This is a genomic window from Actinophytocola sp. (assembly GCF_050699915.1).
In the GTDB taxonomy this organism is placed as follows: Bacteria; Actinomycetota; Actinomycetes; order Mycobacteriales; family Pseudonocardiaceae; genus Actinophytocola.
Window position 1 is genome coordinate 1 of sequence record NZ_JBOHGA010000017.1, and the last position, 52165, is coordinate 52165.

The following is a 52165-nucleotide window of genomic DNA, read 5'->3' on the forward strand; positions in this document are numbered from 1 at the left end:
GACATGACCTGCGCGTGCGTGCCGGCGACCGCCGCGACCGCGTCGGCGGGCGTGCCGGGCAGCGCGGCCGCGAGCCCGTGTCGGGCCAACCGGCGGGCACAGACTCGCGGCCAGTCGACCGGGCTCATGAGCCGAACGGCTTCGCGCTCGTCACGTAGTCCATCGCCGCGACGAACTCCGGCTGGGCCATGCGCTCGGTGATCTCGTCGGGCGTCAGCTCGGCCACCCGCTGCTGGATCCACCACAGGTTGCCGAGCGGGTCGCGGACGCGGCCCACCTTGTCGCCCCAGAACAGCTCGGTCGGCTCGGTGACCACGACCGCGCCGGCCGCCTGCGCGCGCCGGAACGTCTCGGCCGCGTCCTCGACGTAGAGGCGCAGGAAGCACGGCGTGGCCGGCCAGTCGTCCGGCGCGTCGAACAGCAGCACGATCGCGTCTCCGATCCTGGTCTCCGCGTGCCCGATGCGACCATCCTCGCCGACCATGCGGCCCAGTTCCTCCCCGTCGAATGCGGCCTTGACGAACTCCAGCTCGCTCGCGGTGTCCTTGCTGATCAGCCATGGGGTGACGGTCGTGTATCCGTCCGGGATCGTCTTCATGGCACCGACCGTAGCGGCCATATAGGTCGGATCCTGTCCCATATCGGTGGCATTCTTGACGCCATGACCGATCCGTCCGCCCGACTGCTCGCGCTGCTGTCGCTGCTGCAGACACCGCGCGAATGGCCGGGCACCGAGCTGGCCCGCCGCCTGGAGGTCAGCCCGCGCACGGTGCGCCGCGACGTCGAGCGGCTTCGCGAGCTCGGCTACCCGGTATGGGCGACCCGCGGCGCCGAAGGCGGCTACCGGCTCACCGCCGGCGCCGCGATGCCGCCGCTGCTGCTGGACGACGAGGAGGCGGTCGCGATCGCGGTCGGCCTGCGAGCGTCCGCGGGTCAGGCGGTGGTCGGCATCGAGGAGGCGTCGGTCCGCGCGCTGACCAAGCTCGAGCAGGTGCTGCCGTCCCGGCTGCGCCACCGGGTCGGCGCGCTCGGCGCGGCCACCGTCAGCGTGCCGGCCGGCGGGCCGGCGGTGGAGCCCGCACACCTCACGCTGCTGGCCGCCGCCATCGCGAACCGGGAACGGGTCCGGTTCGGCTACCGGACCGGCGACGGCGCGCAGGGTCGCCGGCTGGTCGAGCCGTACCGGCTGGTGACCGTCGGCCGCCGCTGGTACCTGCTCGGCTTCGACCCCGAACGCGACGACTGGCGGACCTTCCGGGTCGACCGGATCAGCGAGCCGGTCGCCACCGGCGCCCGGACGGCGCCGCGTGAGCTGCCCGTGGCCGACCCGGGCGAGTTCGTCACCTCGAAGCTGTACTCGGTCGTCCCGACCTACGCCGCCGTGGCCACGCTCGACCTGCCGGCCGCGCCACCGCACCTGGGCGGGCGGAGCACGCCGCTGGCCGACGGGCGGTGCCGCTGGGAGAGCGGCGAGGACACCCCCGAATGGCTGGCCTACCGGCTGCTGACCCTCGGCTGCGAGTTCACGGTGCACGAGCCGCCGGAGCTGCTCGACCACCTGCGCACGGTCGCCGGCCGCGCGCACCGGGCGGCCGGCGGCGACTAGGACCCGAGCCGCCGTGTCGAATCCGGCAGGACTCGTTCGACGCGTGGTCAGCGGCTAGGTTGACGGCCGCGGGAGCGACTGATGAAGAGGTGGGACGTTTGCGATTCCTGATCATCAGACGGGCGGACGAGGAGACCGAGGCCGGCGTGCCGGGCTCGGAGGAGATGTTCACCGCCATGACGAGGTACAACGAGGAGCTGGCGAAGGCGGGCGTGCTGCTCGACGGCGCCGGCCTGCAGCCCAGCTCCAAGGGGGCGAAGGTGCGCTTCTCCGGCAGCCGGCGCACGGTCATCGACGGACCGTTCACGGAGGCCAAGGAGCTGATCGCGGGCTACACGATCATCGAGGTCGACTCGTTGGCGGACGCGATCGAGCTGGTGAAGAAGTGGCCCAAGGTGGACGGCCACGGCAACGCGACCATCGAGATCCGCCGCGTCGCCGAGATCGAGGACTTCGACACGGCGAGCCCCGAGGTCATCGAGATCGACCGGCGGATTCGCGAGCAGACGGGAAAGGGCTGAGACATGCGGGTCATGGTGATGGTGAAGTCCAGCCCCGAGTCCGAGGCCGGGGCGCTGCCCAGCACGGAGCAGCTCGAGGCGATGACGCGGTACAACGAGGAGCTGGTGAAGGCCGGCGTGATGCTCGACGGCAACGGCCTGACCTCCTCCGCGGACGGCGCGATCGTCTCGTTCACCGACGGCGAGCCCACGGTCATCGACGGGCCGTTCACCGAGGCCAAGGAGCTCGTCGCGGGCTACTGGCTGCTCGAGGTGCGGTCGCTCGAGGAGGCCATCGAGTGGGTCAAGCGGATCCCGGGCGATGAGTGGGACGGGGAGTCGGACGTCGAGATCCGCCGGCTGTACGAGGCCGACGAGCTCGGCGACGGCTTCACCGACGAGGCCCGCGAGCGGCAGCGAAGGATCGAGGAGCAGATCGCCGGGCGACACGGCTGAACCTGCTTGCCCGTGCTCCGTTGAGCTGCTCTGATGGCGCCCGTGGGGACGTTGGAGGTGCAGCGGACGGTCGAGGCCGTGTGGCGGATCGAGTCGGCACGGCTGATCGCCGGCCTGACCCGCATGGTCCACGACGTCGGCCTCGCCGAGGAGCTCGCGCAGGACGCGCTCGTCGCGGCGCTGGAGCAGTGGCCGGAGTCGGGCGTCCCGGACAACCCGGGCGCCTGGCTCATGGCCATCGCGAAGCGGCGGGCGATCGACCAGTTCCGGCGCAGGGAGACGTTGGAGCGCAAGGTCACCGAGCTGGGTCGGGACCTGGAGACCCAGGAGGGGCCGTCCGCCGAGCCGGACTTCGACGCGCTCGACAGCAGCATCAGCGACGACCTGCTGCGGCTGGTTTTCATCTCCTGTCACCCGGTGCTCTCGACCGAGGCGCGCGTGGCACTCACGCTGCGGCTGCTGGGCGGGCTGACCACCGGGGAGATCGGGCGCGCGTTCCTGGTCCCGGAGCCGACAATCGCGCAGCGGATCGTGCGGGCGAAGAAGACGCTGGCGCAGAAGAAGATCCCGTTCGAGGTGCCCGACGCGAGCGAGCTCGGCGAGCGGCTGTCGTCCGTGCTCGAGGTCGTCTACCTGGTGTTCAACGAGGGCTACTCGGCGACCGGCGGCGACGACTGGATGCGCCCGGGGCTGTGCGAGGACGCGATGCGGTTGGGCCGGATGCTGGCCGAGCTGGTGCCGGCCGAGCGCGAGGTGCACGGGTTGGTCGCGCTGATGGAGATCCAGTCCTCCCGCGCGCGGGCCCGGCTCGGACCCTCCGGCGAGCCGGTGCTGCTGTTCGACCAGGACCGGGCGCGCTGGGACCAGCTGCTGATCCGCCGCGGGCTGACCGCGCTCGCCCGGGCGGAGGCGCTGCCGGGCGAGGCGGGGCCGTACGAGCTGCAGGCGGCGATCGCGGCGTGCCACGCACGGGCGCGTACCCCCGAGGACACCGACTGGGCTCGCATCGCGGCGCGCTACGCCCGGCTGGTGCAGCTGGTGCCCTCGCCGGTGATCGAGCTGAACCGGGCGGTGGCGCTGTCGATGGCGTTCGGCCCGGAGATCGGTCTGGAGATCGTCGACGGGCTGAACGAGGAGCCGTCGTTGAAGAACTACCACCTGCTGCCGTCCGTGCGCGGCGACCTGCTGGCGAAGCTGGACCGGCACGCGGAGGCGCGCGAGGAGTTCAGCCGGGCCGCGGAGCTCACCCGCAACGAGCGCGAGCGGGCACTGCTGCTGGCGCGGGCCGAGGAGAGCGCGGCCGCCGCGCGGTGAGCCCGGCGCGGTGTCGCCGCGCCGGGCGGGTCGGACCTGATCTAGCCTTTCGCCAGAAGTCGGGGCGGGAGGGACGATGACCAGCGGGTCGCCGGGCATGAAGGACGTTGCCGCGCGGGCCGGCGTGTCCGTGGGGACCGTGTCCAATGTGCTCAACCGGCCGCACCTGGTCAGCGAGGCCACGCGCACGCGTGTGCAGGCGGCGATCGTCGAGCTGGGGTTCGTCCGCAACGAGACCGCCCGCCAGCTGCGCGCCGGGCGCAGCCGCACCATCGCCTACGTCGTGATGGACGCGGCGAACCCGTTCTTCAACGATGTCGCCCGCGGGGTCGAGGACGCAGCCCGTACCGAGGGGATGGCCGTCTACCTCTGCAACAGCAACCAGGACGCCGCGCGCGAGCGCGAGTACCTCGAGCGGCTGCGCGAGCAGCGGGTCCAGGGCGTGCTTATCACCCCGATCGACCCGTCCGGCGAGAAGCTCGCGGAGATGCCGGGCCGCGGCACGCCGGTCGTGCTGGTCGACTGCCAGGCGCCGGACCCGTCGTGGTGCTCGGTCGCGGTCGACGACGAGCTCGGCGGAGAGTTGGCGCTGACCCACCTGCTGGAGTGCGGCCACGAGCGGATCGCGTTCGTCGGCGGGCCGATGTCCGTGCCGCAGGTACGCGACCGGCATCGCGGGGCGTTGCGGGCGCTGTCCGCGGCCGGGCGGCCGGCGTCGGCGCTGGTGCTGCTGGAGACCGACGCGCTGCAGGTCGCCGAGGGCCGCCGGGCGGGGGAGCGGCTGGCCGGCCTGCCCGCGTCGTCCCGTCCGACGGCCGCCTTCTGCGCCAACGACCTGCTGGCGCTGGGCCTGCTGCAGGCGATGACGCGGCTGGGCCGCTCGGTGCCGGAGGACCTGGCGGTCGTGGGCTACGACGACATCGAGTTCGCCGAGGCCGCCGCGGTGCCGCTGACCTCGGTGCGCCAGCCGCGGGAGCTGCTCGGCCGCACCGCCGCGCGGCTGCTGTTCGAGGAGGCGGCGGGGGAGGAAGGGCACGTGCACCAACAGGTCCGCTTCCGCCCGGAACTGGTCGTGCGGGCCTCGACCGGGGCCGCCCGCTGACCTTGACACCCGTCGGGCTCGACACCATGCTGGCACCGATGGTTGAAACGTTTAAGTCCGCCGCCGAGGTCGAGGCGCTCGTCGACCGGAGCAACCGGCTGGGCGCGGACCCGCGCAACACCAACTACGCGGGCGGCAACACCTCCGCCAAGGTCGCCGGCACGGACCCGGTCACCGGCGGCGGCGTGGAGCTGTTGTACGTCAAGGGATCCGGCGGCGACCTCGGCACGCTGGCCGCCGGTGGGCTCGCCGTGCTGCGGCTGGACCGGCTGCGCTCGCTGGCCGGCGTCTACCCCGGCAGCGCCGAGGACACCGAGCGCGAGGACGAGATGGTCGCGGCGTTCGACTACTGCCTGCACGGCAGGGGCGGCGCGGCGCCGTCCATCGACACGGCGATGCACGGGCTCGTGGACGCCGCGCACGTCGACCACCTGCACCCCGACGCCGGCATCGCGCTCGCCACCGCCGCCGATGGGCCCGCACTGACCGAACGGTGCTTCGGCGACCGAGTCGTCTGGGTGCCGTGGCGCCGGCCGGGATTCCAGCTGGGGCTGGACATCGCGGCCATCCGGCGCGAGCACCCGCGGGCGATCGGCGTGATCCTCGGTGGGCACGGCATCACCGCGTGGGGCGCCACCAGCGACGAGTGCGAGGCCCGTTCACTGGAGATCATCCAGACGGCACAACGGTTCCTCGACGAGCACGGCCGGCCCGACCCGTTCGGCCCTGTCGAGATCGAGCCGCTGCCGGACAACGAGCGGCGCCGGCTCGCCGCCCGTCTCGCGCCGGTGATCCGCGGCCTCGCGTCAACCGACCGCCCCCAGCTCGGCCACTTCACCGACACCGGCGCGGTGCTCGACTTCGTCTCCCGCGCGAAGCTGTCCGAGCTCGCCGCGAAGGGCACGTCGTGCCCGGACCACTTCCTGCGCACCAAGGTTCGCCCGCTCGTCCTCGACCTGCCGCCGACCGCGCCGGTCGAGGAGCTGGTCGAGCGGTTGCGTGAGCTGCACGCCGCCTACCGCGCGGACTACCGGGCCTACTACGAGCGCCACGCCGGCCCGGACTCGCCGGCGATGCGCGGCGCGGACCCGGCGATCGTGCTCGTGCCGGGTGTCGGGATGTTCAGCCATGGCAAGGACATCCAGACCGCGCGGGTCGCCGGCGAGTTCTACGTCAACGCGATCAACGTGATGCGCGGCGCCGAGTCGGTGTCCCGCTACGAGCCGATCGACGAACGGGAGAAGTTCCGCATCGAGTACTGGGCGCTGGAGGAGGCGAAGCTGCGCCGACTGCCGCCCGCGCGGCCACTGTCCACACGGGTCGCGTTCATCACCGGGGGCGGGTCGGGCATCGGCCGGGCGACGGCGCGACGGCTCGCGGCGGAGGGCGCGTGCGTGGCGGTCGCCGACCGGGACGGCGAGGCGGCGTCGTCGGTGGCCAGGGAGCTCGGCGGGCTCGCGGTGACCGTCGACGTCACCGACCCGGCCGCCGTCGCCGCCGCGTTCGACGCGGCCGCGCTGGAGTTCGGCGGCGTGGACCTGGTGGTCAACAACGCGGGGCTGTCGATCTCCAAGCCGCTGTTGGAGACCACTGAGGACGACTGGGACCGCCAGCACGACGTCATGGCGAAGGGCTCGTTCCTCGTCGCGCGCGAGGCGGCGCGGGTCATGATCGAGCAGGGCATGGGCGGCGATCTCGTCTACATCGCCAGCAAGAACGCGGTGTTCGCCGGCCCGAACAACGTCGCCTACGGGGCGGCGAAGGCCGACCAGGCGCACCAGGTCCGGCTGCTCGCGGCCGAGCTGGGTGAGCACGGAATCCGGGTCAACGGCGTCAACCCGGACGGGGTCGTACGCGGTTCCGGGATCTTCGCCGGCGGCTGGGGCGCGCAGCGGGCCGCGGTGTACGGCGTGCCCGAGTCCGAGCTGGGCGCCTACTACGCGCGCCGGACGCTGCTCAAGCGGGAGGTGCTGCCCGAGCACGTGGCGGCGGCGGTGTTCGCGCTGACGGCGGGGGACCTGTCGCTGACCACGGGGCTGCACGTGCCGGTGGACGCCGGCGTGGCGGCGGCGTTCCTGCGATGAGCACGGTCCGGGTCGCGGCGGCCGACCTCGGCGCGGCGAGCGGCCGGGTGATCGTCGGCCGGGTCGGTGACGGTCGACTGTCCATCGAGGAGTGTCACCGCTTCGCCAACCGCCCGGTGACCGTCCGCGGCACGCTGTACTGGGACATCCTCGACCTCTACCGCGGCGTGCTCGACGGCCTGGCGGCGGCAGGTGCGCTGGACGGCATCGGGATCGACGCGTGGGGTGTGGACTACGGGCTGCTCGACGCGGACGGTGCGCTGCTCGGCAACCCGGTGCACTACCGCGACAAGCGCACCGCCGAGGCAGAGGCGGACCCGTCGCTGTATGCCGTGACGGGCCTGCAGTTCCTGCCGTTCAACACGATCAACCAGCTCGCTGCGGAGCGCCGGCTCGGGGCGGCGGACCGGTTGCTGATGATCCCGGACCTGTTGGCGTACTGGCTGACCGGTTCGGTGGGTGCCGAGCTGACGATCGCCTCGACGACGCAGCTGCTGGACGTGCGGGCGCGGTCGTGGGCGCCGGCGCTGGCGTCGCGGGTCGGTGCGTCGCCGTCGCTGCTGCCGCCGCTGCGCGACCCCGGGACGATCATCGGCCCGGCCGCGTCCGTCGATGGCACCCCGGTGATCGCGGTGGGCTCACACGACACGGCGTCGGCGGTGGTCGGCGTGCCGGCCTCGGACGAGCGGTTCGCCTACATCTCGTGCGGCACCTGGTCGCTGGTGGGAGTGGAGCTGACCGAGCCGGTGCTCACCGAGGAGAGCCGGCGTGCGAACTTCACCAACGAGCTCGGCGTCGACGGCACCGTGCGGTACCTGCGGAACGTGATGGGCCTGTGGCTGCTGGAGGAGTGCCTACGCGCGTGGCCGGACGCCTCCCGCACGACCCTGCTGGCCGAAGCGGCGACCCAGCACCGCCGGGCGGTGATCGACCCGGACGACCCGGTGTTCCTGCCCCCGGGCGACATGCCGGCCCGGATCGCCGCGGCATGCCGCTCGACGGACCAGCCCGAGCCGACCACCCGCGCCGAGACGGTCCGGTGCATCATGGACAGTCTCGCGGCCGCCCACGGCCACTGCGTGGCGTCGGCGTCCCGACTGTCCAACCGGGACGTCGAGATGGTCCACATCGTCGGCGGCGGCGCGCGGAACGCCCTCCTGTGCCAGCTGACCGCGAACGCGTGCGGGCTCCCGGTGATCGCAGGCCCGGTGGAGGCGACGGCGTTGGGCAACGTGCTGGTGCAGGCCCGCACGCTAGGAGCCGTCGAGGGCGGCCTACCCGAGCTGCGCGCCCTGATCCGCGAAACCCAGCCGACGAAACGGTACGACCCGAGCTGAGCCCGTGGAATCGGTTCAGCCGGTGAAGGACTGGGGGCCGAAGCGGCCCCACGCCACCAGTGCGGCAAGGGCCAGCAGGGTCAGGTTCACCACGATCGGCTGGGCTTCGTGGCGGCGGAGGTGTGTGATGCCCGCGCCGATCATCAGCAGGACCACGCCCACGGCGGCCAGTGGTACCAGTACCGGGGCGATGTCGAGCGCGGCCGGCAGGATCAGGCCCACCCCGGCCAGGACCTCGACCGCTCCGATGGCCTTCACGGCGCCGGTGCCGAAGTCCTCCGCGAAGCCCATGCCCGCGGCTGCCAGCTTCTCCTTGGGCAGGACCAGCTTCACCACGCCGCCGGCCAGAAAGGCCGTGGCCAGCAGGCCGGCGATGATCCACAGTGCGATGTTCACGATGCGCTCCTCGCGTCGGGATGTTCGCCGGTACGACGACGCGGGCCCTCGTACTGTGAGGCGACCTCACAGATCGGTGGGCTGTCTCGTCGAACCAGTACGGGAAGGGGGCGCCATGGAACCGGGGCTGAGCGCGATCATGAGCGAGCGGCGTCGGCTGATCAACCTGGCCTACCGGCTCCTCGGCTCCCTGGCCGACGCCGAGGACGTCGTGCAGGAGACCTACGCCCGCTGGTACGCCATGTCCCGTCAGCAACAGGACGCCATCGAAGCCCCCGGCGCCTGGCTCACCACGGTCGCCAGCCGCATCTGTCTCGACCAGCTCGGCTCGGCGCGGGCCCGGCGGGAGCGCTACGTGGGCGAGTGGATCCCCGAGCCGCTGCCCGACCGCGCGGAGACAGCCGACCCGGCCGACCGGGTCACGCTCGACGAGTCGGTCAACATGGCCTTCCTCGTCGTGCTCGAGGCGATGACCCCGGCGGAGCGCGTGGCGTTCATCCTGCACGACGTCTTCCGCTACCCCTTCCCCGAAGTGGCGCAGATCGTCGGCCGCTCGCCGGCGGCCTGTCGCCAGCTGGCCACGTCGGCCCGCCGCCGCCTCCGCGAGTCGCAGGCGCCCGCGACCCCGCGCGCCGACCTCGTCCGGGACTTCAAGCGGGCCTGGGAAGCCAAGGACATCGACGCCCTCATCGGCCTGCTCGACCCGGCCGTCACCGCGGTCGGCGATGGCGGCGGCCGCGCCACCGCCGTGCTGCGGCCGGTCGACGGCGCCGAGCAGGTCGCCTACCTCTTCGCCGAGCTCGCCGACCGGAGACCCGACGTGGTGCTGTTCGAGCGCACTGTCAACGGCCAGCCCGGTCTGGTGGCCGAGCACGCCGGCGGCGTCGTGATGGTGATGGCCTTCGGCGTCACGGACGACCGGATCACGCACATCTGGGCGGTGCTCAACCCCGAGAAGCTCCGGCCGTGGCTGGCGGGCTGACGCGCGGCTAGAGTCGCGCCGTGGCGACCACGGCCCCGATCGACTGGCTACTCGACTCGGATCCCGCGCTGCGCTGGCAGGTCGAGCGCGACCTCGTGGGCGAGCCGCCCGAGGTGTGGGAGGCGACGCGGGCGAGGATCGCGACCGAGGGCTTCGGCGCGCGTCTGCTCGCGCTTCAGGATCCGGACGGCCAGTGGGCGGGCGGCGCGTACTTTCCGGCGGGCTTCGCCTTCGACGACATGGACACGCAAGGTCAGCCCTGGACGGCGACGACCTGGACGCTGAACACCTTGCGGGAGTGGGGCCTCGACCCCGCGGTCCTGAGTGGCACGGCTGAGCTGCTCGCCGAGAACTCCCGCTGGGAGTACGACGACCTGCCGTACTGGGGCGGTGAGGTCGACTGCTGCGTCAACGCCTGGACCGTCGCGAATGGACTGTGGCTCGGCGCCGACGTCACCGGCATCGTCGAGTGGTTCCTGGAGCACCGACTGCCCGACGGCGGCTGGAACTGCGAGTGGGTCGAGGGCTCGACCCGGTCGTCGTTCCACTCGACGCTGAACTCCCTCACCGGGATGCTCGCCCATGACGTCGCGACCGGCGGCACGGATGCGACGCGCGTGGCCCGGCGCGGCGGCGAGGAGTACCTGCTGACGCGTGGGCTGTTCCGCCGCCTCTCGACGGGTGAGCCGGTGGGCCCGTGGGTGAACCGGTTCGCCTACCCGTTCCGCTGGTTCTACTCCGTCCTCACCGCGGCCGAGTACTTCCGCCGGGCCACGGCGCACGACGGCACGAAGCCGGACCCGCGCATGGCCGACGCCATCGAGATGGTGCGGGCCGCGCGGCAGCCGGACGGCACCTGGCTCCAGGCCCATCGGCACCCCGGCCGGGTGTGGTTCGAGGTCGACGTGCCGGCGAGAGAGCCGTCGAAGTGGCTCACCCTCTACGGGACGCGGGTGCTCGACTGGTGGGACTCCCAGCCGGTCTAACGCGCCGCGGCGAGGAACCTGCCGGTGACCGCGACCGCGGTGTCCGACGACGAGCCGTCCAGGACCACGACCGCGAACGCGACGTCGTCCCGGTAGCCGGTGAACCAGCCGTGCGCCTGGGTGCCGTCGCCGACCTGCGCCGTGCCCGTCTTCCCGTAGACGGCGCCGTACTTCGCCAGCGCGCTGCCGCGTCCGGAGGTGACGACGTCACGCATCATCGTGCGCACGGAGCCGAGCACGGCCGCCGACGGTGCCCGGTAGCCGCTGTTGACCGTGGTCGGCAGCTCGCGCCACAGGCTCGGGGTCACCGCGTGGCCGGCGGCGATGGTCGAGGTCATGAGCGCCATGCCGAAGCAGCTCACCAGCACCTTGCCCTGCCCGATGGAGTTCTCCACCTGTTCCGCCGCGCTCGCCGCGGGCCGCGCGGTGCCGGCCTCCGTGCTGATGCCGGGGATGTCGAAGTCCGCGTTGAGGCCGAGCTCGCCCGCCGCCGCGGCGAGCCGGGCCGGCGGCAGCTTCGCGGCCTGCATGGCGAACGTGGTGTTGCAGGACTGCGCGAACGCCGTGCGCAGCGGCACGTCGCCGAGTGCGAAGTTCGCGTTCCGCACGGTGCGCCCGCCGACGGTGACCGAGCCGGGGCAGGGCACCACCGTGCCGGTGTCGGCCGCGCCGGACTCCAGGATCGCCGTGGCGGTGGCGAGCTTGAACGCCGAGCCGGGTGGATAGAGGCCCTGCAACATGCCGAGATCGTTGCCGGCCGCCTGGTTCTGTGCCATCGCGAGGAGGTTCCCGGTCGACGGCTGCATCGCGACCAGCAGCGTGGCCTCCGACTGCGCGTCTACCGCCGCCTGTGCGGCCTGCTGGATCGACCGGCTCACCGTGGAGGTCAGCGCCTTCGTCCGGCGGCCGTGCAGGACGGCGCGGTCCTTGCCGGCCTGATCGGCGACGGCGACGTACCACCCGTCCACGCCGCCGGTCCGGCTCGCGACCCGGGCCATGCTCGGCAGCAGCAGCGGCGCCACCGCCGGCGTCGCGGCTGTCGGGTCGGTCTCGGTCCAGGTGAGCAGCGGCGTACCGGACCGGTCGACCACCGCGGGCTGCCCGGCGCGGTCGCGCAGCACCAGGCTCTGCCCGGAGCCCAGCCGGGGATGTATGAGCGTTGGTTGCCACCGCACCCGCCAGCCGTCGTCACCGCGGACGACCCGCAGCGTGCTGTCGTAGGCCCAGGTCCGCTCGGCGCCCAGCTCCCAGGTGAGCGTGAACGGCTCGTCGACCGCGCCCGCGCCGGGTTTCGGTTCGACGACCCTGGTGCGGTCCGCCACCGCGTACTCGGGCGCCATGCCGCGCCACACCCGCGCGATCGTGGCGACGGCGTCCTTCGGGTCGTCGGTGACCGCCCCCGCCGCGGTGGCGTCGCCCGCGGTGAGCGCGTCGAGGAACCGGTTCGTCAGCTCGGCCGCCGACAGGTCGCGGGCCGCTTCGATGGTCGCGCTCGCGGCGCTGTCGGCCTCCTCGCCGCCCGGCGCCAGCTGGAGCACGCCGAGCACCGTGATCACGACGACCAGCACGACGGCGGCCGCGAGGATCAGCCGCCTGCGCCGCCGGGTGTTGGTGGCGCGCACAGGTACCCCCAAGGTGCCGATCCCCGACCCGGCTGCCGCCGGACGTTATCGGTTGGGCGACCGCTTTTGGTGGCGCGTTACCCGATCGCGTCCAGAAGGAGCTCCAGCGGGTGCCGGGCCCGGCGCTCGGTGCCGTGCGCGATCTGCTGGCGGCACGAGACTCCCGTCGCCGCGACGATCGTGGTCGGCGGCTCCGCGCGGACGGCCGGGAAGAGGCGGTCATCGCCGACGGTCATGGAGATGTCGTAGTGCTCGGCCTCGAAGCCGAACGAGCCGGCCATCCCGCAGCAGCCCGCGTCCAGCTCGACGACCTCCGCGCCCGGGATCCGCCGCAGCAGGGCGACGGTCGCGGCCGTGCCGACGTCGGCCTTCTGGTGGCAGTGGCCGTGGAACAGGATCCGTCGGCCGGCCACCGGCGAGTCCTGCGCCAGCACGAGCGAGCCGCCGTCGATCGCCTCGGTGAGCAGCTCCTCGACCTGGCGCACCCGCCCGGAGACCGCACGGGCGCGGTCGTCGCCGGGCAGCAGCGACAGGATCTCGTCCCGCAGGGTCAGCAGGCAAGACGGCTCGCAGCCCACGATCGGCGCGTCCGGCGTGTCACCGGCCGCCAGCGAGGACACGAGTGCGCTCGCCTTGCGCCGCGCGTCGTCCAGTAGGCCCTTCGACAGGCTCGACCGCCCGCAGCACCCGTCCGCCACGAGCCGGACGCGGTATCCGGCGCGCTCGAGCAGCTCGACCGCCGCCCGCCCGATCGCCGGCTCGGTGTAGGTGGTGAACGAGTCTGCGAGCAGTGTTACCGGCCGAGTGACCGGCCGGCCCGTCGCCGGGCGGCGCCGGCGGAACCAGGCCGCGAGGTTGCGACGTTCGAAGCGGGGCAGCGGGCGCCTCGCGGTGATCCCGAGGCGGCGCTCCAGCAGCCGTCGGAGCGGCTGGAGGCGGCCGGGCAGGTTGGACAGCGGCGCGGTGGCGGAGCCGAGGCGGTTGAGCGTGCGGATCCCGCCGAAGATCCGCGACCGCAGCGGCACTCCGTGCCGGTCGTGGTGATGCGAGAGCGCCTCGCTCTTCAGCTTGGCCATGTCGACGCCCAGGGGACACTCGCTCTTGCACGCCTTGCACATCAGGCACAGGTCGAGCACCTCGTGCAGCCGCTCGTCGCCCAGCGCCCGCGCCGGGTCCGGCTGGGACAGCGCGTGCACCAGCGCATTGGCCCGCCCGCGCGTGGAGTCCTCCTCGATTCGAGTGGCCATGTAGGACGGGCACATGGCGCCGGCGTCGCTCTTGCGGCACAGTCCGATGTTCATGCACCGGTCGGCGGCCCCGCGCATCCCGCCGACCACCTCGAACGACAGCCTGGTGCGCAGCGGGCCGGGTTCTGGCAGCGCGGGATCCCGCAGGTTGTCGGTCATCGAAGGCGCGTCGACGATCTTGCCGGGGTTCATCGTGCCGTCCGGGTCGAACAGTCCCTTGACCCCGCGCATCGCCTCGTACAGCTCGGGTCCGAAGAGTTCCCGGTTGAACTCGCTGCGCGCCAGGCCGTCGCCGTGCTCGCTGGAGTTGACGCCGCCGTACTCGCGGACCAGATCCTTGATCTCCTCGGCGACCGTCCGCATCGTCGCCACGCCGCCCGGCTCGGTCAGGTCAACGAACGGGCGGATGTGCAGGCAGCCCACCGAACAGTGGCCGTAGAACCCGGCGCGCAGGCCGTGCCGGTCGAGGATCTCGGCGAACTGGGCGGTGTACTCCGGCAGCTGCCGCGGGTCGACGGCGGTGTCCTCGACGAACGCGAGCGGCCGGCGCGAGCCCACGCTGGCGGCCATGAGCAGTCCGAGGCCGGACTTGCGCACCTTCAGCAGCGCACCCTGCTGCTCGGGCGTGACGGCCTCGAGCGTGTGGTAGCCGTGGTTGTGTTCGCGCCACAACGAGGTGAGCCGGCGCAGCGAGCCGAGCAGCTCCGCCTCGTCGTCGCCGCTGAAGGTGACGAACAGCAGAGCGTCCGGGTCCCCGTGCAGGATCGTGCCGAGGGCGGCGTACTCGATCCGCTCGCGGGACAGGTCGAGGATGGTCCGGTCCATCAGCTCGACCGCGGCGGGGTCGCAGGCCAGCGCGTCGTCGGTGGCGGCGATCGCCGCCTGCGTCGAGGTGAAGTGACCGACCGCGATGACCGTCCGCCGCGGCTTGTCCACCAGGCCGACCAGCGCGCCGGTCACGGCCACGAGCGTGCCCTCGGACCCGACGACGAACTTCGCGAGGTCGAAGTCGCCGGCGAGCCGGTCGAGCCGGTAGCCCCCGGCACGGCGCCAGAACCGCGGGAAGCCGGTCTCGATCGCGTCCCGGTTGGCCGCGACGAGCTCCGGCAGCTCCCGGTGCAGCCTGCCCTCCAGCGAGTCCGCTGTGGACGGTCCGCGGCCGGGGGCGAAGGTGGCGGTCGAACCGTCGGACAGCACGACGTCGAGTTCGCGGACGTGGTCGATGGTCATCCCGTAGCGCACCGAGCCGCTGCCGGCGGAGTTGTTGCCGATCATCCCGCCGATCGTGGCCCGGTTGCTGGTCGACGTGTCCGGCCCGAACATCAGGCCGTGCGCCGCGGCGGCCCGGTTGAGCTGGTCCTGGACGACACCCGGCTCGACCCGCGCCACCCTCGCCTCGGGGTCCAGGTCACGGATCCGCGCCAGGTGCCGGGACATGTCGAGCACGACTCCGGGCCCGACCGTCTGGCCGGCGAGGCTGGTCCCCGCCCCGCGCGGCACCACCGGCACCCCGTGCTCCCGGGCGGCCGCCACGGTCGCGGCGACGTCGCCGGCGTCGCGCGGGAACACCACGCCCAGCGGGGTGATCGCGTACATGCTGGCGTCGCGCGCGTAGATTCGCCGGGTGTAGTCGTCGAACGCAACCTCGCCGGACAGGTCGGCACGCAGCCGGTGTTCGAGGTCCGTCACGGCGCCCCCAGGACCCGCAGCGCGGCGGTGATGCCGCTCGGGTCGATCGGCACACCGGCGAGCTCAAGCCCCATCTGGACGCCGCCGAGCGTCCCCGCGAGCGACACGTCGTTGAAGTGGCCCAGGTGGCCGATGCGGAACACCCGGCCGGTCAACTTCCCCAGGCCCGTGCCGAGCGACATGTTGAAGCGGTCCAGGATGAGCGCGCGGATCTTGTCGGCGTCGTGCTCCTCGGGCACCAGGACCGCGGTCAGCACCGGCGAGTGCTCGCGCTCGTCGAGGCAGAGCACCTCCAGCCCCCAGGCATGCACGGCGGTGCGGGTGGCCTCGGCGTGCCGGCGATGGCGAGCGAAGACCCGTGGCAGACCCTCCTCGGTGAGCATCGCCAGGCTCTCGCGCAGCCCGAACAGCAGGTTCGTCGGTGGGGTGTAGGGGAAGAAGCCGCGCTCGTTGGCCGCCAGGATCGGCTGCCAGTCCCAGTAGGACCGGGGGAGCGTCGCGTGCGCCGCCGCCCGCAACGCCTTCTCGCTCACGGCGTTGAACCCGAGCCCCGGGGGCAGCAGCAAGCCCTTCTGGGAACAGGAGATCGTGACGTCGACACCCCACTCGTCGTGGCGGTAGTCGATCGACCCGAGCGAGGAGACGGTGTCGACCATCAGCAACGCGGGGTGGTCGGCCTCGTCCATGGCCCGCCGGATCTCCGCGACGCGGCTCGTCACCCCGGTGGACGTCTCGTTGTGCACCACGCAGACGGCCTTGATGTCGGGACCCTCGCGCAGCTTCCGGCCCACCACCTCGGGGTCGACCCCGTGCCGCCAGTCGCCAGGGACGAAGTCGACGTCGAGCCCCAGGGTCGTGGCGAGGTCTCGCCACAGCGTCGCGAAGTGACCGGTCTCGAAGGCCAGCACGCGGTCACCGGGACGCAACGTGTTGACCAGCGCGGCCTCCCACGCGCCGGTGCCCGACGACGGGTAGACCACGACCGGCCCGCTGGTGCCGAACACGGGCCGCACCGCCGCCAGCACCTCGCGGGCCAGCGTGGAGAACTCCGCGCCGCGGTGGTCGATCGTCGGTGCGGAAATAGCGCGCAGCACCCGGTCCGGAACATTCGTCGGACCGGGAATCTGCAGGAAATGTCGCCCGGCCGGGTATGGCATCGCCAACTCCTGTCGGTATTCGTGAACTATTGACTGTCCATTATGGGTCAGGTCATACTGCCTCCGTCCACGAGTCGCCGTTGCCTCGGGGAGTCCTTATGTCCCAACAGGTTCTTTCCATCATCGTCCTGGTACTCATCGTCCTCCTCGCCACGCTCCGCAACGTGAACATGGGTGCCGTCGCCTTTCTCGGCGCCTTTCTCGTCGGCACGCTGATATTCGACGAGAGCGAGGACGACCTGTTCTCCGGATTTCCCGGCGACCTGTTCGTGGTGCTGGTCGGCGTCACGCTCCTGTTCGCCATCGCCAAGGCGAACGGCACCGTCGACTGGCTCATCCACGTAGGCGTGCGGGCCGTACGCGGCCGGATCGCCTTCATCCCGTGGGTGATGTTCCTCGTCACCGCGCTGCTCACCACGGTGGGCGCGGTCGTGCCGGGCGCAGTCGCGATCATGGCCCCGGTGGGGATGACGTTCGCCGTGCGCCACCGCATCAACCCGATGCTGATGGGGCTGCTCATCATCAACGGCGGCAGCGCGGGCGGCTTCTCGCCGATCGGCGTGTTCGGCGTCATCACCAACGGCGTGGTGGAGCGCAGCGAGCTGCCCGGGAACCCGGGCCTGCTGTGGGTGGGCTCGTTCCTGTTCAACGCCCTGCTCAGCGTCGTCGTGTTCTTCATGTTCGGCGGTCGCGAGCTGCTGAACAGGCGGGTCGACGACACGCCCGCGCCGGAACCCGAGCCCGAACCCGAGCCCGAACCCGAGCCCGACGGGGCCGGCGGCACCACCGCCACCACGGCCGCCACCGCGACCCGGACCACGACCTCGACGGTCCCCGAGGTCACCACGCTGAGCCCGCAGCGCATCGTGACGCTCACCGGCCTGCTCCTGCTCGTCGTCGGAGCGCTGGCCTTCGACATCGACGTGGGCCTGCTGGCACTGAGCATCGCCACGGTGATCTGCGTGCTGTTCCCCAAGGACACCAAGGCCGGCGTGGCACAGGTGGCCTGGCCGACCGTGCTGCTGATCTGCGGCATCGTGACCTACGTGAGCCTGATGGAACGGGTGGGCACCATCGAGATGCTCGGCGACAGCGTCGCGGACATCGGGGTGCCGCTGCTCGCCGCGTTCGTGATCTGCCTCATCGGCGCCGCGGTGTCCGCGTTCGCGTCGACGACCGGGATCCTCGGCGCGCTCATCCCGCTGGCCGTGCCCTTCCTGCTCACCGGTCAGGTCGGCGCGGTGGGTCTGATCATCGCGCTGGCGATCTCGTCGTCGGTGGTCGACTCCTCGCCGTTCTCCACCAGCGGCGCGCTGACCGTCGCGAGCAGCCCGGAGGACGTCCGCGACCGGGTCTTCCGCGGGCTGATGATCTGGGGTCTCAGCATGATCATCGTCGCGCCCGTGCTCGCCTGGACGATCTTCGTCCTGCCCGGCTGGCTGTGAGTGGAACGCGCTTACACTGCGGGAATGAGTGAGGGGATGCGCACCGTGCTCTCGGCCTTCCGGGTGCTCGAGGAGGTGGCATTCACGCAGCCGGCCGGCGTCGGCGAGCTCTCCCGGAAGCTGCGGATGCCGAAGAGCACGGTGCAGCGAGCGCTCCAGACACTGTGGACGGCGGGCTGGATCTGCCCGGCCGGCACCGAGACGACCGGGACCACCCGCTGGCGGCTCACGACCCGAGCGCTGCACATCGGCCAGCACGCGATCCCGGACCTCGGGGTGCGCGACGCCGCGCTGCCGATCATGCACGAGCTGCGCAAGGAGACCGGCGAGACCGCGCACCTGATGGTGCTCCAGGACGGCCACGCCGTGCTGATCGAGCGGGTCGAGACCGACCACCCGATCCGCGCGGTCATCGCGCTCGGCAGCGCCGTGCCCCTGCACGGGTCCTCGAACGGCAAGGCGATGCTCGCGCACCGGCCACCCGACGACGTGCGGGCGATCATCGGCGACCGCCTCGAGCGCCACACCGACCGGACCATCGTGGACTGGGACGAGTTCTTCGCCGAGCTCGCCCGGGTCCGCGAGCGCGGGTACGCCACGAACGTGGGGGAGTGGCGCACCGACATCGCCGCCGTCGCGTCGCCGATCTTCGACCACGAGGGACGGACGTCGGCGAGCCTGTCGGTGTCCGCGCCGGGTAGCCGCATGCCCGAGGAGCTCAGGAAGTCCTACGGCGCGCTCGTGACCGAGGCGGCGCATCGGGTCAGCGCGACGCTCGGCTACCGCCGCCCGCCGGAGTCCGCCGATCCCTGACACGGCGCCCCCTCACCGGCCGCGCCACCGCGGCGGGCGCTTGTCGAGGAACGCGGCGACACCCTCCTGGAAGTCCTCGCTGCCGTAACACAGCGAGACCAGGTCCTCGTCCAGCGGCAGGGCGTGCTCGCGCAGCCGGCGCAACGCGATCTTGCTGGCCCGCATGGTGAGCGGGGCGTGCCCGGCGAGCTGGGTGCACAGCTCGTCGACTCGGGTGTCGAGCTCGCCGGCGGCCACGAGCTCGCCGACCAGTCCGATTCGGACGGCCTCCTCGGCGTCGACGAAGCCGGCCGTGTAGATCAGCTGGAGCGTGCGCGCGGCGCCGATCAGGTGTGTCAGGCGGGCGTACGTCGCCATGGACACGCAGTTGCCGAGCGTTCGGGCGATGGGCAGCCCGAACCGGGCGTTCGGCGTGCCGATCCGCAGGTCGCACGCCGCCGCGATGGTCAGTCCGCCACCGGTGGCGTAGCCGTCGACGACCGCGACGGTCGGCACGGTCACCTGCTCGAGCCGCGCGAGCACGGTCTCGATGCGGCGCTCGTAGTCGATGCCGTCCTTCGGCCCGTGGAAGTCGCGGAAATGGGTGATGTCGGTGCCGGACACGAACGCCTTGCCGCCCGCGCCGCGCACGACCGCCACGCGTACCTCGTCGCTCGCGTCGACCTGGTCGCAGAACTCCGCCAGTGCCTCGTACATCGCCATGGTCATGGCGTTGCGCGCCGCCGGGCGGTTGACCGTCGCCGTGGCGACCGGGCCAGAGAGCACCACGTCGATCGTCATGACACCGATCCCTTCGCCCGCATGGCGCCGATGTCCGCGTCGGTGTAGCCGACCGAGCGCAGGATCTCGTCGGTGTGCTCGCCCAGGCCGGGCGGAACGCGCCGGATCGTTCCCGCGGTCTCGCTGAGCTTCACCGGGATGCCGAGCGAGCGGACCGGGCCCTCGGTCGGGTGATCCATCTCCACGACCATCTCGCGCGCGAGGGTGTGCGGGTCCTCGCACGCCTGCCGGTAGTCGCGGATCGGCCCGGCCGGCACGCCGGCGTCGAGCAACAGCTCGACCCATTCGTCGGTGTCCTTTTCGGACAGTGCGGCGGCGAGCTCCGCGGCCAGCTCCTCGCGGTTGCGGACCCGGTCGATGTTGGCGGCGAAGCGCGGATCGTCGCGCAGGTCGGCCCGGTCGAGCACCGCGCACAACCGTTCCCACAGCCGCGCGTTGTTGGCTCCGATGGTGAGATGTCCGTCGCGGGTGGGAAAGGCCTGGTACGGCGCGTTGACCCGGTGCGCGGAGCCGAGCCGGCCCGGCGCCTTCCCGGTGGCCCACAGCTCGGCGGTCTCCCACACGGACATCGCGAGCGCAGCGTCGTAGAGCGAGGTGTCCACGGCCTGTCCGCGGCCGGTGATCGTGCGGGACAGGCAGGCGCTGAGGATGCCGACCGCGCTGAGGATGCCGGCGGAGAGGTCGGCGACGGGTATGCCGCACTTGCCCGGATCGCCCGCCGGATCGCCGGTCACGCTCATGATTCCCGACATCGCCTGCGCGATCAGGTCGTAGCCGGGGCGTGCCGCGTAGGGTCCGGTCTGGCCGAAGCCGGAGATGGACGCGTACACGAGGCGCGGGTTGAGCTCGCGCAACGTCGGGTAGTCCACGCCGAGGCGGCTCGCGACGCCGGGCCGGAAGCTCTCGACCACGACGTCGGCGTCCCGTGCCAGGCGATGGAACGCGGCCCGCCCGGCCGGGTCGCCGAGGTCGAGCGCGATGCCGCGCTTGTTGCGGTTCACCGCGAGGAACGCCGCACTCTCCCCGTGCGGCAGGCGGTGTCCGGTGGCCTCCCGGGTGGCGTCACCGCGGCCGACCGGCTCCACCTTGATCACGTCCGCGCCGAGGTCGCCGAGCAGCTGGCAGCAGAACGGCCCGGCCATCACCTGGGTGAGGTCGACGACCGTCAGGTGCTGCAGCGCGAGCGTCATCGGCGGCTCCCGTACCTGTGCCGTGAGGCGGAACAATGGTCGTACGGTGGCACGTCGACCATACGATCGCCGTTCCCCGTGGGTCAAGCGAGCGCCTAGGGTCGAAGCCATGCCGATGAACGCCGTGCATCGCCGGCTGTGCCGCTCGGACGGTTGGGCGACGCGGATGCGCACCAAGGTGCTGCCGTGGGCGATGCGAGACGTGACGCTGGCGGGTGCCGTTCTCGAGCTGGGCCCCGGCTACGGGATCACGACGCAGTGGCTGCTCGACCGCGGCGCGCGGCTGACGGCGATCGAGGTCGACCCGAAGTTGGCCGCCGATCTACGTACGCGGTTCGCCGACCAGGTCGATGTCCACGAGGGCGACGGCGCCGCCCTACCGCTGCCCGACGAGACGTTCGACGCGGTCGTGTGCTTCACGATGCTGCACCACGTTCCGTCCCCGGAGCAGCAGGACCGCCTGTTCGCCGAGGCGGCCAGAGTGCTGCGCCCGGGTGGGGTGTTCGCCGGCTCGGACAGCCGACTGAGCCTGCGGTTCCGGCTGCTGCACATCGGGGACACGATGGTCCCGGTCCCGCCGCGGACGTTGCCGGATCGCCTCCGCGCGGCGGGCTTTCGCACCGCGGACGTGGAGATCGGCGACCGCTCCCTGCGGTTCCACGCGACGCGCTAGCGGCCCGCCGTCGTCGCCGGGATGATTCGGAAGTCCGCCTGGACACAAGGTTGTGCAGGTCGGCGCCGCCCAGGTGTGGGTGGTGGAACCCGCACATTTCTACGACGTCGGACGCCGGAGCGGCTCTCTCGGGAGCCCCGGCTCGTCAGCTGGCCGCGGTCAGCAGGAACGCGGGAGAGGACCAGTAGTCGCAGAGCGGCTCGACGGTGACGTCGCGGTAGCCGCACGCGGTGAGCTGCTCGGCCCACTCCGTCGCGGGCTGTTCCCACGTGCTGCGCCGGGCGCCGGGCGCGAGCTGGCCGGCGAGCACGGGCATCAGGAAGCCCTGCGCCACCAGGTCCCGGTCGTCGTCGTACTCGGTGAGGCCCTGCTCGTAGGTGTCGGCCAGGAAGGTCAGGTGCTCGGGGCCGCCCGGCGGGTGGCCGGGCACGTCGAACTCGGCCAGCACGAGATGCGACACGTGCCCGCGCAGCGCGGTCAGCAACTCGGTGCGCTCCTCCGGCGGCAGGGCGTGCAGCGCGAACGTGGACTCGGCGAGATCGAACCGCTGGTCGAGGTTCGCGGCGAAGGTCGTCGCGTCGGTGGCGTGGGCGGTGACCTCTCGGCCGAGCGCGGCGTGCGCCGCCTCGAGCAGCGCTCGTGACGGCTCGACCAGCGTCACCGCGGGGGCGACGCCGGCCTGGGCGAGAGCGGGCGCCAACGCCCGCCCGTCGCCGCAGCCGATGTCGAGCAGGGAGGTGACGCCGAGCCGGTCGTATCGCTCGGCGAGGGCCGTGCTGACCGCTTCGTAGAGCCGAAGGTTCCCGCCGCCGCGGATGAACGCGGTGAACGCGGCCGGCCGGTCGTACACGCGGCCGTCGGCCGCGGCGGCCAGGTACGTGCGCAGCGCCGCACTCAGCAGCGGGCGATCCGCACCGCCGCCCAACGCCTCCAGCGCCCGCTCGACGTTCCCCGCCACCAACGCCCCCAGCGCGGCGACCTCCGGATCTCGTCCCACGTCGCGACCCTATCCGGCTGTCAGACCCGGGGCTGACCAGCCTTCTTGTCGAACAGGGCCGTCGCCACGATGCCCGCGCCGACCAGCACGGCCGGAATCATGAGGGGTCCGGCGGTCGGCGAGGACAGCATCAACACCACCCCCGAACCGATGCGATGCGCCCGGCCGGCAGGGCGGTCCCGCCGCCACACCACGATGTTGTCCGCCACGATCATCACGATGGCGAGTAGCAGGACCGGCGACAGGAAGAACATCGAGAAGATCAGCACGTAGCCGTGTGGGTCGTCGCCGGTCGACAGCAGCTCCTCGTTGCCGGTGAGGAACAGGACGGCTCGGGTCGCCGACCAGGCCACGATGGCCAGGCCGGCGGCGAGCAGGGCGCGCCGGATGGTCAGGATTCGGACCGTCCGGATCATCGCCGGTGTGGCGCGATCGCCTCGATGATGCGTGGGCGGAGCTCCGCGGCACGGATGACGGCGTCGACGGAGCCGACCTCGACCGCGCGCTGGATGTTGTGCACGCGGTCGAACTCCGTGGCCACCTCGCCGAGCTTCTCCGCCCGAACCGACGCACGCAGCTCGTCCAGCTCCGCCGCCAGCGCCGCGCGCTCGGCGCCGGATGTGGCCGCGACGCGGCCCTCCTGGTCCCGCACCCTCGGGTCGGCCGCGGTGCGGCCGTCGACGTCGGCGGAGAACACCACCGCGGCGGCCGGCGCGCCGCCGAGCACCGAGGCGAACGAGCCCTCCAGCGCGAGCACGGTCATGTTCGGATTGAGCGCCTTCGAGAACACCACGAACGCGCCGCCGTGGTAGCGCGAGATGACGCAGAAGACGATCGGGCCGCGGAAGTTGACGATCGCGCGGCCGATCTCGGCGCCGTACTCCAGCTGCAGCTTGCGCATCGACTCCGGCGAGCCGTCGAAGCCCGACAGGTTCGCCAGCACCACCAGCGGCCGGTTGCCGCTCGCCGTGTTGATCGCGCGCGCGGCCTTCTTCGACGACCGCGGGAACAGCGTGCCCGCGGTGTAGGTGTCCGGACCGTCGGTGGGCGGGAAGCCGCGCCGGGGCACCGAGCGTGACTCGATTCCCAGCAGGCACACCGGCGTGCCGCCGAGATGCACGTCGGCCACCACCGCCGTCTCGGCGTCGGCCATCCCCGCCCAGCGTTCGAGCACCGGGTGGTCCTGGTCGGCCAGCGCCCGCATCACGGTCCGGATGTCGAACGGCTTCTTGCGGTCCGGGTTGGCGGTCGCCGAGAAGATCTCGCCGACCGTCGTGAAGTCGCCCACGGCGTGCGGGAAGTCGGACACGTCACGGTCGACGGGGTCGCTCGTCGCCGCCTGCCGCGGCCCGTCCTCGCCAGGCGCGACGTAGGTGTGGTCGTAGTGCGACATCAGCACCTCGCGGGCACCCTGGAGGGTCGGCGCCCAGTACTGCGCCTGCCCGTTCGGGCCCATCACCCGGTCGTAGCCGCCGATGCCGAAGTTGTCCTCCGCCGACACGCCACCGGAGAAGTCGAGCGACTGCTTGCCGGTGAGCACCATCGCCGAGTCCGGCGTCATCACCAGGATTCCCTTGGTGTGCATGAGCATCGTCGCCTCGGCGTTCCAGTACGGCTGCGCGCCGACGTTGATGCCCGCGACGACGATGTTGATCTCGCCACCGTCCTGTGTGTACTCGACGATCCGCTTGAGCGCCGCGGCCACCCAGTCCATGTTCTCCGTGCCCGACCCCATGGAGATCCGGGCGCCGGCGGACAGCGCGTACCACTCCAGCGGCACAGCCATCCGCTCGGCCAGATCCAGCGCGGCGATCACGCGCCGGCACTCCGGCTCCGACAGCGCGCCGAGCGACTTCGTCGGGTCGCCGAGCAGCACGACCCGGGTGATTCCCTGCGGGTGTCGCGGCGTCGGCGTGGTGACCACGCCAGCGACGATCGCCGCGCTGTTGCGGCCCTTGGGCCGGTCGATCGGCACCAGCACGTGGTTCTCGTCGAGGTCGTGCTCGACGAAGTCGCCGAGCCGCCCGGTCAGCTCGTACGGGTAGACCGTGTTGCGACTGCTCGCGCGCAGCACCTTCTGGCGGTAGTCGTCGAGCGGCTCGACCGGGGCGTCCGACGGCTCGCCGATGGTCAGCTCGGCACCGCCGGTGGCGTCGTAGGAGACCCGTACGGCGATCTTGGTGAGCTCGCCGGTCCGCGGGTGGCGCTGCCGCGCGATGAACAGGATCTCCTCGATCCCGGCGCCCGCGGTGGTGGGCAGCACGCGGTCGGCGATCATCTCCAGCTCGGCTCGGGTGATGTTGCTCGGCGGCCAGACGTAGACGACGATCCGGTTGGTGGGGAAGCGTTTCTTCGCCGGCCGGCGCGACTGCGCGCGGCGGATGGAGTCGAGACAGGTCGCGATGATGTCCTCGGCCGTGGGCAGCGCGACCAGCCGGCCGTCCTGCTCGCGCAGCTCGACGAGGTCCCGCACCTGGGCGAACGCGACGAGCCGGTCGTCGGACGGGTTCTCCCGCGCCACGCACCGGAAGAGGTAGACCTCCTCGTCGGCCGACGGCAGCCGGCTCAGGTCGAACTTGTGCAGCCGCTCCAGCTGCATCCGCTGCGCGATGTACGGGTGCAGCCCGCGGATCAGCCGCTCCTCGCTCATCCCGGTGGTCGACGGGCGGAACGTGAAGTGGTGGTGCATCACCGCGCCGCCGCTGCCTGCGACGGTGGCGGTGAGCCGGCGGACCTGGCTCGGCAGCCGGTGCGCGGCGACGACCTCGTGCAGCGCGGCGGCCATTGCATCGGAGTCCTCCGGCTGCGGCTCCCACGCGAGGTAGATGTCGGCGTCGATGGACTCCTCGCCGGCCGCCAGCTCGGCGAGCCCGCGCACCGCGTCGCCCAGCCGCTCGAACCCCACCGCGGAGCTCGCCAGCCGGGACCCGGCGCGCTCGGCGACGACGAACCGGCAGCCCGCGACGTCGCTGGTGCGCACGCCGGTGAGGCCCTTGTTGCCGTAGTACCGCCGGGTCAGCACCTCCAGCATCACCGAGTGGTCCAGCGACCGGCCCGGCACGCCGCGGACGAGCCGCTGACCGAGCAGGCGCACCAGCGGCTCGGTGCTGCGCACCATCTCGCCGACGCGCTCGGCGCGGTCCGGCGCGTCCGGGTGCTCGTCGAGGTGGCGCAGGTGCTTGCGGACGTCGGCGTAGACCCGGGCCCGGCTGCGGCGCAGCAGCGGCTGGCCGAACCACGCGAAGACCACGCCGCGGGCGAGGTCGGAAACGCCGGGGAAGCGGACCTGCGTCGCGGCCACCAGCCGTTCCAGTACGAGACCGGCCGGCTCGCGCAGCGCCTCACCCGGCTGCGGCTCCCGCAGCCACTCCCGCAGCAGCGCCGTGACGACCGCGGCGTCGGCCGCCGCGCGCTGCTGGGCGAGGAAGATCCGGAACACCGCGGCCTCGAGGTCGGGCGTGCGCTCCAGGTCGGTCACGCCGTACTGCCCGAGCGCCGTGGCGAGCTTCGCCTGGAACGCCTCCGGCAGCCCGGCCCGCTCCACGTCGAGGCTCTGCAGGTAGGTGTGGAAGTGCTCGCGGGGGCTGTGCACGTGGGTGTCGCCGCCGTCCTCACCCGCGGGGCGGTTGCGGCTCAGCTCCGCCAGGTCGGCGAACACGGAGACCAGCTCGAGCTCCTCGGCGAGCGGCCGCTCGCCGTTCTGCGCGCCCGTGCGGCGCGCAGCGAGGTAGTCGTCGAGCACGCGGCGCTCGTCGTGCGGGTCGACGTCGAAGCCCAGCAGCAGACTGCGCAGGTCCTCCTGGCCGCGCCGGGTGCGCTCCCGCGCCGGGACGTCCTCGGGCGCGGGGGGCAGGTCGAGCTCGACGGACGCGCCGGCGTCCCCGCCGTCGGCCGCCTCGTCGTCCCCGTCGGCGATCGGGTCTAGTCGCAGCAGCGCGGCGCCGGTCTCCACCTGGCTGCCCACCGACACGACACAGGCCTTCAACCGCGCCTTGAACGGCGCCCGCAGCACCGTCTCCATCTTCATGCTCTCCAGCACCAGCACCGGAGCGCCCGCCTCGACCTCGGCGCCGACCGTCAGCGGCGTCGCGACCACCAGCGCGGGCGCGGGGGAGCGGATCACGCCGCCCTCGTCGCGGCTGACCCGGTGCGCCACGCCGTCGACCTCCACCAGGTGGATCGGTCCGTGCGTGCCGATGAGCAGGTGGTACCTGGTGTCGTTGACGATGATCTGGCCGGTGTGCCGGTCGAACCGGTTGAGCTCGACGTCGGCGGTCCCGGTGCTCTCCCCGGCCTCGATGCCGACGCGGAACCGGTGCGCGCCCACGCGCGCGACGCGCACGCGGTAGCCGACGCCGCGCAGCTTGAGGTCCAACGGCCGGCCGCTCTCGTGGCGCACCTGCGGGCGGCCGCCGAACGCCGTCGACAGCAGCCGCTGCCGCTCGGCGCGCTCCTCCTCCTCGTAGGCCTCGATGGCGGCGGCGGCCAGCGCGACGGCCGAGTGCTTGTGCGAGACGAGCCGGCCCTCGCCGCGCACGCGGTCGATCCAGCCGGTGTCCGCGCTGGCGTCGATCACCTCGGGCTGGTCGAGCAGGTCGAGCACGAAGCTCTTGTTGGTCGCGCCGCCTTCGATGATCACGGTGGTCTGCGCCATGGCGCGGCGCAGCCGGCCGAGCGCCTCGTCGCGGTCGCGGCCGTAGGCGATGATCTTGGCGATCATCGAGTCGAAGTCGGCGGGGATGGTGTCGCCCTCGCTGACGCCGGTGTCCACCCGGATGCCGGGTCCGGCGGGCAGGCCAAGTCGGGCGATGCGGCCGGGGGAGGGGGCGAAGTCGCGGTCCGGGTCCTCGGCGTTGAGCCGGGCCTCGATGGCGTGCCCGCGTTCGGCCGGCGGCTCGCCCTCCAGCCGTCCGCCCGACGCCACGTGCAGCTGCGCCTTGACCAGGTCGAACCCGGTGGTGGACTCGGTGATCGGATGCTCGACCTGGAGGCGGGTGTTGACCTCCAGGAAAGCGAACATCTCGTCGGCGGGGCGGTAGAGGAACTCCACCGTCGCGGCGCCGCGGTAGCCGACCGCGACGGCCAGCCGCTCGGCCGAGGACTTGAGGTCGGCCGCCTGCGCGGGGCTGAGCACCGGCGACGCCGACTCCTCGATGACCTTCTGGTTGCGCCGCTGCACCGAGCAGTCGCGAACGCCGAGCGCCCACGCGGTGCCCTCGCCGTCGGCGATCACCTGGACCTCGACGTGCCTGGCGCCCGTGACCAGGCGCTCGAGGAACACGATGCCGCTGCCGAACGCCCGCGCGGCCTCCTGGCTGGTGCGCTCGTAGGCGTCGGCGAGCTCGTCCTCGCTGGTGATCACGCGGATGCCGCGCCCGCCGCCGCCCGCGGTGGCCTTGAGCATCAGCGGGTAGCCGACCTCGGCCGCGGCCTGCTTGGCGGCGTCGAGTGTCTCGACGGCGCCGCGGCTCCACGGCGCGACCGGCACGCCGACCTCCTCGGCGATCAGCTTCGCGCCGATCTTGTCGCCGAGCTTGCGCATGGCGTCCGCGTTGGGCCCGACGAAGGTCACGCCGACCCGCTCGCACAGCTCCGCGAAGGCCGGATCCTCGGCGACGAAGCCCCAGCCGACCCAGGCCGCGTCGGCGCCGGTGTCGACAAGCGCGCGCTCCAGCACCTTCAGGTCGAGGTAGGGACGCGCGGCCGCCGGACCGAGGTCGTAGGCGAGGTCGGCCTCGCGTACGAACGTGGCGGTTCGGTCGACGTCGGTGTGCAGGGCGACGGTCTCGATCCGCACCCCGGTCTCGGCGACCAGTTCCCGGACGGCGTGGATCAGCCGCACAGCGGCTTCCCCACGGTTGACTATGGCGACACGACTGAACACCGACCGAACGCTCCCTTGTCTCCGGCACCTTCGGGGAGCATGCCATGGCCACGGGGTCGCCGAACAACGACCGCACGCATGAACAAGCCGGGATGAGGGGGCGGATACCCGCAGCCGAGCCCGCTACCGACCATGTATGTGCGACTACCCTACGAGTTCTTCGAACTCCTTGACGTTGTCCAGCTCGGTGCCCATCGAGATGTTGGTGACCCGTTCCAGGATGACCTCGACGACCACCGGCACCCGCAGCTCCGCGGTGAGCGCCTTCGCCTTGTCCAGGGCCGGCAGGATGTCGTCCGGCTCGTGCACCCGGATCGCCTTGCAGCCCAGGCCTTCGGCGACCTTGACGTGGTCCACGCCGTACCCGCCGGTCTCCGGTGAGTTGATGTTGTCGAACGCCAGCTGCACGCAGTAGTCCATGTCGAACGCCCGCTGCGCCTGGCGGATCAGGCCCAGGTAGGCGTTGTTCACCACGACGTGGATGAACGGCAGGTTGAACTGCGCGCCGACCGCCAGCTCCTCGATCATGAACTGGAAGTCGTAGTCGCCGGACAGGGCGACCACCTGCGCCGCCGGATCCGCGGCCACCACGCCGAGCGCCGCGGGCAGGGTCCAGCCCAGCGGGCCGGCCTGGCCGCAGTTGATCCAGTTCCGCGGCCGGTAGACGTGCAGGAACTGGGCGGCCGCGATCTGCGACAGGCCGATCGCGGTGACGTAGCGGGTCTCCGGTCCGAACGCGCGGTTCATCTCCTCGTACACGCGCTGCGGCTTGATCGGCACGGCGTCGAAGTGCGTGCGGCGCTGCAGGGTGCGCTTGCGCAGCCGACAGCTCTCGGCCCACTCGGTGCGGTCGCGCAGTTGCCGCTCGCGGGCGGCCTGGACGAAGAGCTCGAGCGCGGCGCGGGCGTCGGACACGATGCCGTAGTCCGGCGCGAACACCCGGCCGATCTGGGTCGGCTCGATGTCCACGTGCACGAAGGTGCGCCCGCGCCGGTAGGTGTCCAGGCCGCCGGTGTGCCGGTTGGCCCAGCGGTTGCCGATGCCGAGCGCGAAGTCGGACTCGAGCAGGGTCGCGTTGCCGTACCGGTGGGCGGTCTGCAGCCCGGCCATGCCGGCCATCAGCGGGTGGTCGTCCGGGATCGCGCCCCAGCCCATCAGGGTCGGGATCACCGGCACCCCGGTGAGCTCGGCGAACTCCACGAGCAGGTCGGCGGCGTCCGCGTTGATGACACCGCCGCCGGCGACGATCAGCGGGCGCTCGGCGGCCGCCAGCAGGTCCAGCGCCTTCTCGATCTGCGCGCGGCTCGCGGCCGGCTTGTACACCGGCAGCGGTTCGTAGGTCTCCGGATCGAAGTCGATCTCCGTCAGCTGCACGTCCAGCGGCAGGTCGATCAGCACCGGCCCGGGCCGGCCGGAGCGCATCAGGTGGAACGCCTGCTGGAACGCGCCCGGCACCTGCGCCGGCTCCAGTACGGTCATCGCCATCTTGGTCAGCGGCCGCGCGATCTCGGAGATGCCGACGGCCTGGAAGTCCTCCTTGTGCAGCCGGGCGACCGGGGCCTGTCCGGTGATGCACAGGATCGGGATCGAGTCGGCGGCGGCCGAGTACAGCCCGGTGATCATGTCGGTGCCGGCGGGGCCCGACGTGCCGACGCAGACGCCGATGTTGCCGGGCTTCGCGCGCGTGTAGCCCTCGGCCATGTGCGAGGCGCCCTCGATGTGCCGGGCGAGGACGTGGTCGATCCCGCCGGCCTCGCGCATGGCGGCGTAGAACGGGTTGATCGCGGCGCCGGGCAGCCCGAAGGCGTGCACCACGCCCTCGCGCTTAAGGATCTCGACGGCGGCGCGGGCGGCGGTCATCCGAGGCATGTCCGTCCTCCTGACTGGATCGACGGGGGTTGGCTGGGTCAGCGGTGCGTCAGCGGCCGGAGAGCTCTTGCACGAGCTTGAGCAGGCCCGAGTGGTCGAGGGCGCCGTCGCCGCGGGCGACGAGGGCCGCGACGAGCTGCGAGACGGCCGAGCCGAGCGGGATCACCACGCCCGCCTCGCGGGCCGCGGCCTGCACGATGCCCAGGTCCTTGTGATGCAGCGCGAGCCGGAAGCCCGGGGCGAAGTCGCGGCGCAGCATGGCCGCGGCCTTGCGGTCCAGGATCGCGTTGCCGGCCAGCCCGCCGGCCAGCACCTCGACCGCGGCGTCGGTGTCCACGCCGTGCGCCTCGAGGAACACGATGGCCTCGGCGACGAGCTCGAGGGTGCCCGCCACGATCAGCTGGTTGGCCGCCTTGACGGTCTGTCCGGCCCCGGCTGGTCCAACGTGGACGATCGTCTTGCCGACCGCGTCGAGCACGGGGCGCGCGGCCTCGACGTCGGCCGCCTCGCCGCCGACCATGATCGACAGCGTGCCGTCGACGGCGCCCTTCTCGCCGCCGCTGACCGGGGCGTCCAGCGCGCGGACGCCGTGCCGGCGGGCGGTCTCGGCGACCTCGCGCGAGGTGTCCGGCCGGATCGTGCTGCAGTCGATCAGCAGCAGGTCCGGCTTGGCGTTGGCGAGCACGCCGTCGTCGGCGAGCACCACGGCTTCGACGTCGGGGGAGTCGGGCACCATCGTGAGCACGACGTCCGCGTCGCGGGTCGCCTCGGCGATGCTGCCGGCGCCGCGGCCGCCGGCCTGCTCCAGGCGCTCGACCGCGGGGCGGCTGCGGTTGTAACCGACGACGTCGAAGCCCGCCGTCACCAGGTTCGCCGCCATCGGGCCGCCCATGATCCCGAGCCCGATGAATCCGATGGTGGTCATGTGGTGTTCTCCTTGCTCAGCCAGGCGAAGCTGTCGGCGCTGGGTCCGGACGGCGTGTACTCCAGGCCGACCCAGCCGCCGTAGCCCGCGTGTTCGAGCGCGGCCAGGTGGGCGTCGAGGTCGAGCTCGCCGGTGCCGGGCTCGTGCCGCCCCGGTGCGTCGGCGATCTGCACGTGCCCGACGCGGGCGGCGTACTCGCCGATCACCTTGCTCAGGTCGTCGCCGTTGACCGACAGGTGGTAGAGGTCGGCGAGGAAGGCGATGTTGTCCCGGTCCGCCCGGTCGATCACGGCGAACGCGTCGGCCGCGGTGCGCAGCGGGTAGGGCTGCGGGCCGCTGATCGACTCGACCACGACGGTGCCACCCATGCGGGCGACGGCGTCCGCGGCGAAGGCGAGCTGCTCGGCGGCGAGGTCGTCCTGCGCGGCCGCGTCGGCACCGCCGTCACCGCCGATCCGGTTGCCGTACAAGGCGTTGAACGTGCGGCAGCCGGTCCGCTCGCCGATGGCGGCGACCAGTGCGACGTTGTCCCGGAACTCTTGCTCGCGGCCCGGCCACGACACCAGGCCGCGGTCGCCCGCGGGCATGTCGCCGGCGAAGAAGTTCAGGCCCACCAGCTCGACGCCGGCGTCGGCCAGGGCGGCGACGAACGCGTCCACCTCGGCGTCGGCGGGCACCGCCTGGGGGAACGGCCACCAGAACTCGACCGCGTCGAAGCCGGCCGCCTTGGCCGCGGCCGGCCGCGCCAGCACGGGCAGCTCGGTGAACAGGATCGAGCAGTTGACGTCGAAGCGGAGTCCATGGCTCGGCATGACAGTCACTTCCGTATGATGGAAATTGATTTCTGTCCTATGGAAGTAAGGTAGGCGGCATGGTCGGCCTCGTCAACCGGGCCGGAACCGTAGAATTCCGCCACGCGGAAACCTGGAGGTGGGCGTGACGAAGCCGGGCGGCGTGCAGTCGATCGAGCGCGCCTTCGAGCTGCTCGAGCTGATGACCGACGCCGGCGGCGAGATCGGGATCAGCCAGCTGGCCGAGGCCTCGGGTCTGCCGTTGCCGACCATCCACCGGCTGATGCGCACCCTGGTCAACCTGGGCTACGTGCGGCAGGAGGCGTCGCGCCGCTACGCGCTGGGGCCGCGGCTGATCCGGCTGGGGGAGACGTCCAGCCGGCTGCTCGGTACCTGGGCGCGGCCACACCTCGCCCGGCTGGTCGATGCCATCGGCGAGACCGCGAACATGGCGATGCTCGACGGTGACGAGGTCGTCTACGTCGCACAGGTCCCGTCGCGGCACTCCATGCGCATGTTCACCGAGGTCGGCCGGCGCGTGCTGCCGCACGGGACCGCGGTCGGCAAGGCGCTGCTCGCTCAGCTGCCCGAGTCGCGGGTCGCCGAGGCGCTCGGGCGCACCGGCATGCCCGCGCACACCGAGCACACGATCACCACGCCGGCCGCGCTGTTCCGCCAGCTGCGCACGGTTCGCGAGCTCGGCTACGCCGTGGACGACGGTGAGCAGGAGCTCGGCGTGCGCTGCGTCGCGGTGCCGGTGCCGGGCGCGCCGACGATGACCGCGATCTCCATCTCCGGTCCGGCCGCGCGCGTCACCGAGGCACGCAACGACGAGGTCGTACCCGTGCTGAAGGCCAGCGCCGCGGAGTTGGCCGCGGCGCTGGCCGTCGCCGAGTCGAGCGCCTAGCCGTCACGGCCAGTTGTTGCGCGCCCAGTGCAGCAGGTTCGTCAGCGCGTTGCCGCCGGCGGCGACGTTCTGGCGTGTTTCACCGAAGTTGTTCTCGCCACCGGAGTGGGTGCCGACGACGTCGGGCGATCCGCTGAACCACGCGAACACCGGCGCACCGCTCTGGCCGCCCTCGGTGTCGGCCTGGTACTCCAGCTCGACACCGGCGCCGTCGTTGTCATCGTCGATGATCGGGAAGTTGAGGTGCAGCCACGGCCGGTTGCCGGAGTCCTTGTCCCACGGGTAACCCGGCAGCGTCCAGACGCTCTGGTCCTCCCAGCCGGGGTTGTAGGTGCGGAAGCCGAACCAGCCGAGGTTGTTGCCGAGCGGGACTGCCAGTCGCATGACCGCCATGTCGTCGCCCTGCGCGTGACTGCTGTAGCCCTGGGCGTTGGTCACCCACGAGGCCGCCCACGCGCCGAAGATCGAGGCGCCGTCGTAGTAGGCCGGCACGAACAGCGCCTTCCAGTTCGACGAACCCCACGGCACGACGTGACTGGCGGTCATGATCGTGCGCACCCCGAGCAGCGAGGCCGTGCCCCACCAGCTCCAGTTCGGGGTGGCTGCGTTCTGCCACACGAAGATCCGGCCGACGCAGGAGTACGGGTAGGAGTTGGGGTAGTACGGCGACCGGCCGTCGGGGGAGATGACCCACTCCGGACGCACGCGCGTTCCGTTGCGGCGCAACAGTTGTGGGCGATCGATGCGCGGAGCCAGGTTCGGCGTGGTGGACACGGCCGTCCATTCCGGAACGTACGCCGAGCTGTCGCCGCCCTCGCTGTCGTCGGCGGCCCGCTTCTCGGCGAGCTCGGACTCGATGGCCTCCGGAGTCACGGGCTCGGTGGCCCCGACCACCACGCCGAGCACGGTTTCCGGGTCGCTGACAGCCATCCGCCCGTCCTCGGCCGCGGTCAACACGGTGGCCGGGTCGTCGAGCGTGCCGGACGACAGCCGGTCGAAGACGAGGTAGTTGCTTGGGTTGGCGAGCTCGGCGGGCGCATCACCCTGTTGCGGGCGAGATCGCTCGATGATGCTGTCCAATTGGTCGGGGCGGTCGTTCGGCATCTCTCTCTCCTTCGGACTCGATCGTCTCGAAGTGACTCTGGAGAAGAGAGCGCCGCCACCTGCGGCGAGATACGAAATCTAGGATTTCTCACCCACGCGTCGCCCCGCGTCGGCGGAGTCGGGCGCGGCCATGCGCGCCCGCATCTCGGCCGTCCGCAGACGCGCCGCGTGGACGCGACGGCGCTGCGCGACCGTGCGGGTGGTGGTGTTCGTGGTGTGGTGGAAGCGGCGTACCGTCATGGCCCGACCCCGTTCGTGCCCCAAATGCTTGCCCCGACGGCATTTGGTTACCCACGGTTCGCCAAGATCACTCATTCGAGTTGTCCTGCCGCACTAGTCTCGTGCCGTGACCGACTGGACCGGCATGACCAAGCAGCTTCTCGAGGGCGTCCGCGACTGCGATCCGAGCTACCGCCCGACGAACTTCTGGACGCCCGGGTTGCGGGACATCCTCGCCGATCTCGAGGCACGCGGCCTGGAGGCGTTCAAGTCCTGGCCGACGGCCGGCTTCTGGTTCTATCCCGGCTACGGCAGGCCGCTGGCGCCCCGCACTCTCGACAAGACCTTCAAGCAGGCGGCCAAGGCCAACCCGGCGCTGACCCGGATGACGTGGCAGCGCTCGCTGAACGGCTTCCACGAGGCCAGGCGGGACTTCGACGCGGCGCGGCTGGCGTGGGACCAGTCCCGCTGGCCGTTCGACCTCGAGGGCTTCGGCGAGAGCGCGGTGGGGCAGCCGGTTCGCCACTATGCGCTGACCGAGACGGACGGCATCCGATGGGGCAAGCCGTACCTTAACTACCTGCTGTGCCTGGCCGCGCTGTCCCGGCACGTCGACGGCCCGCCGCGGCGTTTCCTGGAGATCGGCGGCGGCTTCGGTGTGCTCGGTGAGATCCTGTTGCAGCGTGACCAGGAGGCCCGCTACGTCAACCTGGACATCCCGCCGCTGCTGACGGTCGCCTCGTACTACCTCTCCACTTTGTTCGGCGACCGGGTGCTGGTCCCGGACGCCCTGGACGTCGCCGGCTCCGGCCCGATCGACCTGGCCGCGTCCGCCTGCCTGCCGAACTGGCGGCTGCCCGACGTGCGCGGCCCGTTCGACGTGTTCGTCAACTCCTTCTCGTTCCAGGAGATGGAGCCGCACGTGGTCGACCACTACGTCGGCATGGTGAGCGAGCTCGGCGTGAGCTACGTGGTGTCGCTGAACTCCCGCGAGGGCAAGCGCCGCGCCACCGAGGGAACCGAGGGCGGCGTGCTCGACCCGGTGACGTCCGACCGGATCGTCGAGATGTTCGGCGAGCACGGGTTCACCGTGCGCGGCCGCTACGGCGAGCCGCTCATCCACAGCGCCGGCGAGCTGGTGGTCCTCGGCCGCGACTGACCCTCGGCCCGGCGAAACGCGACGACCGACCGGGGCGACCCCCTTCAATAGGGCGAGATCGGCCCGATCGCGCCCGCGGGGTGGTGCGCGAACGCCCCGCCGTCGGGTTCGGTTGGAGGCGGAGATGACCCTGGCGAAGGCACAGGTCGAACAGATTCTCGACGAGGACACCTCGTCCACCGTCGGCGTGCTGGTGCAGGTGGCGGCCCCGGAGCAGGTCGACGTGCCGGTCGACAGCACGATCGGCCTGAGCGCGCGGGAAGCGCTGCCGGCGCGGGTGCGCAGCATGCTGCGCGGGCGCGCGGTGCCCGGCGTGCCGCGGCTGCCGGCGAAGCCGATCGACACGATCCGGCAGGAGAACGAGGCCGCGCTCGCGCAGGTGCTGGAGAGCGACCCGGCGCGGCGGAGCCAGGTCGGTGCGGCGTTCTGGACCTCGCGCACCGCCTACCTGGAGATGCGTCGGGACGACCTGGCCCGGCTGCTCGCCGAGGTGCCTGGCGTGGTCGAGGTGCACCCCAACCACCGGCTCGCGCTGCCGCCGGTGGCGAAGACGAGGGAGCTGCCCGCGAGCGTGCGGGAGGACTCGGCGGCGTCGTGGGGGATCACCGCGAGCGGCGCGCTGTCGGTGTGGGGCGCCTACGGAGCGCGCGGCGCGGGCGTGACGGTCGGCGTGCTGGACACCGGGGTCGACGCGACCCATCCGGACCTCGAGGGCAAGGTCGCGAAGTGGGCCGAGTTCGACGCGAGGGGCGAGCAGGTGGCCGACTCGCGGCCGCACGACAGCAAGGACCACGGCACCCACGTGTGCGGCACCGTCGCCGGCGGCGACGCCAGTGGCCAGTGGATAGGGATGGCGCCGGAGGCGAAGCTGGCCGTCGGGCTGGTGCTCAAGGGCGGCTCGGGCACCGCGCAGCAGGTGCTCGCCGGCATCCAGTGGGCGGTGGAGCAGAAGGTGGACGTGCTGAGCATGTCGCTGTCCGCGGCGGTGTTCGACCACGAGGCGCCGAACGTGTTCAGCGCCGCCTTCCTGACCGCGCTGCGTGCGGGCATCCCGGTGGTGGCGGCGATCGGCAACAGGGGCTCCCAGACCGGGGCGTCGACCGGCAGCGACATCTTCTCCCTAGCCGTGGGCGCCACCGACCACCGCGACCTGCCGGCGGGGTTCAGCGGCGGCCAGACGCAGGTGGTGACCGAGTCGGAGCTGATCAGGCCGGAACACCTGCCGCTGATCTACACGAAGCCGGACCTCAGCGCCCCCGGAGTCGACGTGGTCTCGGCTGTGCCCGACGCGGCGTGGGAGGCGTTCAACGGCACCTCGATGGCGACCCCACACGTGACGGGCGCGATGGCGCTGCTGCTGAGCGCGGTGCCGTCGATCCGCGAGCTGTCCGGGCCCGATCGGGCCATCTTCCTCCAGGACATGATCAGCGGCTCGGTCGACGAGCTCGGCGAGGCGGGCAAGGACTCCCGGTACGGGTTCGGTCGCCTCAACGTCCTGCGCGCGATCGCGTTGGCGAGGAGGTCACAGCACTGACGCAGAGCGCCGCTTCGACCTGTCCGTCCTAATAGGATGGACAGGTCGAAGACCTTGGTGCGTGGCCGAAACGCGAAGGCGCGGCGGACCGACGTCATTCCATGGGTCCGCCGCACAGACAAGGAGACCTCACATGGCCGTGATCGAGGCGCCCCAACTGGTTACCGCCAGTCGAATGCTCTACTTCACCTGGATTCCCGCCGACCCCGAAGCGGTGCGCGCGCTCGTGCCCGAGAAGCTGGAGCTGGCGCCGGACGCGCAGTGTTTCATCAACCAGTACGTCGTCGACTCGACGGATCAGACCTCCGCGTTCGAGGCGTACTCGCTGACCTACTGCGGCGCGGACCTGTCGGGCCACGACACGCCCGACGGCGCCGTCCCGGGCCGGTGGTGGACGCACTACTTCAACTCCAGCGCCGAGATGCGCGACTACGCGGGAAGGCGCGGCGTGCCCGCGAGCGTCGGCAACACCACGCTGGTCCTGGAGAACGGCGTGCTGACGGCGACCACCGAGGCGGACGGCGTGCCGGTGATCCGCGCGACCGCGACCGTGGGCGAGGGAATCGCCGACATCGGGCGCGGTCAACTCCGGTACATCACCGACATCGACGGTACGCACATGAGCGGCCTGTACCCCTTCCATGCCCCGCTGGCCGCGGGCTGGAGCGTGACCGACTTCGAGTTCCTGGAGCCCGACCACCCGGTCAGCGCGCTGCGGCCGGCCGACCCGCTCCAGGTGACGTGGGGCTTCTACTCGCCATCGGCCTCGTTCTGTTACCCGGGCGGCGAAGGGCCGCTCGCAACGCAGCCGTAGCCGGCGGGCCGCGCCGTTCGGGGGACCAGGGCCGCGGGTGACTTGTAGGATCGCGGCGCGAGGATGGCGGTCACCCCGCGGGGGACGACCCGGGCGGGGGGAGCGGGCAGGTCGTGTGGCAGTTCGGCCATTACCGGATGGAAGAGTTGATCGCCCGTGGCGGCATGGGCGAGGTCCATCGCGCGTACGACACCCAGCACGACCGGGTCGTCGCGGTCAAGCTCCTGAGCGATCACCTGGCCGGTGACGACGATTTCCAACGGCGGTTCCGGCGGGAGGCTCGCGCGGCCGCACGGCTGCGTGAGCCGCACGTCATCCCGATCCACGCCTACGGCGAGATCGACGGCCGGCTGTACCTCGACATGCGGCTGGTCGAGGGCAAGGACCTGAGCACGGTCCTGACCGAGCGCGGCCCGATGACCCCGGCCGCCGCGGTCGACGTCATCGGCCAGGTCGCCGCCGCGCTCGACGCCGCGCACACCGAGGGCTTGGTGCACCGCGACGTCAAGCCGTCCAACGTGTTGCTCGACGCGAGCGGGTTCGCCTATCTCGTCGACTTCGGCATCGCCCGGTCGATGGCGTCGAACGCCGAGATCACCAGCACGGGCATCCCGATCGGCACGGTCGCCTACATGGCACCGGAACGCTTCGCGCTCGAGGGCCGGGTGGACCACCGCGCGGACGTCTACTCGCTCGCTTGCCTGCTGTACCAATGCCTGGTCGGTCGCCGGCCGTTCCCCGACGAGAACCCGCTGGCCCTCATCCAGGCACACCTCAGCCAGGAACCACCGAAGCCGTCCGCGCAGCGATCCGAGTTGTCGCCCGCCTTCGACCAGATCATCGCCACCGGCATGGCGAAGCGGCCCGAAGATCGGTTCGAGAGCGCGGGAGCGCTGGCCTCGGCGGCCAAGCGTGCGCTGGAGCAGTCGCCGATCCAGCCGGCGACGCATCAGCTGCCGCCACGTCCGGCCACGCAGCGGCTGCCGCCTCATGCGGCGACGCAGCTGCCGACGCCCCGGCCGGCGACGCTGCCGATCCCGGACCTGCGACCGATGCCCAACCGGCAGCCGCCGCCGAAGCGCTCGCGCCGCGGTTGGCTCGTCGGCGCCGGGATCGTCCTGGTGACCGCGCTGGCGAGCGCGGCGGCACTGATCTGGCTGCCGGAGCTGCGTGACGGTTCCGCGGGCGAGCCGACGACGTCGAACACGCGTCCGCCGAGCACCGAGCCTTCCGAGCCTGCCGGCCCGGACCTGTCGGTGTCGGTCCCCATCAGCACTCCGCCCTGCGACGGCGAGTACATCGTCATCGTCGGCTCCGCGGTCGACTCGACCAAGTACCAGCGCGAGGTCCAGCAGTTCCTCGACGCCAACCCGGGTACGTCGTACCTGCACGCCCCGTCGACCGGGTGCCAGTCGCTGCGCCATCAGCTCGAGGGTGCCGACATCTACTCCGTCTACTACGGCACGTTCCCGGACAAGGAGTCCGCCTGCGGCAAGCGCGCCGAGGTCGGTGGCGACTCGTTCGTCCGGCGACTCGACGACACCTCGACACCCGAGCGCGCGGTCAGCTGCGGCTGACCGACTCCTCCTTCTTCCAGGTTGCCCTCGCACGCCATACGGTTGGCAGTGTTATGCAACGACGTTATGCTTTACTCATAACGTCGATATGCAACTGGAGGATCGACATGGCACGCCGACTTCGCCTCGGATCGGGCATCGATGTACTGAACGCGTGGACCGACGCCGCCCGCGAAGCGGACGTCAAGGCGGTCGCCGACGCGTTGTTCGCGATCGTGGAGCGCAGCGTCTACCGCGACTACCCGGTCATCGACGACTCGACCGTGGCCCGTGAACTGGTCGTCGTGGTGCGCGACGACCTCGCCGTCCGGGTTCGGCTCGACGATGTCGAGAAGTTCGGCATCGTCTTCGTCGGCACCCCCGCCGCGGCCCTCGAGCTACGCAAGAAGCGCGCCGCCGGGTCGCCGGCCGGGGCCGGTTGACGCAGCGACACCGTCACACGCGGTCCAGCGCATCGACGACCGGCCCCCAGCCGAACACGTCCCGAGCGGCACCGACGCGGATGACCTCGTTCGGCAGCACCGTCACGCCCCACTCGCCGAGCGTTTGCAAGCTTCGTGCGTACGCCGGGTGCGCGGCGAGGCTCGCCTTGGCATAGGGCGCGACAACGATCGGCAGCCGCAAGCCGATGGCCTCGTTGAGCAGCCCGAGCGCGAACGTGTCGCTGATCCCGGCAACCCACTTGTTGACCGTGTTGAACGTTGCGGGCGCCACCGCGATCGCGTCAGCACGTGGCAGGGACTCCGAATCGGGTCCCTGGTATTCGTCGCGCACCGGATTGCCGGTCTGTCGGGCCAGAGCCTCGATATCCATCCAGCCGGTCGCACGTGGCGTCGCAATGACGCAGACCGTCCAATTCTTGTTCTGCAGGAGCCCAACCAGCTCGTCCACCGCTTGGGCAGGCGGCGCTGCACACACGACGAGATGGAGCACTTGCGTCGTCATCAAGCGGCGCCAGCTCGAGCCGCCAGCGCGCGAAGACCCGGCGTGGCGCTCTTGCGCTCACGAGCGAGCAATGTACTCAGCAGCGCCCGAGCTGCCACGTTCCGCGACACAGCCTGCTTGGCGACGCGTTCCGCTTCGAGTAGATGCAACACGGCCAGGCTGTCATCACCTTGCCCGGCAGACGCCCAACCCAACTCGAGATGGACCTGCGAGCGCCGCCCGAGAAGAACGCCGGGAAGCGCGTCGGTGTCGATGCGCTCGCCAAGCTGAAACGCGGCCCGCGAATCGCCAAGCGCCACGTGAACGGCCAGCTCATGAATGGAGATATTCGTCGGACCGAACGCCGTCCACAACAAGTTGCCGTCCTGCCCCAGGTGCTCGGCAAGCCGCGCGGCGTCACGCAGATGCCGCCGAGCCGCCGACGAGTCGCCCTGCCGTCCGGCCGTGATCGCCAGCAGCAGCAGAAGCGCGCCGCGAGCCGAAATGACGTCCTGCATGTTCGTTGCTGTACGGCTGGCCAGCCGCTCCGCGGCTTGTGCGGCGATCTCCTCGGCATCGGCGAGATGACCACTTCCGAGCAGCGCACAAGCGACCTGATAGCTCGCGATACCGATCAATCCATGCCGATCGGTCTCCTGGGCCAGGCGCAGGCTTCGGTCGGCAGCCACCCACGCCAGCCCGGCGTCGCCGACCTTTGTCGCCAACTTGGCCGCGGCCAGATACGCGGCCGATTTCGTGTGCGCCGGAATCGTGTCCGCCGATCCTTCGAGGCGACCTATCAGCGATGGCAGGACGCGGGCCGCACCGTCATAGTCGGCTCGCTGGTACAACCGATGCGCCTCGACTACTCCGCTGTGGAAGCGAGAAGGATTGACGTCCTCAGGTTGCTCGCGGTCTTGTTGGTGGCCGAGGAGCGACCGACGCAGGCTCTCCAGCAGGGGCAGGTCCGCGTTGGGCGTGTCAGGAACACCCTCGGTCGACTGACCCCTCAGCGCAGCGGCCTTGGCACGGACGTTGGCGAGGCGCTGTTCGCGCTCGCGCCGTTCGTACTCGGCCTTGGCCGCCTCCAGCTCCAGGTACGCGGCGACGAGCGCGCCATCGGCGTCGCAGGCGAGGTCAACTGCCCGCCAGAACCGTTCGTCGGCCCGGGCGCGACCCTTCTCGATGTGCACGACAGTCGTGCGATCGCAGTGTGCGACCTTGGCGAGCCGGCCCTGAGTCAGGTCGGCCGCGAGCCGGAAGGTCGCGAGCTGTCCGCCCAAGGAGCGACGTAGCTCCGCGATGGGTTCCGGTTCCCTCGCCATGTCGTCTTCCAGGCTTCGCAGTGTCGGGCTTCCTCGGTCGCACCGTGCGTCTCCGCAGGTGATTGCGGGTGTGGCGACCGTGCACACAGGATAACGCACGCTCCGTGACACCTGGTTTCGTGATCTTCCCGCCACCCGACGCTGCTCACCACGACAGCGCCTTGATCACCGAACTCGCGGAGGTCAACAACTCGATGTCAAGCCCAATGTTGAGTCCGCCGGTTGCGCGACGGCGGGTGGCGCGGAGTCTCCGGGACATGCGGCGGCAGGCCGGACTGACGTTGGAGCTGGCCGCCTCCAAGCTGGATCTGGCGCGGAGCGGCCTCCACCGACTGGAGTCCGGGATCTCGGTGGCCAACGTGCACGTCGCGCGGAGCATGATGGATCTGTACGACCAGTACGCGCCCGACTTGCTCGACATGATCCGAGCGGCTCGGCGGCGCGGATGGTGGCAGGACTATCGAGTGCCGAATCGGGACTACCTCGGCTGGGAGGCCGGCGCAGCAGCGGTCCATGAGGTAGCCGTGGTGCGGTTGCCAGAGCTCCTGCAAACCGAGGTCTACGCCCGCGAGCTGCTGGCCGGCCGCGACGAGCTGATCGATGAGATCAAGACCCGGCGCATCCGTCAGCAGCGACTCGACGATTCGGACAGACCGCTGGCGTTCACGGTGGTCCTCGACGAGGCGGCCTTGCGCAACTGCGTAGGCGAGCCGAGCGTGATGCGCCGTCAGCTCGCGCACGTGATCGAGTGCGGCGACCGGGCGAACGTGCGTGTTCGGGTCTTGCCGTCGAGCACTGGTGCCCGCGTTCGAACCGCTGGCTTCCGGCTGCTGGAGTTCGACCACCCCGACGACTCACCGGTCATGTTCGCCGACTGTGTGCATGCGACGGTGCGTGAAGACGGCAGCGAGCGGGTTGCCGAGACACGCCAGGTGTTCGAGGCCGTCGCGTCCGCCGCGCTGTCCGAAGAGGACTCCATCGCGTTCATCCGAGACCTGTCACGCGAGCTGTACCCGTCCGCACGACCCACAACGGCTGGTTCATTTTCGGTCCAGAATCGCTCGTTCGGCGGCCTATCCAGGTCATCTAGCTTGGTGAATACCAAGTGATCGTCAGTTCTGAGCTGGAGGGAAATGCCATGAGCTGGACGCCGGAGATGCGGTCGGAGACGAGCCAGTCGCAGGAGACGACGCCGGGTGGCGAGCTCGACTCCGCCGCGCTGGAGGCCGCTCTGCCCACGCTTACCGAGAAGCTCGCCGGGCTCTCGGCCGAGCTCAGTGCCAGCGAGCGCGAGGTGCTCAGCAGCATCGTGACGTCCTCCGCGCTGCACCTGGAGAAGCTGCAGGACATCAACATGGAGGCGGAGTACATCTACTCCAAGCCGATCTCGGCCGCCGCGACGCCGGAGGTGCGCAACCACCTGCTGTCGCTGCCCGAGACGCTGGGGTTCACGGAGTCGCAGTGACACAGGCCAGCTCGCTGCCGCTGGTGGAGCGAATCGGCCGGTTGTCGGCCGAGCTGACCGTCGCCGAGCGCGAGAACCTCAAGCTGATGCTGAGCATGGCGGCGGGCGGACTGCTCGTCGGCCATGCTCGGCAACAGCCGGAGGCCCTGCGCCGGGAGGCGCTGGAGACCGCACAGCGGTCGTTGCCGAAGCTGCACGACGGCAAGCGGCCCGCGTTCACCACCGGCATCGTCTTCCGCGGCCGGGCGCCGTTCTTCACCGACGCCGAAATCGCGGCCATGGACGAGGAGTCCCGCGCCAACCGGCATCGGGCGCAACGGTTCCACGACCACTACGTCACGTCCGGGGCGCCGCTCGCCCGGGAGATGGCGCTGTCCTCGGACATCAACGCCTTCCTGAGCGAGCGGGTCGGGCCGGTCCTGCCGACCTACAAGGCGAACTACCTCTACTACGACGCGCCGGGCCTCGGCATCGACCCGCACGTCGACAAGAACGAGTTCGCGTTGAACGTGCTGACGATGTTGGAGCATCGGCCGGAACGCCGGCATTCCGAGCTGATCCTGTACCCGCCCGAGCAGGATCCGGTGCACATCCAGTTGGCACACGGCGAGTCGCTCGTCTTCTTCGCCGACAGCGTGACCCACCAGCGGACCAGAACCGTTGCCGGTGAGTCGATTCGGCTCGTGTCGTTCGGATACCATCCCATCTAAGGAAGCTGCGATGAGTGGAACAGCGTCCGTCGGTCAGCGACTGGCCGACCTGCACGGCAGCCTCAGCCCGGCCGAGCAGGCGAACCTCAAGCTCATTCTCGGCCTGTCGGCCGGACATCTCGTCCCGGAGCGGGACTCGAGGTCACAGCGCGGCCGGGTGGCCGTGTCGGAAGCGCTGGAACTGTTGTGCCCGTACGAGGTGGCGGACCCGCGCGGCGCGCAGTTCCGGGGACACCCGGACCTGCTGACCGACGAACTGCTGTCCACTCTCATCGCGGAGTCCGAGGAGGTCGGTGCGACCGCGGTGCCGTTCGACGAGCACTACCTCGGCTGCGGCGGGCCGGTCGCGGACAAGCTGGCGACGAGTCCCGAGCTGACCGCGCTCGTCCGATCGGTCGTGCCGGGCGCGGAGCCGACCGGGATCGCGAGCTACCTTTTCTACCGGGACGCCGGCCAGGGGATCATCCCGCACATCGACACCGACATCTTCTCGCTGAACGTGCTCCTGATGCTGGCGCACGAGAAGCCGGCGGACGCGGCGACCACCTCGGCGCTGTACATGCACTACCCGGACGGCAGCGAGGAGCGCTTCCAGCTCACCTCGGGGGAGATGGTCATCTTCCTCGCCGGCACGCAGGCGCACAGCCGCACCCCGATCGCCGAAGGCGAGCGCGTCACGATCCTGACCTTCGGCTTCATGCCGCAGGGCGCGCCGATCGGGAACTACCGTCGATGACCACCGTCCTCGGTATCCATTGTGGACACGAGGCGTCGTGTGCGGTCGTGCGCGACGGTGTCGTCCTCGCGGCCATCCAGCAGGAGCGGGTGACCAGGAGGAAGTACGACGGGCAGGAGTGCCTGTCGAACCGCCTCCCGGTGCCGGAGGTGCTCGCCGCGGCGGGCACCTCGCTCGCCGACGTCGACGTCATCGTGTCGTCGTTCCAGGCGGCCGGCCCGTCCGCGGTCGGCCTGCAGCGGCCGCTGTTCACCGCGGACTTCGGCCTCTTCGACCCGTTCGACGAGCGGCACTTCGTCGTCTCCCACCACCTGGCGCACGCGGCCTGCACGGCCGGGCTCTCGGGGTTCGAGTCCGCGGCCGTGCTGGTGTCCGACAGCGCCGGCACGTCGTCGCGGGACGGCCGGGACTTCCACGAGCCGTTCGCGGAGTTCTTCGCGCGCTACACCGCCGACGACACCGACGCCGAGCTGTTCACCGAGATGCGCTCGGTCTACCGGTTCGACGCCGGCCGGCTCGAGCTGCTGGCGCGGGACTTCTCCGTCCCGCACAACCAGCCCGACGTCTACATGCAGGGCGAGGCCAGCCTGTACGACAACGTCGCCCGGTACCTGTTCCGCAAGGAGCACGCGCACGGGCAGCTCATGGCACTGGGCGGCATCCCGTTCGAAGGCGCCGCGAGACTGTCCAAATCGGACATCATCACGCCGGACGAGCCGCCGCGGGTACGCAACGGCTGGCAGCAGCTGCGTGCGCACTCGGACCCGGTGGCCGACGCGGACATCGCCGCGGCGGTGCAGGACGCGTTCACCGACCTGGTCACACACCAGGCACGGCGAGCCGTGGCGTTGACCGGTCAGCGCCGGATCTGTTGCGCCGGCGGGATCTTCCTCAACCTCACCGGAAACACCGCGATCGCCGGGCTCGACGAGGTCGACGACGTCTACGTGCCGTCGTGCCCGCACGACGCCGGCATCTCCATCGGCGCCGCGTTCCTCGGCTGCTACGGCCACGAGCCCACGCCGGCTGTGCGGGAGCGGGTCCGGTCCGACTTCCTCGGCCGGCCCGCCGAGGAGATCCGCGTCGAGGTCGCGGCACGACAGGGCTTCGTCGAGACCGTGTCCGCGCCGGCGGCCGCCGAGAAGCTGCTGCACCACGCCGCGCAGCTGTTGATCGACGGTGCGATCGTCGCCCGCTACGGCGGCCGCGCGGAGTTCGGGCCGCGCGCGCTCGGGAACCGGTCGATCCTGTGCCATCCGGTCGGTTGCCGGGACGCCCGGGCCCGGCTGAACACGATCAAGGGCCGGCAGTGGTGGCGACCGGTCGCTCCGATCGTCCGAGTGGAGGACCTGGACACCTACTTCAGCGGGCCCGCCGAGTCGCCGTTCATGAACTTCAACTTCACGGCCCGTCCGGAGTACCGGGAGGTGCTCGTCGAGGCCCTGCACCTGGACGGCACCGCGCGCGTCCAGACGGTCGGCCCGGACGACAACCCGGCGATGTACCGCCTGCTCTGTCAGGTGGCCGACCTCGGCGCGATACCGGTGTTGATCAACACGTCGCTGAACGGCCCGGGCGAACCGATCCTCGAGTCCGGCGGCGACGTGCTGCGCTTCGTGCGGAAGACCGCGGTCGACTACCTGCTGTCCGACTCGCACCTGCTCGTGCCGCCGGACGAGCCCGACCTCGTCGGCGTGCGACCGAAGCCGGGCGCGGTCCTCGCCACCTTCGGTGGCGGCCCGGACCGGCGGTACCTGCTCAGCGACAGCGACGCCGCCGAAGCCGTCGACCGGGAGCTGTTCCTGGCGTTGTGCGGCGAACCCGCCGCCACGGTGGACCGACACGACCAGCACGTCGGCAAGTTGCTACAGATGGGCCTCCTCGTTGAGCGTTAGCAAACCCGCGCCGGTCCGGCATCCGGCGCTGACCCGCCGGCTGTCCACGGCGACGTTCGTGTCGTTCTTCGCCATCGCGGTGATCGAGTTCGCGGTGCCGTTCGTCGCGGTCGCCACGCTCGGCGCCAACGCCATGATCGTCGCCGTGCTCGGCGTGTGCCGGTTCGCGCCGCAGGTGCTGTTCGCCCGTGCCGCCACGGCCACCGTCAACAAGTACGACCAGCGCACCGTCATGCTCGCGGCGGAGTGGCTGCGGGTGGTCGCGTTCGCGTTGTCCGCCGCGGCGCTGCTGGCCTCACCGGTCGTCGGCTTCGCGGTGTTCGCCCTGGCCAACCTGTCCCTCGGGCTGGGTTCGGTGCTGACCGCGGTCGCCGTGCAGGTGCTCGTGCCCCTCGCCTTCGACGACGCCGAGCTGCCCCGGGTCTACTCGCGCCTGGGCATGGCGGAGTCGCTCGCCGACGGCGGCGGCCCGTTCTTCGCGGGCCTGGCCCTGGCCATGTTCGACGTGTCCGGCACGTTCGTGGTCGCGGCGGTCCTGGCGGCGGGTGCGTGCCTGCTGCTGCGCGGGATGCCCCGAACCCACGTGGCCGAGCCGGTCGAGGAGGCGCCGGGCAGGGACCGCTCGTCGCTGCGGCACGGTGTCGCGGTCAACTTCGCCACCCCGCCACTGCGAGTGCTGACCGGCTGGGCGCTGGCCTACAACCTGGGACAGTGCCTCATCGAGGCGATGTTGCTGATCGCCATCCTGGCGCGGACGAGCATCGGGGCGGCGGAGTACGGCGTGATCAAGGCCTGTGCGGTGCTCTGCGCGGTCCTCGGCGCCTACCTGGCGACCAGGCTGCCCCGGTCGCTGACCGGCGGGTGGGGGATCTCGCTCTTCGGCTTCGGTGCCATCGGCTCCTACCTGCTGCTGGGCATCGGCCTCTACGTGCCGGGCGCGGCCGGCGTCGCGTTCATCGTCGCCGGGTTCGCCCTGGACGAGCTCTGCTCCGGCGTCGTGCTGGTGCTGATCCAGACCTTCCGCGCCCGCGCGATCTCGCACCAGGACCGGGCCGCGGCGACGGCCGGCTACCGCGCCATGAACCTCACCGCGGTGCCGGTCGGGTTCCTGCTCGGCGGCGTCCTCGGCCTCGTGCTGGCACCGTCGGCGACGATCGTCGCCGTGGGTGGCGCGATGCTACTGTTCGGCCTCGTGATCTGGACCTCACCAGTGCGTTCCGTACCGCCCACGTGATCGACGAGCCCGAGCCGGCGATCGTCACCAAGCGACTCGTGCTGTCCCGGATCGCCCGCGACGATGTCGACGAGCTCGTCGCGATGCTGCTGAACCCGGCCCTCTACGACTTCATCGGCGGCGCACCGGCGTCGGCGACCGCGGCCGGGGACCGGGTCGCCCGCTGGCTGCGCGGGTCGACCGACCCGGACGTGCTCTGGATCAACTACGTGGCACGCCGCCGCGACGACGGCCGGCTCGTCGGGCTCGCGCAGGCCACCGTGTCACGTGCGGCCGGGTCGGGCTTCGACACCTGCGAGGTCGCCTACCTCGTGGACCCGCCCGCACAGCGGCGCGGGCTCGGCACGGAGATGATGAGCGGGTTCTGCGTCGAGCTGCACGAGACGCTGCACCCCACCGAGTTCACCGCGAACATCCATCCCGGACACGCGGCGTCCGAGTCCGTCGCCAAGACGCTGGGTCTCGTCCCGACCGACGAGCGCGTCGACGGCGAGCGGGTCTGGCGAGCATCCGCTCCGCGAACCCGCTGAACAGGGCGAACGAACGCCACTCGCGAAGTACGATGCGGCTCGATGCCGGTGCCCCCTGCTCCGCACCGGCACGCCGGCGGTGCGCAACCGCTACGTGAGGGAACGGATCGGCTTGTCATGACGGATGTTCGCGCCTTCGGCACGCGCTCACTGGACGATCGCTACCTCGTTGCGGACGGCACGATCTACCTGACCGGACTGCAGGCGCTCGTGCGGATGCTGCTCGACCGGCAGCGCCACGACGAGAGCCGCGGGCACCACGGCTCGATCTATGTGACCGGCTACGAGGGCTCGCCGCTCGCCGGCTACGACCTGGAGATCCAGCGCCGGCGGTCGATCCTCGCGGACCGCCGGATCGTGCACGCGCCGGCGGTCAACGAGGAGCTCGCCGCGACGGCCGTCTACGGCACGCAGCTGGCGGACCAGGTCGCGACGCTCACCACCGACGGCGTCACGGGAGTCTGGTACGGCAAGGCGCCCGGCCTCGACCGCGCCACGGACGCGTTCCGCCACGCGATGTTCATCGGCACCTCGCCGAAGGGCGGCGCCGTCGCCTTGGTCGGCGACGATCCCACCGCCAAGTCGTCGACCGTGCCGTCCTCTTCGGAGCCCGCGCTCGCCGACCTGCAGCTGCCCACGCTGTGCCCCGCCGACGCGCACGAGGTACTCCGACACGGACTCCACGCGGTCGAGCTGTCGCGCGCGGCCGGCGTGTGGACGGCGATGAAGGTGGCCGCGAACGTCGCCGACGGCGCCGCCACCGCGACGGTGAGCTCACAGTGGACACCGCCGGTGCTCGACGACCCGCGGGCCTACGCGCACGTGCCGCACGCGCAGCTGATCGGCGCCGGCCTCGCCGGGCTCGAGCGAAGCCTGCAGGAGGTGCGGCTCCCGATCGCGGCGGAGTACCTCCGGCGCAGCGGCCTCAACCGGATCCTCGGCGCGCGGCGGTCGGCGCGCATCGGGCTCGTCGCGGCCGGCAAGACCTACCTCGACCTGCGGCAGGCCCTCGACTCGCTCGGCCTGACCGACTCCGAGCTCGAACGGACGGGGCTCGCCGTCCTCAAGCTCGGCGCGGTCGTGCCGGTGGAGCCGACCGTGGTGCGGGAGTTCGCCCGCGGCCTGACCGAGATCATCGTGGTGGAGGACAAGCGGTCCTACCTCGAGTCGGCCGTCAAGGAGATCCTCTACGGGACACCGGACGCGCCGGCGGTGGTCGGCCGGCGAGACCCACACGGCGCGCGGCTGTTCCCGGCGGTCGGCGAGCTGAGTCCCACCGTCGTGGCGGCGGGGCTGGCCGCCCGGCTGCGCGAGCACGACGGGTTCCACGGCCTGCGCCCGCCCCGCCAGAGACCGAGGCAGCGATTATCACTCCCACTGGTGACCCGCACGCCGTACTTCTGTTCCGGCTGCCCGCACAACAGCTCGACCAGGTCGCCCGACAACGGCGCGCTCGTCGGTGGCGGGATCGGCTGTCACGGGCTGGTGCTGGTCATGGACAGCGACCGGGTCGGCACCGTCACCGGGCTGACCCACATGGGCGGCGAGGGCGCGCAGTGGCTCGGCATGGCGCCCTTCGTCGACACCAGGCACTTCATCCAGAACCTCGGCGACGGCACCTTCGCTCACTCCGGCAGCCTGGCCGTCCGGGCGGCGGTCGCGGCGGGCGTGCCGACCACCTACAAGATCCTCTTCAACTCGACGGTGGCGATGACCGGCGGGCAGGACCCGGTCGGCGCACGGGGCGGGCTCGCCCAGCTCGTCGCCACCCTGCTCGCCGAGGGGGTCGGCAGGGTGGTCGTGACGTCCCCGGACCCGCGCCGGACCCGGCGTGCGCTGCGCCGCGGACGGGTGGCCCCGCGCGGCCGGGTACGGGTCCGGCACCGGGACGACCTGGTCGCCGCGCAGACCGAGCTCGCGGCCGAGCCCGGGGTCACGGTCCTGGTGCACGACCAGGAGTGCGCGGCGGAGCTGCGCCGCAAGCGCAAGCGCGGCGAACTGCCCACCCCGACGAAGCGGGTCGTGATCAACGAGGGCGTCTGCGAGGGTTGCGGCGACTGTGGACAGAGGTCCAACTGCCTGTCGGTGCGGCCCGTCGAGACCGAGCTCGGGCGCAAGACCCGGATCCATCAGTTCTCGTGCAACCTCGACTACTCCTGTGTGGACGGTGACTGCCCCAGCTTCGTCACCGTCACTCCCGGCACGACCGGAAGGACTGTCCGCACTCCGGAGGTCGGCGCCCTGCCCGAGCCTGTGCCGAGCGTGCCGGTGGACGACTTCACCGTGCGGATCGCGGGGATCGGTGGGACCGGCATCGTCACGATCGCCCAGGTGCTCGCCACCGCCGCCGCGCTCGACGGCCGCCACGTGCGCGCGCTCGACCAGACCGGCGTGTCGCAGAAGGGTGGCGCGGTCGTCTCCGACGTCAAGGTCTCCGTCGAACCGAAGGCACGCGCCGCGAAGCTGGCCCGCGGCGAGTGCGACCTCTACCTCGTGTGCGACTCGCTGGTCGGCACGGAGCCCCAGTACCTCGAGAGCGCAGATCCCGAGCGGACGATCGCGGTGCTCTCGTCCGCCGAGGCACCCACCGGGCACATGGTCGTCGACCCCGCCGTCGCGGCACCCGACCGGCGCGGCATCCGCTCCGCGATCGAGGACCGGGTCCGTCTCGCACACCACCTCGCCGCGGACGAGCTGGCGAACGAGCTGTTCGGCGACGAGCAGTTCACGAACATGCTCCTCGTCGGGGCCGCCTACCAGGCGGGCGCGCTCCCGATCTCCGCCAAGTGCATCGAGGAGGCCATCGAGCTCAACGGCGCACGAGTGCCGGCCAACCTCATGGCGTTCCGACACGGCCGGCGAGTCGTCGCCGAAGGCCTCGAACCGGCCGAGCCGGAGCCCACGCCCACGGACGTCGGCGCCCTGATCGCGCACCGGGTCACCGAGCTCACGTCCTATCAGGACGGTCGGTACGCCGACGAGTTCGCGAGGTTCGTGGCCGGCGTGCGCGGTCGCGAGGCGGAGGTCGTACCCGGCAGCACGTCGCTGACCGAGGCGGTGGCCCGGAACCTGTTCAAGCTCATGGCCTACAAGGACGAGTACGAGGTGGCGCGGCTGCATCTCGACCCGGAGTTCGACCGGCAGCTCCGGGCGGAATGGGGCGAGGGCGCGAAGATCGGTTATCGGCTCCACCCGCCGTTCCTTCGCGCGCTGGGGATGAAGCGGAAGATCGCGCTAGGCCGCTGGTTCCGGCTGGTGTTCCACGTGCTGGCGCCCATGCGCCGGCTGCGGGGCACCGCCGCCGACCCGTTCGGACACACGCGCGTGCGCCGGGCCGAGCGGGCGCTGGTCGCCGAGTACCGCGCGACGGTCGAGTCCGCGCTCCGCGTACTCGACCACGAGAACCTGGAGTCCGTCGTGGACCTCGCGCGGCTGCCGGACATGGTCCGCGGCTACGAGGAGATCAAGCTCGCGAACGTCGAGCGGTACCGCGCCGAGGTCGCCCGCCGCCTGCCCGAGCTGACCGGCGACCGGGCGACCCCGACGGGGCCGGGCGTCACGGCACGGTGACCGCCGCGGAGTTCGCCGTCGACGTCGGTGGCCTCCACGGCGACGCGGTAGAGGCCCGGCTCGTCGAGCTGGATCGGCTCGGGTGTGCGCCAGACACCGTCGGACACGGCCCGGTTGCGGGTCCGGTGCTCACCCGCTGCGGTCGGGTGCGCGGGCGAGGACGGTGAGGCCGGCGAGCGCCACGAGCACCGCGACCGCGCACGGGAGCTGCCAGCCGGCGCGGACTCCGTCGCCCAGCAGCGCGATGCCCAACGCACCCGCGGCGAGCATCTCCACGCCGACGACGATGGCGGCCACCACGTCCGGCCCGCCGCGGCGCAGGGCGAGGGCCAGCATGACCGCGCCGAGCCCGGCGAAGACCGGCACCGCGTAGGTCGGCGGCTGCGCCAGTAGTTCGGACAACGAGCCGGTCCGCTGATGCAGCGACCGCACGGCCACCGCGACGCCGCCGAACGCCAGCCCGGCGATCACCGCGCGGCCCGCGGCGGAGCCGGCGCGCATCGCCGGCGGGATGGCGATCAGCAGTACGGCCAACAGCACCAGGAGCACCACGTCGACCGTGTCCGTGTCCACCGCGGTGCTGCCGGTGGAGCCGCTCGCCGCGACCACCCCGAGCC

The 52165-nt window shown here is 71.7% G+C and carries 42 protein-coding genes and 1 pseudogene; 26 read left to right on the forward strand and 17 right to left on the reverse strand.

What is annotated here, in order from left to right:
* Positions 1-124: 124 nt before the first annotated feature.
* Positions 125-598, reverse strand: a complete 474-nt coding sequence (locus ACRDSK_RS05235; RefSeq protein ID WP_431438769.1) for a VOC family protein — start codon at positions 596-598, stop codon at positions 125-127.
* Between the two features lie 63 nt (positions 599-661).
* Here ACRDSK_RS05235 and ACRDSK_RS05240 point away from each other — a divergent pair, with 63 nt between their 5' ends.
* The 7 genes from ACRDSK_RS05240 to ACRDSK_RS05270 all read left to right on the forward strand — a co-directional run bounded on the left by ACRDSK_RS05240 (position 662) and on the right by ACRDSK_RS05270 (position 8399).
* Positions 662-1606 carry a helix-turn-helix transcriptional regulator gene (locus ACRDSK_RS05240; RefSeq protein WP_431438770.1) on the forward strand — a complete coding sequence of 315 codons (945 nt, stop codon included), beginning with the start codon at positions 662-664 and terminating at the stop codon, positions 1604-1606.
* A 98-nt stretch (positions 1607-1704) separates the two neighbouring features.
* The gene (locus ACRDSK_RS05245) at positions 1705-2127 is read left to right on the forward strand and encodes a YciI family protein (protein WP_431438771.1); all 423 of its coding nucleotides are present in this window, start codon (positions 1705-1707) and stop codon (positions 2125-2127) included.
* A gap of 3 nt (positions 2128-2130) precedes the next feature.
* Positions 2131-2562 carry a YciI family protein gene (locus ACRDSK_RS05250; RefSeq protein ID WP_431438773.1) on the forward strand — a complete coding sequence of 144 codons (432 nt, stop codon included), beginning with the start codon at positions 2131-2133 and terminating at the stop codon, positions 2560-2562.
* 33 nt (positions 2563-2595) lie between these two features.
* Positions 2596-3876 carry an RNA polymerase sigma factor gene (locus ACRDSK_RS05255; protein WP_431438775.1) on the forward strand — a complete coding sequence of 427 codons (1281 nt, stop codon included), beginning with the start codon at positions 2596-2598 and terminating at the stop codon, positions 3874-3876.
* Between the two features lie 76 nt (positions 3877-3952).
* On the forward strand, positions 3953-4978 hold the full coding sequence (locus tag ACRDSK_RS05260) for a LacI family DNA-binding transcriptional regulator (protein ID WP_431438776.1): 1026 nt from the start codon (positions 3953-3955) through the stop codon (positions 4976-4978).
* 38 nt (positions 4979-5016) lie between these two features.
* The gene (locus ACRDSK_RS05265) at positions 5017-7062 is read left to right on the forward strand and encodes a bifunctional aldolase/short-chain dehydrogenase (protein WP_431438777.1); all 2046 of its coding nucleotides are present in this window, start codon (positions 5017-5019) and stop codon (positions 7060-7062) included.
* Entirely contained in the window at positions 7059-8399 is a 1341-nt protein-coding gene (locus ACRDSK_RS05270) for a rhamnulokinase (RefSeq protein ID WP_431438778.1), read from the forward strand. Before ACRDSK_RS05265 ends, ACRDSK_RS05270 begins: the two co-directional genes overlap by 4 nt.
* Before the next feature lie 15 nt (positions 8400-8414).
* Here the strand turns inward: ACRDSK_RS05270 and ACRDSK_RS05275 are convergent, their stop codons facing one another.
* A complete protein-coding gene (locus ACRDSK_RS05275) occupies positions 8415-8795 on the reverse strand; it encodes a DoxX family protein (protein WP_431438780.1) in 381 nt (126 codons plus the stop codon).
* Between the two features lie 115 nt (positions 8796-8910).
* Here ACRDSK_RS05275 and sigJ point away from each other — a divergent pair, with 115 nt between their 5' ends.
* Both sigJ and ACRDSK_RS05285 read left to right on the forward strand, forming a co-directional pair.
* Complete coding sequence (gene sigJ / locus ACRDSK_RS05280; RefSeq protein WP_431438781.1) at positions 8911-9777, forward strand: RNA polymerase sigma factor SigJ; 867 nt, start codon at positions 8911-8913, stop codon at positions 9775-9777.
* 20 nt (positions 9778-9797) lie between these two features.
* A complete protein-coding gene (locus ACRDSK_RS05285) occupies positions 9798-10763 on the forward strand; it encodes a squalene cyclase (protein WP_431438782.1) in 966 nt (321 codons plus the stop codon).
* Here the strand turns inward: ACRDSK_RS05285 and ACRDSK_RS05290 are convergent.
* From ACRDSK_RS05290 to ACRDSK_RS05300, 3 genes are all read right to left on the reverse strand, one after another.
* Positions 10760-12397: a penicillin-binding transpeptidase domain-containing protein gene (locus ACRDSK_RS05290; protein WP_431438783.1), complete on the reverse strand. Its 1638-nt coding sequence runs from the start codon at positions 12395-12397 to the stop codon at positions 10760-10762. The genes ACRDSK_RS05285 and ACRDSK_RS05290 overlap by 4 nt on opposite strands.
* A gap of 65 nt (positions 12398-12462) precedes the next feature.
* On the reverse strand, positions 12463-15321 hold the full coding sequence (locus ACRDSK_RS05295; protein ID WP_431438784.1) for an FAD-binding and (Fe-S)-binding domain-containing protein: 2859 nt from the start codon (positions 15319-15321) through the stop codon (positions 12463-12465).
* Entirely contained in the window at positions 15318-16478 is a 1161-nt protein-coding gene (locus ACRDSK_RS05300) for a pyridoxal-phosphate-dependent aminotransferase family protein (RefSeq protein ID WP_431438785.1), read from the reverse strand. Before ACRDSK_RS05300 ends, ACRDSK_RS05295 begins: the two co-directional genes overlap by 4 nt.
* A gap of 98 nt (positions 16479-16576) precedes the next feature.
* Here ACRDSK_RS05300 and ACRDSK_RS05305 point away from each other — a divergent pair, with 98 nt between their 5' ends.
* On the forward strand, positions 16577-17923 hold the full coding sequence (locus tag ACRDSK_RS05305) for an SLC13 family permease (protein ID WP_431438786.1): 1347 nt from the start codon (positions 16577-16579) through the stop codon (positions 17921-17923).
* Positions 17924-17947: 24 nt separating this feature from the next.
* Entirely contained in the window at positions 17948-18736 is a 789-nt protein-coding gene (locus ACRDSK_RS05310; protein ID WP_431438788.1) for an IclR family transcriptional regulator, read from the forward strand.
* 12 nt (positions 18737-18748) lie between these two features.
* Here the strand turns inward: ACRDSK_RS05310 and ACRDSK_RS05315 are convergent, their stop codons facing one another.
* Positions 18749-19516, reverse strand: a complete 768-nt coding sequence (locus ACRDSK_RS05315; RefSeq protein WP_431438789.1) for an enoyl-CoA hydratase/isomerase family protein — start codon at positions 19514-19516, stop codon at positions 18749-18751.
* Positions 19513-20706, reverse strand: a complete 1194-nt coding sequence (locus ACRDSK_RS05320; protein WP_431438790.1) for a CaiB/BaiF CoA transferase family protein — start codon at positions 20704-20706, stop codon at positions 19513-19515. Before ACRDSK_RS05320 ends, ACRDSK_RS05315 begins: the two co-directional genes overlap by 4 nt.
* 109 nt (positions 20707-20815) lie before the next feature.
* Between ACRDSK_RS05320 and ACRDSK_RS05325 the strand changes: the two genes are divergently transcribed.
* Positions 20816-21379: a methyltransferase domain-containing protein gene (locus ACRDSK_RS05325; RefSeq protein ID WP_431438791.1), complete on the forward strand. Its 564-nt coding sequence runs from the start codon at positions 20816-20818 to the stop codon at positions 21377-21379.
* Positions 21380-21524: 145 nt separating this feature from the next.
* Here ACRDSK_RS05325 and ACRDSK_RS05330 read toward each other — a convergent pair whose 3' ends face one another.
* The 6 genes from ACRDSK_RS05330 to ACRDSK_RS05355 all read right to left on the reverse strand — a co-directional run bounded on the left by ACRDSK_RS05330 (position 21525) and on the right by ACRDSK_RS05355 (position 31866).
* Complete coding sequence (locus ACRDSK_RS05330) at positions 21525-22376, reverse strand: class I SAM-dependent methyltransferase (protein ID WP_431438792.1); 852 nt, start codon at positions 22374-22376, stop codon at positions 21525-21527.
* 20 nt (positions 22377-22396) lie between these two features.
* Positions 22397-22792: a hypothetical protein gene (locus tag ACRDSK_RS05335; protein WP_431438794.1), complete on the reverse strand. Its 396-nt coding sequence runs from the start codon at positions 22790-22792 to the stop codon at positions 22397-22399.
* Entirely contained in the window at positions 22789-28260 is a 5472-nt protein-coding gene (locus tag ACRDSK_RS05340) for a carboxyl transferase domain-containing protein (protein WP_431438796.1), read from the reverse strand. The genes ACRDSK_RS05335 and ACRDSK_RS05340 overlap by 4 nt, the downstream gene beginning before the upstream one ends.
* Before the next feature lie 144 nt (positions 28261-28404).
* Positions 28405-30129 carry a glyoxylate carboligase gene (gene gcl, locus ACRDSK_RS05345; RefSeq protein WP_431438797.1) on the reverse strand — a complete coding sequence of 575 codons (1725 nt, stop codon included), beginning with the start codon at positions 30127-30129 and terminating at the stop codon, positions 28405-28407.
* 49 nt (positions 30130-30178) lie between these two features.
* Positions 30179-31054 (reverse strand): 2-hydroxy-3-oxopropionate reductase, encoded by an 876-nt coding sequence (locus tag ACRDSK_RS05350; RefSeq protein WP_431438798.1) that lies wholly within the window; start codon positions 31052-31054, stop codon positions 30179-30181.
* Positions 31051-31866, reverse strand: coding sequence for a hydroxypyruvate isomerase family protein (locus ACRDSK_RS05355; protein ID WP_431438815.1), 816 nt, complete (start codon positions 31864-31866; stop codon positions 31051-31053). Before ACRDSK_RS05355 ends, ACRDSK_RS05350 begins: the two co-directional genes overlap by 4 nt.
* 181 nt (positions 31867-32047) lie before the next feature.
* On the opposite strand from ACRDSK_RS05355, the gene ACRDSK_RS05360 reads away from it, so the two are divergent.
* Entirely contained in the window at positions 32048-32752 is a 705-nt protein-coding gene (locus tag ACRDSK_RS05360) for an IclR family transcriptional regulator (protein WP_431438816.1), read from the forward strand.
* 3 nt (positions 32753-32755) lie between these two features.
* Here ACRDSK_RS05360 and ACRDSK_RS05365 read toward each other — a convergent pair whose 3' ends face one another.
* Positions 32756-33856: a trypsin-like serine peptidase gene (locus ACRDSK_RS05365; protein WP_431438799.1), complete on the reverse strand. Its 1101-nt coding sequence runs from the start codon at positions 33854-33856 to the stop codon at positions 32756-32758.
* Positions 33857-34202: 346 nt separating this feature from the next.
* Here ACRDSK_RS05365 and ACRDSK_RS05370 point away from each other — a divergent pair, with 346 nt between their 5' ends.
* From ACRDSK_RS05370 to ACRDSK_RS05390, 5 genes are all read left to right on the forward strand, one after another.
* A complete protein-coding gene (locus tag ACRDSK_RS05370) occupies positions 34203-35234 on the forward strand; it encodes a putative sugar O-methyltransferase (protein ID WP_431438800.1) in 1032 nt (343 codons plus the stop codon).
* A 124-nt stretch (positions 35235-35358) separates the two neighbouring features.
* The gene (locus ACRDSK_RS05375; RefSeq protein ID WP_431438801.1) at positions 35359-36768 is read left to right on the forward strand and encodes a S8 family serine peptidase; all 1410 of its coding nucleotides are present in this window, start codon (positions 35359-35361) and stop codon (positions 36766-36768) included.
* Between the two features lie 133 nt (positions 36769-36901).
* Positions 36902-37582 (forward strand): acetoacetate decarboxylase family protein, encoded by a 681-nt coding sequence (locus ACRDSK_RS05380; RefSeq protein ID WP_431438802.1) that lies wholly within the window; start codon positions 36902-36904, stop codon positions 37580-37582.
* A 137-nt stretch (positions 37583-37719) separates the two neighbouring features.
* Positions 37720-39159: a protein kinase domain-containing protein gene (locus tag ACRDSK_RS05385; protein ID WP_431438803.1), complete on the forward strand. Its 1440-nt coding sequence runs from the start codon at positions 37720-37722 to the stop codon at positions 39157-39159.
* A 107-nt stretch (positions 39160-39266) separates the two neighbouring features.
* Complete coding sequence (locus ACRDSK_RS05390; RefSeq protein ID WP_431438805.1) at positions 39267-39581, forward strand: DUF6235 family protein; 315 nt, start codon at positions 39267-39269, stop codon at positions 39579-39581.
* A gap of 13 nt (positions 39582-39594) precedes the next feature.
* On the opposite strand, the gene ACRDSK_RS05395 is transcribed toward ACRDSK_RS05390, so the two are convergent.
* Both ACRDSK_RS05395 and ACRDSK_RS05400 read right to left on the reverse strand, forming a co-directional pair.
* Positions 39595-40104 (reverse strand): flavoprotein, encoded by a 510-nt coding sequence (locus tag ACRDSK_RS05395; protein ID WP_431438806.1) that lies wholly within the window; start codon positions 40102-40104, stop codon positions 39595-39597.
* Entirely contained in the window at positions 40104-41366 is a 1263-nt protein-coding gene (locus tag ACRDSK_RS05400) for a helix-turn-helix domain-containing protein (RefSeq protein ID WP_431438807.1), read from the reverse strand. Before ACRDSK_RS05400 ends, ACRDSK_RS05395 begins: the two co-directional genes overlap by 1 nt.
* 248 nt (positions 41367-41614) lie before the next feature.
* On the opposite strand from ACRDSK_RS05400, the gene ACRDSK_RS05405 reads away from it, so the two are divergent.
* From ACRDSK_RS05405 to ACRDSK_RS05440, 8 genes are all read left to right on the forward strand, one after another.
* Positions 41615-42517, forward strand: coding sequence for a Scr1 family TA system antitoxin-like transcriptional regulator (locus ACRDSK_RS05405; RefSeq protein ID WP_431438817.1), 903 nt, complete (start codon positions 41615-41617; stop codon positions 42515-42517).
* Between the two features lie 29 nt (positions 42518-42546).
* Positions 42547-42873 carry a hypothetical protein gene (locus tag ACRDSK_RS05410; RefSeq protein ID WP_431438808.1) on the forward strand — a complete coding sequence of 109 codons (327 nt, stop codon included), beginning with the start codon at positions 42547-42549 and terminating at the stop codon, positions 42871-42873.
* Positions 42870-43583, forward strand: coding sequence for a hypothetical protein (locus tag ACRDSK_RS05415; RefSeq protein WP_431438809.1), 714 nt, complete (start codon positions 42870-42872; stop codon positions 43581-43583). Before ACRDSK_RS05410 ends, ACRDSK_RS05415 begins: the two co-directional genes overlap by 4 nt.
* A gap of 10 nt (positions 43584-43593) precedes the next feature.
* Positions 43594-44319, forward strand: coding sequence for a hypothetical protein (locus ACRDSK_RS05420; RefSeq protein WP_431438810.1), 726 nt, complete (start codon positions 43594-43596; stop codon positions 44317-44319).
* Complete coding sequence (locus ACRDSK_RS05425) at positions 44316-46214, forward strand: carbamoyltransferase C-terminal domain-containing protein (protein ID WP_431438811.1); 1899 nt, start codon at positions 44316-44318, stop codon at positions 46212-46214. Before ACRDSK_RS05420 ends, ACRDSK_RS05425 begins: the two co-directional genes overlap by 4 nt.
* Positions 46204-47448 carry an MFS transporter gene (locus ACRDSK_RS05430; protein ID WP_431438812.1) on the forward strand — a complete coding sequence of 415 codons (1245 nt, stop codon included), beginning with the start codon at positions 46204-46206 and terminating at the stop codon, positions 47446-47448. The genes ACRDSK_RS05425 and ACRDSK_RS05430 overlap by 11 nt, the downstream gene beginning before the upstream one ends.
* The gene (locus ACRDSK_RS05435) at positions 47445-47978 is read left to right on the forward strand and encodes a GNAT family N-acetyltransferase (RefSeq protein ID WP_431438813.1); all 534 of its coding nucleotides are present in this window, start codon (positions 47445-47447) and stop codon (positions 47976-47978) included. The genes ACRDSK_RS05430 and ACRDSK_RS05435 overlap by 4 nt, the downstream gene beginning before the upstream one ends.
* Before the next feature lie 117 nt (positions 47979-48095).
* Positions 48096-51548: an indolepyruvate ferredoxin oxidoreductase family protein gene (locus ACRDSK_RS05440; protein ID WP_431438814.1), complete on the forward strand. Its 3453-nt coding sequence runs from the start codon at positions 48096-48098 to the stop codon at positions 51546-51548.
* A 129-nt stretch (positions 51549-51677) separates the two neighbouring features.
* Here the strand turns inward: ACRDSK_RS05440 and ACRDSK_RS05445 are convergent.
* Positions 51678-52165: pseudogene (locus tag ACRDSK_RS05445) on the reverse strand (hypothetical protein); the annotation flags it as partial.

What these genes read in the sequence shown, in the direction of transcription:
- ACRDSK_RS05315 (WP_431438789.1), bottom strand. Translation starts at nt 19,516, where the DNA reads ATGACGATCGACGTGGTGCTCTCTGGCCCGGTCGCCACGGCGACGGTC.
- ACRDSK_RS05240 (WP_431438770.1), top strand. Translation starts at nt 662, where the DNA reads ATGACCGATCCGTCCGCCCGACTGCTCGCGCTGCTGTCGCTGCTGCAG.
- gcl (WP_431438797.1), bottom strand. Translation starts at nt 30,129, where the DNA reads ATGCCTCGGATGACCGCCGCCCGCGCCGCCGTCGAGATCCTTAAGCGC.
- ACRDSK_RS05385 (WP_431438803.1), top strand. Translation starts at nt 37,720, where the DNA reads ATGGAAGAGTTGATCGCCCGTGGCGGCATGGGCGAGGTCCATCGCGCG.
- ACRDSK_RS05310 (WP_431438788.1), top strand. Translation starts at nt 17,948, where the DNA reads ATGAGTGAGGGGATGCGCACCGTGCTCTCGGCCTTCCGGGTGCTCGAG.
- ACRDSK_RS05405 (WP_431438817.1), top strand. Translation starts at nt 41,615, where the DNA reads ATGTTGAGTCCGCCGGTTGCGCGACGGCGGGTGGCGCGGAGTCTCCGG.
- ACRDSK_RS05265 (WP_431438777.1), top strand. Translation starts at nt 5,017, where the DNA reads ATGGTTGAAACGTTTAAGTCCGCCGCCGAGGTCGAGGCGCTCGTCGAC.
- ACRDSK_RS05260 (WP_431438776.1), top strand. Translation starts at nt 3,953, where the DNA reads ATGACCAGCGGGTCGCCGGGCATGAAGGACGTTGCCGCGCGGGCCGGC.
- ACRDSK_RS05270 (WP_431438778.1), top strand. Translation starts at nt 7,059, where the DNA reads ATGAGCACGGTCCGGGTCGCGGCGGCCGACCTCGGCGCGGCGAGCGGC.
- ACRDSK_RS05350 (WP_431438798.1), bottom strand. Translation starts at nt 31,054, where the DNA reads ATGACCACCATCGGATTCATCGGGCTCGGGATCATGGGCGGCCCGATG.
- ACRDSK_RS05440 (WP_431438814.1), top strand. Translation starts at nt 48,096, where the DNA reads ATGACGGATGTTCGCGCCTTCGGCACGCGCTCACTGGACGATCGCTAC.
- ACRDSK_RS05395 (WP_431438806.1), bottom strand. Translation starts at nt 40,104, where the DNA reads ATGACGACGCAAGTGCTCCATCTCGTCGTGTGTGCAGCGCCGCCTGCC.
- sigJ (WP_431438781.1), top strand. Translation starts at nt 8,911, where the DNA reads ATGGAACCGGGGCTGAGCGCGATCATGAGCGAGCGGCGTCGGCTGATC.
- ACRDSK_RS05360 (WP_431438816.1), top strand. Translation starts at nt 32,048, where the DNA reads ATGACCGACGCCGGCGGCGAGATCGGGATCAGCCAGCTGGCCGAGGCC.
- ACRDSK_RS05255 (WP_431438775.1), top strand. Translation starts at nt 2,596, where the DNA reads ATGGCGCCCGTGGGGACGTTGGAGGTGCAGCGGACGGTCGAGGCCGTG.
- ACRDSK_RS05380 (WP_431438802.1), top strand. Translation starts at nt 36,902, where the DNA reads ATGGCCGTGATCGAGGCGCCCCAACTGGTTACCGCCAGTCGAATGCTC.
- ACRDSK_RS05305 (WP_431438786.1), top strand. Translation starts at nt 16,577, where the DNA reads ATGTCCCAACAGGTTCTTTCCATCATCGTCCTGGTACTCATCGTCCTC.
- ACRDSK_RS05410 (WP_431438808.1), top strand. Translation starts at nt 42,547, where the DNA reads ATGAGCTGGACGCCGGAGATGCGGTCGGAGACGAGCCAGTCGCAGGAG.
- ACRDSK_RS05365 (WP_431438799.1), bottom strand. Translation starts at nt 33,856, where the DNA reads ATGCCGAACGACCGCCCCGACCAATTGGACAGCATCATCGAGCGATCT.
- ACRDSK_RS05355 (WP_431438815.1), bottom strand. Translation starts at nt 31,866, where the DNA reads ATGCCGAGCCATGGACTCCGCTTCGACGTCAACTGCTCGATCCTGTTC.
- ACRDSK_RS05425 (WP_431438811.1), top strand. Translation starts at nt 44,316, where the DNA reads ATGACCACCGTCCTCGGTATCCATTGTGGACACGAGGCGTCGTGTGCG.
- ACRDSK_RS05235 (WP_431438769.1), bottom strand. Translation starts at nt 598, where the DNA reads ATGAAGACGATCCCGGACGGATACACGACCGTCACCCCATGGCTGATC.
- ACRDSK_RS05390 (WP_431438805.1), top strand. Translation starts at nt 39,267, where the DNA reads ATGGCACGCCGACTTCGCCTCGGATCGGGCATCGATGTACTGAACGCG.
- ACRDSK_RS05250 (WP_431438773.1), top strand. Translation starts at nt 2,131, where the DNA reads ATGCGGGTCATGGTGATGGTGAAGTCCAGCCCCGAGTCCGAGGCCGGG.
- ACRDSK_RS05335 (WP_431438794.1), bottom strand. Translation starts at nt 22,792, where the DNA reads ATGATCCGGACGGTCCGAATCCTGACCATCCGGCGCGCCCTGCTCGCC.
- ACRDSK_RS05300 (WP_431438785.1), bottom strand. Translation starts at nt 16,478, where the DNA reads ATGCCATACCCGGCCGGGCGACATTTCCTGCAGATTCCCGGTCCGACG.
- ACRDSK_RS05375 (WP_431438801.1), top strand. Translation starts at nt 35,359, where the DNA reads ATGACCCTGGCGAAGGCACAGGTCGAACAGATTCTCGACGAGGACACC.
- ACRDSK_RS05325 (WP_431438791.1), top strand. Translation starts at nt 20,816, where the DNA reads ATGCCGATGAACGCCGTGCATCGCCGGCTGTGCCGCTCGGACGGTTGG.
- ACRDSK_RS05320 (WP_431438790.1), bottom strand. Translation starts at nt 20,706, where the DNA reads ATGACGCTCGCGCTGCAGCACCTGACGGTCGTCGACCTCACCCAGGTG.
- ACRDSK_RS05420 (WP_431438810.1), top strand. Translation starts at nt 43,594, where the DNA reads ATGAGTGGAACAGCGTCCGTCGGTCAGCGACTGGCCGACCTGCACGGC.